Here is a 57,671-nt window from a genome sequence, read left to right on the forward strand (position 1 = left end):
TGCTCGATTGAGGGAACTAGCTTACAAATCTCTTCGGCCATCTCAATCTCAGCCTCGGTTGGGGTCCCAAAGCTAAAGCCGCGGGTGAGCGCGGTTTGGACGGCAGCCAGCACCTGTGCATCTAAATGGCCGAGAATCATGGGGCCCCATGAGCCGATGTAATCAATATAACGCTTACCATCGGCATCCCAAAAGTGAGGTCCTAAGGCGCGTTCGATAAAACAAGGCGTCCCCCCCACCGAGCAAAATGCCCGGACGGGAGAGTTAACGCCGCCGGGGATGGTTTTTTGAGCTCGTGCGAATAGGTCATGATTACGGGACATGGGTAATTTCTCGGAAAAAAGAGCGCCTAGGAGACAATCAAGGTTAAAAATGGGCGAGATACAATCACTTAAGACTGCCCGCAAGGAATTGCTCTAACCGTTCGCTTTTTGGGTGCAAAAATAGTTCATCAGGATGTCCTTCTTCCTCAATCAGTCCTCGATGCAAGAAAATCACATGGTTTGATAACTGGCGCGCGAACCCCATTTCATGGGTCACAACGATCATTGTACGGCCTTCGTTAGCCAAAGTTTGCATGACTTTGAGCACGTCACCTACAAGTTCTGGATCAAGGGCGGAAGTGGGTTCGTCAAATAACAGAACATCGGGGTGCATGGCGAGGGCGCGGGCAATCGCGACCCGTTGTTGCTGCCCGCCTGATAAATGTGATGGATATTTCTTTTCAATGTCGCGTCCGAGCCCGACTTTGTCTAAATAGCGACGGGCGCGTTCTTGCGCTTGCGCGCGCGATAGACCGAGTACATGCACCGGTGCTTCGGTGACATTTTCTAGCACAGTTAAATGCGCCCATAAATTGAAATGTTGAAAGACCATTGCCAGCCGCGTGCGCAGGCGTTGCAATAAGGTGTGGTCGGCGACGCGCAACTGGCCTTGCTTATTGGCAATCGTGTGCACTTCCTCGCCATCAATAATGATGCGTCCAGCGTTGGGTTGCTCAAGAAAATTGATGCAACGCAAGAGCGTGCTTTTGCCGGAGCCGGATGAGCCGATGATGCTGATGACATCGCCCGCCTTGGCCCGCAGCGATACACCTTTAAGGACTTCCTGCTCGCCGTATTTTTTATGCAAATCGGTAACGACTAATTTATAGTGAGATGAATCCATGAAAGAGTGTCTAGATAGATTTGTGTGGTGTTTATAAGTAAGCAAGCCAGCGCCGCTCTGCACGCCTGAAGAGCCAAACTAGCGCAAACGAAATACATAGATAAAGCAATGCTGCAAAACTAAACGCCTGAAGAGTCAGATAGCTAGCAGAGTTTGCGTCACGCGCGATTTTTAAGATATCGGGTACAGTCGCGGTAAAAGCGATGGTTGTCGCATGCAGCATTAAAATCACTTCATTGCTATAAACAGGTAAAGCCCGCCTCAGTGCCGAGGGCAAAATAATGCGTCGATACAGCGTGAATTTCGTCATGCCATAGGCGCGAGCTGCCTCGATTTCATGAGGCGAGCTGGCTTTGATTGCACCGGCGAAAATCTCCGTTGTATAGGCGCACGTATTAAGGGCGAAGGTAAGTAAAGTGCAGTTCATGCCATCGCGGAAAAAATCGCTTAACAGAGGTGTCGTATGGACAACGTTAAGAGTGTAGACGCCAGTATAAAAAAACAACAACTGAATATACAGTGGGGTGCCGCAAAATAGATAGGTATAGAGCCGAACCGGCACTGAAATAAGGCGATGACTCGACACCCGCGCTACGGCCAACGGGATCGCTAGGCAAAAGCCGAAAGCGATCGACACCACTAATAGCCATAGCGTGATCACTAAACCTGTATATTGATAGCCATCCGTGAAAAGATAGGCTTGCCAGTAATCCTGCAAGAGTTCGATCATAGCGCTGCCTTACGAACCCCGATCAAATAACGGCGCTCTAAGCCGAGCAGGACGAGGCTGGAAAGTGCTGTGAGTGCAAGATAGATCAGGGCAGCGACGAGTACAAAGAAGAACACGTTATGCGTACCCTTACCCGCATCTTGTGCTGCCTTGACAAGGTCTGACAGGCCAATGATCGAGACCAGTGCGGTTGCTTTTAATAACACTTGCCAGTTGTTGCCAATACCGGGTAACGCAAAACGCATCATTTGCGCAAACAGAATGCGTCGAAATATCTGCCATCGGGTCATGCCATACGCCGCGCCTGCTTCAAGCTGGCCACGCGGGACAGCTTGAAAAGCCCCTCGAAAAGTCTCTGTGAAATAGGCGCCATAGATAAAGCCGAGGGTCAGCACGCCAGCCGTGAAAGGATCAATCTCCAGTGGGTTGAGGCCCATGAAGTCCGTTAAATTATTGAGCCAGATTTGCATGCTATAAAAAATCAGCAACATCAGCACCAAATCCGGTACGCTACGAATCAACGTAGTATAGGCGGTAGCGAGCATCGTGGCCGCTCGATTTTTCGAGAGCTTGGCGCTGGCGCCGGCTAACCCAAGCATGAATGAGACAGCCAGCGACAGCAGCGCGAGCTGAATGGTTTGCCATGTACCCTGCACAATTAATGGGCCGTATCCCTGTAAAAACATGAGTATGGTCTAATCGTTATCGTTATCGTTATCGTTATTGCAGCTGAAATATTTTTCTATTAATGCTTGATATGTACCGCTTTGACGGAGCTCAGTCAGTGCTTGATTGAGTTGCTCCTGCAGATCAGTATCGCCTTTACGCAAGCCAATTGCAACGCCTTGTCCGATTATTTCGGGGTCTGTAATAGAAGAACCGGCAAAAGTAAAACCTCGGCCACTTTGGGTTTTTAGAAAGCCAGCATTGGCTTGTATTTCATCTTGTAGTGAGGCATCAAGTCGCCCGGACCGAAGATCGGCATAAACTAGGTCTTGGTTTGCATAGGCGATGACTTTGACCCCTCTGGGCGCCCAGTGTCGCTTTGCATAAATTTCCGCCGTGGTGCCTTGTTGCACGCCAATACGTTTGCCTTGTAGCGCATTGGCATCTGGCGTTAGTTTTGCATCGGCCAAGGCCACCATGCGCGCGGGGGCATTGAATAATTTATTGGAAAAATCGATTTGCTTTTTACGTGGTGCAGTAACCGTCATAGAGGACAAAATGGCATCGAATTTGCGCGCCTTTAGCGCCGGAATGATGCTGTCGAAATCCTGCTCGACCCAGATGCACTTTGCTTGTAGCTTAGCGCAGAGCGCTTCGCCAATATCTATATCGAGGCCCTGTATTTGGCCATTGGGAGCTTTGTAGGCGAGAGGCGGATAGCTTGGGTCAACACCGAAACGAATGACTTTCCAGTCCTTCGCACCTACACTAGCAGCGGCAAGCGCGAATGCTAGACAAATGGCAAGCCTTTTCATAATCGGTATCTCTGGTTAAAAGCCAGCATTTTACCGTAGCATGAACACTTGCGATGACATGCGCGTCGCATAATGTAAACGAAACCGGTGAATCCCGCTATTACGGCAGTTTGACCGGGCCGTTTCGCCTGTTTTTAAAGCGTTTTGCTCACTCAACAAAGAGCGTGTTTAACGCTGAAGCAGCTGCGCTGTCGACGGTATTGTAGGTGACCGCGGTCGTTTCGAAAATATAATGCGTCGTATATTTGCCTAAGCGCGCGAAGATTTCCTCCTGAATCAGTTCAGGGGCAACTTCTAGCTTTAAATACCAAGTGGTTGATGAGAGCTGTGTCTGGAATGCCCCATATTCCGTCATAATGGCGTCAAACTCAGGTGCGTCCTGATCGCGACAGACGATAACAAAGTTTCCTTTCATACATGCTCCTTGCTTTACGAGTAAAGCGACTGAGGTTAGATCATACCGCTGTTGTTGGATAACGAATTAGGGAAATAGGCCTAATATGCTATGTGATACAAAATTTATCGCAGATCTGCTGTGCAGTGCGGTTCTGCCATGGGCGCAGCGGTTTGCTTGTACGTTATGTTTAACCTATTTTAACCGGTGAGTGCATGAAATTGCCTGCTCTCAAGCTACCTATACCTGCTGCCTCAGCGTGGCGGCTGCTCCCAAATCGCTGGGATTTTGTTGTTTTTCCGTTAATCATTTGCGTGATTGCAATGGCGGCAATTGGTTTTCAGCAAACCATGGCGCCACTCACTACGTTAAAAACCCAAGCGATTTCGCTTGATCCGGCGAATTTGCCGGAATATGCGTTGCGCACAACTTTACGTATGTTAGCGGCGATGGTCGCGGCGCTGATCTTTACGCTGATCTATGGCACCCTCGCGGCCAAAAGCCGGCGGGCGCAAAAAATCCTGATACCAATACTCGATATTTTGCAGTCAGTACCAGTGTTGGGCTATATCTCATTTACGGTTGCTTTTTTCTTGGCTCTTTTTCCAGCCCGCGTGATAGGAGCTGAGTGTGCGGCTATTTTCGCCATATTTACGAGCCAGGCATGGAATATGACCTTTAGCTTTTATCAGTCACTGCGTACGGTACCGGATGATCTGGACGAAGTGTCGCGCAGTTTTCATTTGAGTGGTTGGCAACGTTTCTGGAAGCTCGAAGTTCCATTTTCAATGCCTGGCTTAGTATGGAACATGATGATGTCAATGTCAGGCGGCTGGTTTTTTGTGGTTGCGTCAGAAGCTATTACGGTGGGTAACCACACCATTACCCTACCTGGCATTGGGGCATATCTTGCGCAGGCGATTGCTCAGCGTGATTTAACGGCGGTAGGTTGGGTGATTTTAACGATGACGGCGGTGATTTTGGCATATGATCAACTCCTCTTCCGTCCATTGATTGCTTGGGCCGATAAATTCCGTCTTGAAACCACAAGCTCGGGGATGGCGCCTGAATCTTGGTTGCTTGATTTGGTCCGCCGAACACGATTGATTCGTTGTTTACTCGTACCCGTGGGTTGGATCTTAGCGGCGATAGCGCGTTTGCCGGTGCGTTTTGTATTTAGAAGGCCAGTGTTTTTGGCAGGGCCTAAATTTTCCGCTCAATTGCCCCGAATCAATTTGACCGCAAAGGCCGCGGACATGATCTGGAGCGGCACGGTACTGCTGATTACGGGCTATCTTGTTTGGCGGGTGTCAAACTATGTCTCTACGGGGGTGGGCTGGGGCGATCTAGGGCTTGCCTTAAGCCTCGGTTTTGCCACCTTCTTGCGGGTCGTGCTTTTAATTGCGCTGGCCTCTATTATTTGGGTGCCTATCGGTGTGTTAATTGGGCTGCGACCTGCGCTAGCCGAAAAAATTCAGTCGCTGGCGCAATTTTTGGCCGCGTTTCCAGCTAATCTTTTGTTTCCGGTGTTTGTGGTCACGATTGCGCGTTTTCAGCTCAACCCGGATATTTGGCTCTCTCCGCTGATCATACTGGGTACCCAATGGTATATCCTCTTTAACGTGATTGCTGGCGCGAGTGCTTTTCCAAATGATTTCAAGGAAGCGGCGACTAATTTTCGAATTCGTGGCTGGCAATGGTGGCGGCAAGTGATGCTGCCGGGTATCTTCCCTTATTACGTTACAGGGGCGATTGCAGCTGTAGGTGGCGCATGGAATGCGAGTATTGTGTCTGAGGTGGTCTCATGGGGTGACACAAAGTTCGTCGCCCACGGCTTAGGTGCGTACATTGCAGAAGCGACCACGGCGGGTCATTATCCTCGTATCATTTTGGGCATTACCGTCATGGTGTTATTTGTGACTTTATTTAACCGGCTGTTATGGCGTCCAATGTATGCTTATGCTGAAAATAAGCTTCGTCTTGGCTAACTGGCAGCAAAAAAATCTGGCCATTCCGCCGCTGATTTGACATACTACTCAACGTGCGCCGGTGTTAGCCGGTAGCTTTGTTTCGCTTTATTTTAGTACGATTTATAGAGATCCATGCACAATTCAGCCCTCAGTCACCCCGATGAAATTTTACGCGTCACCAACGTGCGGCGCGGTTTCAAAAAAACGCAGGGAGAGCTGCTGGTGCTTGATGGCGCAAGCCTCACATTAAAAGCCGGTGAAATCGTTGGCTTGCTGGGCCGTTCGGGCTCTGGCAAATCAACCTTGTTGCGCATCATCGCTGGCTTGATCGAGCCCAGCGGTGGGGACATTGAATACCTCGGCAAACCTTTAACCGGCCCGGCCGAGGGGGTTGCTATGGTGTTTCAGACATTTGCATTATTTCCTTGGCTCACGGTGCTGCAAAATGTCGAAGCTGGGCTTGAAGCACTCGGCGTTGGTGCGCGTGAACGGCGCCAACGTGCGCTGGCGGCGATTGATCTGATTGGCCTAGATGGCTTTGAGAGCGCTTATCCGCGTGAGTTGTCAGGTGGCATGAGGCAACGCGTTGGCTTTGCACGGGCGCTGGTGGTTGACCCAACTTTACTGTTAATGGATGAACCGTTTTCAGCGCTTGATGTATTGACTGCCGAGACGTTGCGCACAGATTTGTTGGATCTATGGAGTGAGAAACATTTACCCATTAAATCAATATTGATTGTCACGCATAATGTGGAAGAAGCGGTCTTTATGTGTGACCGCATTTTGGTGCTGTCATCCAATCCCGGCCGAGTCATTGCTGAAATTCCTGTACCTTTTAAGCATCCACGCAACCGGCTTGACCCAGCCTTTAGACGCTTGGTTGATGATATTTATGCGCAAATGACGACGCGCTCGAATGCTGATGGAGTGCGTAAGGGCCTAACGTTGGGTAGCTGGTTGCCAGAGGTATCGACTAACTTAATGGCGGGTTTAATCGAAACGGTTGCCGCCCCTCCCTACGGGGGTAAAGCTGATTTGCCGGAGATCGCGCGCACTCTTCATCTTGAAGTGGATGATCTATTTCCTGTCACTGAGATGATGCAACACCTTGGTTTTGCAGATGTACGCGAGGGCGATATTTTCCTCACGCCGCCGGGCAAAAAATTTGCTGAATATGGCACTCAGGAACGCAAGCAAATATTTGCCGAGCACTTGCTGCGGAATGTGCCGCTGGCGGCTTGGATCAAGCGAGTATTAAACGAGAGACCTGGCCGCCGCGCGCCGCGCGTGCGGTTTGAGCAAGAATTAGAAGATTTTTTATCGGACAGCGCTGCTGAACAAACGCTTGACGCGGTGATTAACTGGGGCCGGTATGCAGAAATTTTCTCTTATAACGATCAATCAGAGGCCTTTAGTTTAGAGGACGATTGACTAGCGCCTATCAACTCTACTCATAGAGTAACTGATCGGTGGGCGGCAAAGTGGCTTGGCGGCTGACTCAATGTCAGCACCAAGCGCCATAGGAATCTCCTGCATTTAGTTAGGTCGGCGAGGATGTCAAATATAGTCGGCAACGGGCACGCTATCTCGTATAATCGATAGCTTGCTAAAACTCATTACGCTTGATCGCGTATTTGCCCTTGCTGCCATGAAAGCTGCCGAAATCCGCGAGAAATTTTTACGCTTCTTTGAAGCGAAAAATCATACGATTGTTCGCTCATCGAGCCTGATCCCTGCCAACGATCCAACATTATTGTTTACCAATTCTGGTATGGTGCAGTTCAAGGATGTCTTTCTGGGGACTGATGCGCGTCCCTATGTACGCGCAACCAGTGCCCAGCGCAGCGTACGCGCCGGCGGTAAACATAATGATCTAGAGAACGTTGGCTATACCGCTCGCCATCACACTTTCTTTGAAATGCTTGGCAATTTCTCATTTGGCGATTATTTCAAGCGCGATGCGATTCATTATGCCTGGCAACTGTTAACTCAAGTTTATCAATTACCGTCAGAAAAACTTTGGGTCACGGTGTATCAAGAGGACGATGAAGCTTACGAGATTTGGGCGCAAGACATTGGTGTGCCCGCCGCGCGGATTGTGCGCATTGGCGACAACAAAGGCGCGCGCTATGCCTCTGACAATTTTTGGCAGATGGCTGATACGGGGCCGTGTGGTCCTTGCTCTGAGATTTTTTATGATCACGGTCCGGAGATTTTCGGCGGGCCACCAGGTTCACCGGATGAAGATGGCGATCGTTATATTGAAATCTGGAATTTGGTGTTTATGCAATTCAATCGGGATGCGCACGGTGTGCTGACGCCACTGCCTAAACCGTGCGTCGATACAGGCATGGGGCTTGAGCGAATCGCCGCAGTTTTGCAGAATGTGCATAGCAATTATGAAATCGATCTTTTTCAGGTATTGATTCATGCTGCCGCACGTGAAACCGGTGTGGCCGATACCAGCCATCATTCGCTTAAGGTGATTGCTGACCATATTCGTGCCTGCGCATTTTTAATTACCGATGGCGTGATTGCCGGTAACGAAGGCCGCGGTTATGTATTACGCCGGATTATTCGACGTGCGATCCGGCATGGTTATAAGCTGGGTTGCGTACAGCCCTTCTTTCATAAACTGGTGAAAGATCTGGTCGCTGAAATGGGGGCGGCGTATCCAGAGCTCGCTGCTACCCAAGACCGGGTGACCGACCTGTTGCGCCAAGAAGAAGAGCGTTTCTTTGAGACCATTGCGAATGGCATGAGTATGCTCGAAATGGCTCTAAACGAGCTCGAAGCCACCGTTAGCACTAAAGCCCAGGCAGGTTCAATTGTGCTATCGGGTGAAATTGCTTTTAAGCTCCATGACACCTATGGTTTTCCACTCGATTTGACCGCCGATGTGTGTCGCGAGCGCGATATACGCGTTGATGAAGCTGCTTTTGATGCGGCCATGAAGCGCCAGCGCGAACAAGCCCGGGCGGCAGGTAAATTCAATCTGTCAAATGCGCTTGAGTATCGCGGCGCTAAAACGCTTTTCAGGGGCTATCAAGAACTCAGTGTGATGGGGGCGAAGATTACCGCACTCTATGTCGATGGTGTTTTAAGTCAACGTTTGCAGGCGGGGCAACGAGGTATTGTGGTGCTTGACGCCACGCCATTTTATGCAGAGTCAGGCGGGCAAGCTGGCGACCAAGGCGAATTAACCCAAATCACTGAAATTCAGCCTGAGGGCGCGCATTTTGTAGTGACGGATACAGCAAAAATTCAGGCAGAGGTCACCGGTCACCATGGGCTACTTGAGCGGGGCGAATTAAAATTGGGTGACGCTGTACAGGCCGTCGTTGATAGTCAACGCCGCCAGCACACCATCCGTAATCATTCGGCCACCCATTTGCTGCATAAGGCGTTGCGCGACGTACTTGGTAGCCACGTGCAGCAAAAGGGGTCGCTGGTTGATGCGGAGAAGACGCGCTTTGACTTTTCTCATCATGCACCGCTGAGCCATGCTGAAATTCAACGTATTGAAATGATCGTCAATGCCGAAATTTTGCGTAATGTTTCGACACAGGCGCAGTCAATGTCCTATGACGACGCACTGAAAAGTGGTGCAATGGCGTTATTTGGCGAAAAATATAGCGAGCAGGTGCGGGTACTCGATATCGGCTTTTCACGCGAATTATGTGGTGGTACGCACGTTGCTCGCACCGGCGATATTGGCCTCTTTAAGATTGTTTTTGAAGGGGGGGTTGCCGCCGGTATCAGACGCATTGAGGCAATTACTGGGGAGCGGACGCTGCGCTTTGTACAAGAATTGGATGAACGCATTTCTAATGCGGCTCACTTATTAAAATCTCAGCCCGCGGAGCTTAATCAGCGCATTGGACAACTGCAAGATCATTCTAAAGCCCTTGAAAAAGAGTTGACCCAATTAAAATCAAAATTGGCGGGTTATCAGCTTGACGCACTGGCCGCGCTTGCGGTCAAAGTAGGTGAAATACATGTGCTGTCAGCACAGCTTGAGGGTGCTGATGCGCAGATCTTACGCGAAGCGGTTGACACACTAAAAGACAGATTAAAAAATGCGGCGATTGTATTAGCGAGTGTTAACAGTGGCAAAATCAGCTTAATTGCGGGTGTCACAGCACCGCTTAATGGCAAAGTTAAAGCGGGCGAGTTGGTTAATTTTGTCGCGCAGCAGGTTGGCGGAAAGGGGGGCGGACGTGCGGATATGGCGCAAGCCGGCGGCACTCATCCAGCGGCTTTGCCCGTAGCGTTGGCTACAGTAAAAGAGTGGATCGAACGTCAATTATGACTATGTTCGCTTTATATTCAACTCTATTACGACTGTTCTCAGATCTTCGAGATAAAAGTTAAACGGACCGACGCCATGAAGAATTCGATGCATTTTGATAAAGAAGTTGACGCCTGTGGGTTGAACTGTCCACTGCCGATTCTGCGTGCAAAAAAAGCGCTAGCCGATATGCAAAGCGGACAGATTTTAAAAGTGCTCGCGACTGATCCGGGCGCACAGCGCGATTTTGCTGCGTTTGCGAAGCAGACTGGCAATCAAATCATTGAAGTATCAACGCAGGATGACGTTTTTACCTTATTGATGCGTCGACGTTAGGTCAAATTCCGTTGGTTAGCAGCCTTACTGAGGGCCCGCAGGTTTTCGCCTGTTTCTCAAAGTCGGACATCCAGCCTTGATCCTTGCTATGATCTCCTGGTGTGAGGCCGGGAAAACTATTCGTTTATCCGGATCCGCTGTACAGTCTCTCGCCGGGGATTGTATCTGATTGGGCAAGCGACGACCGCGCGCGGGAGATGGTGCGAATGGTCGTCGAACGCGCGAAAATGCAGGGCAGAATATCAGGAGGATAAGCCTCTTAAGCTCATGCCGCGGAGTCTATTTCCGCCAACATTGGCATACGAGCCTGTAAATAGGCTTTAAATTCATCTTTCACTTCTGGGTGGCGTAAAGCGAATTCGACGGTTGCTTTTAGATAGCCCAATTTGCTGCCGCAATCGAAGCGTGTGCCGTTATAACGATAGGCGAGAACTTGTTCATCTTGCATCAGGGATTGAATCGCATCGGTGAGTTGCAACTCGCCGCCCGCACCTGGGCGCAGTGCGCGTAGATGTTCGAAAATACGTGGTTTTAAAATATAGCGGCCAACTACGCCAAGGTTAGAGGGAGCGTCTTCCGGCGAAGGTTTTTCGATGATGCCGGATAAATTAATGATACTGTCTTCCCATTCTCTACCTTCTATTACGCCGTACGAGCGTGACTGCTCACGCGGGATTTCTTCAACCCCAATCAATGAACTGTGATAGTGATTAAATTTTTCAACCATCTGCTTTAAGATTGGCTGTGCGCCATCTAACAAATCATCTGCAAGCAAAATAGCAAATGGGTTGTCGCCGACTAATTTTTCCGCGCATAGAATGGCATGGCCGAGGCCAAGTGCTTCTGGTTGGCGCACATAGAAACAATTAATATGAGCCGGTTTGATGCCACGCACGAGCTCAAGCAATTTTTCTTTGCCGTGTGCTTCGAGTGCCGCTTCAATCTCGTAGGATTTGTCAAAATGATCTTCAATCGCACGCTTACCACGTCCGGTAACGAAGATCATTTCAGTAATGCCAGCGGCGATGGCTTCTTCGACGGCATATTGAATTAAAGGCTTATCGACAATCGGCAGCATCTCTTTAGGGCTGGCCTTAGTAGCAGGCAAAAAGCGTGTGCCAAGACCGGCGACTGGAAATACTGCTTTAGTGACTTTTAACATTATGCTGAGGTCCTTTCAGGCGATTGCGAAATAAATGTCAGCCGGCTAGCCGGGCGAGCTGAGTATTGAGCTTAGTGAGCATTAACTCGTATTCTGATAGCCTTTTTCGTTCGAGTTCAACCACATTCTCTGGTGCTTTTGCAACAAAGTGATTATTTTGTAGCTTAGCGTTACATTTTGCGATTTCTATCTCAATCCGCTGTATTTCCTTGGTCAGCCGTTCACGCTCAGTGGCAATATCAATCTCAACTTTTAATGCCAGTTTCAGCGTACCAACGAGGGCCACAGGGGCATCCGCTGCCATGGCGTCGAGGTTTGCCTCATCGGCGCTTAGAGTGACTTCGGATAAGCGGGCGAGGGCACGTACATACGGCGCGAATGCTGTCAGTAGGTGAGTATCGCCGCTGGCAAAAAGCGGTACCCGCTGGGCCGGCCCGAGGTTCATTTCACTGCGCAGATTGCGGCATGCATCGATGACGGCTTTGAGTTGTGCCGCCCATTGTTCGGCGGCTAGATCGACTTTTTCTTTTTGTGCGCGAGGATAAGGCTGCACCATGATAGAAGTCTGATTTGGCGCATTGTCGGATGGATAACGGCCAGTCAGTGGCGCGACTTTTTGCCACAGCGCTTCAGTGATGAAAGGAATAATCGGATGGGCAAGCCTTAAGATCGCCTCTAGTACGTATAACAACGTATGTCGCGTGCTTTGCTGCTGGGCCGGGGTGCCTGTTTGCAATTGCACTTTAGCAAATTCAAGGTACCAATCGCAGTATTCGTCCCAGACAAACTTGTATAAAGTGCTCGCGATCAGATCGAAACGTAATTCAATAAAGCCCTTTTCGATTTCGCCGGTGACCTGTTGCAGTAAAGAAATGATCCAGCGATCTGCGGGCGATAGCTCGCTAGCAGAGTGGTGGCCTGCGCCATCTGCTAAATCAATGCCGCAGTCTTGACCTTCACAATTCATCAACACAAAGCGCGTTGCATTCCACAGCTTGTTACAAAAATTACGATACCCTTCGCAACGTGCTAGCGCGAAATTAATGTTGCGTCCTGGCGTCGCCAGTGAGGCAAAAGTAAAGCGTAAAGCATCGGTGCCAAATGACGGAATGCCATGAGGAAATTCGGCGCGGGTTTTTTGTTCAAGATCAGCGGCTTGTTGCGGATCCTGCAAAGTGGCTAAGCGCTTGGCGATAAGCGCATCCAGTGTGATGCCATCGATTAAATCGATGGGGTCGAGTATATTGCCTTTTGACTTTGACATCTTCTGGCCGTTTGCATCACGCACGAGACCATGTATATACACCGTATGAAATGGCACCTGGCCGGTAAAATGCTGAGTCAACATCACCATCCGCGCGACCCAGAAGAAAATAATATCAAAGCCCGTGACCAGCACGGAGGATGGCAGAAAATGGGCTAACTCTTTGGTTTGCTTAGGCCAGCCGTGTGCTGAGAAGGGCACTAGCGCTGACGAGAACCAGGTATCGAGCACATCCGCATCTCGCTTGAGCGTGCCTGTATAGCCGCGCGCACGGGCCTTTTCGTGCGCTTCGTCTGCGTTGCGCGCGACATAAATTTGACCCTGCTCGTCGTACCACGCAGGAATTTGATGGCCCCACCAAAGTTGCCGAGAAATACACCAATCCTGAATATTTTCCAGCCACTGATAATAGGTATTGGCCCAATTTTCCGGGGTAAACTTAATTTCCCCTTTACGCACGGTGTCAAGTGCAATCGCCGCCATCGATTGGCCGGGATGCAGACTGTCCGCTGGGGCTGGCTTATTGACGGCCACAAACCATTGATCGGTGAGCATGGGTTCAATCACCGTCTGGGTCCGGTCGCCGCGTGGCACCATTAATTTGTGGGGTTTGACGGCAGCGAGTAAACCTTGGGTTTCAAGCTCGGCAACAATCAATTGACGCGCCTCGTAGCGATCAAGGCCACGCCAGCGGAGCGGAGCGTTCTCATTGATTTTAGCGTCGAGCGTTAGAATATTAATTAATGGCAGTTGGTGCCGTTGACCTACCTGGTAATCATTGAAATCGTGCGCCGGCGTTACTTTGACTACGCCAGTCCCAAAAGTAGGGTCTACATACTCATCCGCAATCACAGGAATTTCGCGCTCGCACAGCGGCAGTCGCACCATTTTTCCAATGAAAGCTTGATAGCGCTCGTCTTGTGGGTGAACCATCAGGGCTGCATCCCCCAGCATGGTTTCTGGGCGGGTGGTGGCGACCGTCAAATCAGCAGAGCCATCAGCAAGAGGGTAACGGATATGCCAAAGCGAGCCATCCTCTTCCACACTGACCACTTCTAGATCAGAGACGGCAGTCCCTAATTTAGGGTCCCAATTGACTAGCTTTTTGCCGCGATAGATAAGTCCCTGTTCGTATAAGCGAACGAATACTTCGATGACGGCCTGCGACATATGCGGGCTCATCGTGAAATACTCACGACTCCAATCAATCGATGCGCCTAGACGTTTGATTTGCTCTGTAATGATTGAGCCAGAGGTTTCCTTCCAAGCCCAAACATGCTCGATAAATGTTTCGCGGCCAAGCTCATGGCGTGACAGATTTTGTTTATCTAGTTGGCGTTCCACCACCAGTTGAGTTGCAATACCGGCATGATCGGTGCCAGGGACCCAGAGCGTGTTTGCACCCTGCATCCGATGATAACGGGCCAGGCTATCCATGATTGTCTGGTTAAACGCATGGCCCATATGCAATGTGCCGGTGACGTTGGGCGGCGGGAGCAGAATTGAAAAATCTTCCTGCTCAGGCAAGAATGTTGGTTGGGCGTAGCCTCTTTGTTCCCAAAGTGGCCTCCAATACGTTTCGATTGCGTGGGGTTCAAAACTTTTGGTGAGAGTGGTGTCGCTGTTGTTCATTACAATTTTCTCAGGCATTTTCAGGCGGTACATAGCCAGATGCGGTATCGGCCCCTTCGCCAAAAAAGAATTTTTCGGTTTGTTTGATTAAATACTGTCGCGCACGCGCGTCGGCCATATTTAGACGATTTTCGTTAATCAGCATGGTTTGCTGCTTGAGCCAACTCTGCCAAGCTTCTTTCGATATATTCTGATAAATGCGTTGGCCTAATGCGCCCGGCAGAGGCGGGAAATCAAGGCCTTCAGCCTCTTTGTCAAGTTTGACACAGTGAACGATACGAGTCATGGATTTAGTCCTATTGAATAGTGATGCTCAATGAGAGGGAGTGGCGACACAATCCTCTCACAATTTATGAGATGCGCATGCTTTATCAAGGAATTGCCTGTTTTTTAAAGCTGTTTAATGAGCACCAATGATTTACGTTGCCAGTTATAGAGGCGGCGGCGATCTTCAGGCAAATCACCAATGCTGGCTTTTCTGAAGCCACGTTTTAAAAACCAGTGTTCCGTGCGCGTGGTCAACACAAATATACGCGTGAGCCCGCGCGCGCGCGCGCGTTGCTCAATATGTTTTAACAAACGCTCGCCATCGCCTGTCCCTTGCGCATCTGGGGCAACGCTTAGACAGGCCATTTCACCCAATTTTTCTTGCGGATATGGATACAGTGCAGCGCAGCCAAAAAGCACGCCATCATGCTCTATGACAGAAAAATAATTAATGTCGCGCTCAATTTGAGTGCGCTCGCGGCGCACCAGAGTGCCATCAAATTCAAGCGGCTCAATTAACTGTAAAATACCGCCAACATCATCGGCCATTGCTTCGCGCAGACTTTCGAGATTTCTGTCAGAGATCATCGAGCCGACGCCATCGTGAGAGAAAAGCTCAAGCAAAATGCTGCCATCAAGCGTAAACGGAATTAAATGCACACGTGTTACACCCGCTCGGCAAGCGCGGATGGCATGAGTTAGATAATTTGCCGCCTCTGCATCAAGGGTGTCTGAGGTTTGCAATTGCTGGGCTTCATCAAGCGATAATTCATGTTGCAATTCGCCATGCTCGACGATGCCTGGCATGGGTGTCAGATAAATCAATTTATCCGCATGCAGTGCAATCGCGGCGGCCGAAGCCACATCTTCCATGGACAGATTAAAAGCTTGACCCGTTGGCGAAAACCCCAGTGGCGACAGTAGCACAAATTTGCGATTGGAGAGTGAATGGTGAATCGAATCAGCATCGATCTTACGCACAATCCCGGTATGCTGAAAATCCACGCCATCTAAAATGCCGACTGGCCGGGCTGTGACGAAATTACCCGAAACCACGCTAATGCGTGCATGGGCCATGGGCGTATTGGGCAGCCCTTGGCTGATGGCGGCTTCGATATCTAGGCGTACCTCACCGGCGGCTTCCTTAGCAGACTCAAGCGCATCTGCATCAGTAATGCGCATGCCGTTCGAGAATGATGATTCAACCTGGTGTAAGCGTAATTGCTCTTCAACCTGTGGGCGCGAGCCGTGCACGAGCACAATTTGCATACCCATTGCATGGAGGAACGCGACATCCTGAATTAAGGCGTTAAGCGCGCCTTGTTGCACGAGCTCGCCGCCAAATGCAACCACAAAGGTTTTATTGCGAAAAGCATGGATATAAGGTGCGACAGAACGTAACCAATCAACAAAGCGAGCTTGTTGATCAGCAATTTCGAGCGCTTTTTCATGTATTTCATGACAGACTTTCTGAGGAGCCATTTTGTCGCTAGTGGGGATGCTAAAAGAATTCATTCGCAGATTATAATGCCTCATTCATCTATTCAATTGTGGCTTGGGACTTATGTCTCGGGCAAGCTACGCAGGTTTTGGCAAATTGTCGACAGTCACCCCCCCTTTGTTACCTAAAAAACAGGCGCTAGCTCAGGCGAGCCGCTTGCCGCCGATAGAGTTTCCCGCTGAATTACCAGTGTCAGGCAAACGTGTGGCAATTGCCGCCGCGATTGCCGCGCATCAGGTCGTGATTGTATGCGGCGAGACAGGTTCTGGTAAAACCACGCAGTTGCCCAAAATCTGCCTGACGCTCGGGCGTGGCCTGGGCGCAGGCGGAGATGGGCTGATTGGCCATACTCAGCCACGGCGTTTGGCGGCCACCGCCACCGCGCGACGGATCGCGCAAGAGCTGCATACGCCAGTGGGGGAGGTCGTCGGCTATAAAGTACGGTTTACTGACAAACTGAGCCGTGGCGCATCCATCAAACTGATGACCGACGGTATTTTGTTAGCAGAAACCCAATCTGACCCGCTGCTGCGCGCCTATGATACGTTAATTATTGATGAGGCTCATGAGCGCAGCCTGAATATTGATTTTTTATTGGGTTACCTAAAAGAAATTCTGCCGCGCCGGCCCGATTTAAAAGTAATCATTACCTCCGCCACGTTAGATGCTGAGCGGCTTGCTAAGCATTTTAGTCACGCCGGGGGCAATGCGCCCGTGATTGAAGTGAGTGGCCGACTATACCCGGTTGAGATGCGCTATCGCCCAGTATTAAATGATGACCCGCGGGTGGCGGGTTTGTCAGCGACGACGTCATCTGCGGCGGTGTCTGGCAAGCCTGAAAGTGCGCGGGAAGCCGGGCGCGATTTGATGGAGGCGATTGTCGACGCAGTGGATGAGCTGGCGCGTGAGGGCGCGGGCGATGTGCTGGTATTCTTGCCCGGCGAGCGCGAAATTCGTGAGGCGGCGCAAGCACTACGTCAACGCCATCCCCTGCACACTGAAATTTTGCCTTTATTTGCGCGCTTATCAATGGCTGAGCAAGAGCGTGTGTTTAAAACCGGCAATGCACGCCGGATCGTGCTGGCCACTAATGTGGCTGAAACTTCGCTGACGGTGCCCGGTATCCGTTATGTAGTAGATACCGGCCTCGCGCGTGTTAAGCGTTATTCTTATCGTAATAAAGTTGAACAATTACGTATTGAACCGATTTCACAGGCGGCGGCACAGCAACGTGCAGGCCGTTGTGGGCGGGTTGCAAATGGCATCTGTATTCGTTTGTACGATGAGGCTGATTGGCAAACGCGTCCCCGTTTTACCGACCCGGAAATTCTGCGCTCTTCATTGGCTGCCGTCATTCTAAGAATGAAATCGCTACAGCTGGCTGAGATCGAAAGCTTTCCATTTCTTGAACCGCCACCGGCGCGGGCGATTGCGGATGGCTATCAGTTATTAACTGAGTTAGGGGCCGTTGATAGTGCCCACCACTTAACGCCGGTTGGTCAGACCCTAGCGAGACTGCCGCTTGATCCGCGAGTCGGCCGGATGATCTTGGCTGCGTGTGAGCAACAAGCATTGCACGAGGTACTCATTATCGCCAGCGCACTATCGGTGCAAGATCCGCGTGATCGCCCGCTTGAACAACAGGGCGCTGCTGATACGGCGCATCGTAAATTTGCCGATCAAAAATCGGAGTTCTTATCTTTGCTTAAAATCTGGCAGTGGTTCGATGAAGCGCTGGCGCATAAAAAATCAAACCGGCAATTGCTGGATTTATGCCGCGCCAATTTCCTGTCACATTTACGTTTACGTGAATGGCGCGATGTCCATAGCCAGTTATTGACCGTGGTTGGTGAGCAGGGGTGGCGGATTAACCAGACAGCTGCGACATTCGAGCAAATCCACGTGTCACTGTTGAGCGGGTTGTTGGGAAATCTTGGGCTGAAAGCGGATAACGAACCTTATTATCTGGGCGCTCGCGGGATCAAATTTTATTTATGGCCTGGTTCGAGCTTAGCCAAAAAAGCTGGACGTTGGATTATTGCAGCTGAGTTGGTCGAGACCAGCCGCTTATTTGCGCGCACCACCGCGGCCATTGAGCCAACTTGGATTGAGCGCGCTGGCGCGCATTTACTACGGCAATCCATCAGTGAGCCGCACTGGGAAAAGAAAGCGGCTCAGGTGGTCGCCTTTGAGCGCGCAACACTATATGGTTTAACGGTTTATCATCGCCGTCGCGTGAGTTTTGGTAAACAGACGGCGCAAGCTGCGCTACAGGCGCGGGAAATTTTTATTCGCTCCGCTTTGGTTGAGGGCGAGTTTGACACTAAGCTGCCATTTTTCAAACACAATCGGCAATTGATCGCTGAGATTGAGCAACTTGAACATCGCTCTCGGCGCCAAGATATTCTGATTGATGATGAGTTGATTTATGCTTTTTACGATCAAGCCATTCCGCCTGATATTTATACCGGCGCTGATCTTGAGCGTTGGTATCGCCAGGCCATGCGGAGTCAACATAGCAAAAATGAAAAGCTCCTTTTCTTAGCCCGCGATGATCTAATGCGGCATGAAGCCGCTGGCGTGACGACCGAGCTCTTTCCGAAAAAACTGGTACTGGCTGGGATTGAAATGGCCATCTCCTATCACTTCGAGCCAGGCTCACCCCGTGATGGGGTGACCTTGGCAGTGCCAATTTTTGCATTAAACCAAATCGATGCGCATCGTTGTGAATGGCTGGTGGCGGGAATGCTTAAAGAAAAAGTCCATTTATTGCTCAAATCATTGCCGCAAAAATTGCGCCGCCATTGTGTTCCCTTACCTGCTTATGCGGCGGGTTTTGTCGAGCGCGCAAGGTTCGGCGTGGGTAGTCTGATGGAAGCGCTGAGTGCGGATATCCGCGAGCAAGAACAACTCAATGTGCATATGACTGATTTTAAGCTCGAAACCTTGCCGTCGCACCTGTTCATGAGTTTCAAAGTGATCGATGAATATGGTCGGCAGCTTGCCTCGGGTCGTAATCTTGCGCAATTGCGGGCAGAATTAGGTACCCAAGCGCAGCAAAATTTCCAGAAAATTGCGCTTAAAGCAGTGACTGGCGTAACCGAAGAAAACGCAACAGCACAAAATAATGAAAAAGCACACAACCCTAAGGCCGCTGCGGCACTCTACGAAAATTTGACCAGCTGGAGTTTTGGCTGCTTGCCAGAACTCATGGAGATTGAACGCAAGGGCGAAACTCTGATTGGCTATCCAGCACTGGTTGATCGCGGTGCAGCTTGCGATCTAGAGCTTTTTGATCTACCGCAAGAGGCGGCGCGTGCTCATCGAGTTGGCTTACGGCGGCTTTTTGCGTTGCAACTGCGTGAAGCAATTCGTTTTATCGAAAAAAATCTGCCGGGTTTTCAGCAGATGGCAATGCAATACATGCCGCTTGGCGCCGCAGATGAGCTTCGTGCGCAAATTATCACCTGTGCGCTTGAGCTTGCTTGTTTACGCGAGCCATTGCCTACGGATGCAGCGACTTTTGCTAGCCGCTGTGATGAAGGGCGCAGTCGCTTTACATTACTCGCCCAAGAAGTTGCTCGCTTGGCAGCACATATTTTGACGGCATACGCCACGGTATCGAAAAAACTCGCTGCAGTAAAAAGTTTTGCGCCGGCTCATGCCGATATGACGCAACAATTGCAGGCTTTGATTGAGAAGCATTTTCTGATCGATACGCCTTATGAACAGCTGGCCCATTTTCCGCGTTATTTACAAGCGATGACACTACGCATCGATAAATTAAAAAATGATACGGCTCGTGATGCACGGCTTTTTGCTGAGTTTTCGCCGTTGAGTGTGCGTTATTTACGCACCCAAGGGCAGCGGCGTCAGACGGCTCATATCATCGATCCGCAACTGCAGGCATTTCGCTGGCTGCTCGAAGAATTGCGCGTATCACTTTTTGCGCAGGAGTTGCGTACCCCGATGCCAATCTCAGTTAAACGGCTACATAAAATTTGGGAGTCGCTTGAGCGATGAGTAGCGTTTTGCTTTTCCCTTTGCCTTTTATGCAAGCATGCTATTTTAGAGAGAAAATTAAGGGTGATGAGCGGCCAATTTATTGATCGTGATCTACTGATTTTTGCCGATAGCCGAGTATGCGTGAAATACGTAATGCTGTCTCACTAAGTTGGGCGAGCCAAACATTTTGCATCCGATCAGCAGGGGCGGAAAGGGATAGTCCAGCAACCAGTTTGTTCGTGTCATCATGAATGCCGGCCGCAATGCAACGCACGCCTAGCTCGAGTTCTTCATTATCGCGCGCATAACCATGTTGGCGTACATGGTCTAACTCACGGGTCAACTTAGCGGCATGAGTAATGCTATTTTGCGTGTGGCCGGCTAACCCAGTACGGGCTATATACGCTTGTACGCTTTCGCTTTCATCCACGGCGAGAAAAAGTTTACCAACCGAGGTCAGATGGAGCGGCGCGCGTGCGCCAATCGCCCGCACCACTTGCATCCCCGAGCGTTCGCTATAGGCTCGTTCGATATAAACAATTTCATCTCCTTGCCGGACTGATAGATTAATTGTCTGCCCAGTCAGTTGACGCAGCTCGTGCATCGGCCCTAATGCAGTATCGCGCACCGAAAGCCGTGCTTTAACCACATTGCCTAGCTCCAGCAGCCGCATGCCAAGCCGGTACGCGCCGGGTTCAGCGCGATCCACAAAACGGCAAGTCACCAGATCATTGAGAATTCTATGCGCGGTAGATGGATGTAATTGAGTTTGCTGCGCAAGCTCTTTTAGGCTAATCGCTTTAGTCTGCGTGGCAAGTGCGTCTAACAGCCACGTCATGCGCTCAATCACCTGAATCGAAGTTTTAGTTGGCGAACTACTATCGCTCATCGCATTGAATAAAAAGAAGGGAAAGTCTTTTTATACCATAAGTGACTTGCTCGCTTATCGAACATGCGCATTCGGTACAACAAAACCTTAAAGCTTGAATCATGTGATGGGTGCGCAAGCGGTCGGTATCTCTGCAAGTGCCTGTGCGCATTCGCGTACAAGGGCAGGACCGCGGTAAATGAGCCCGGTATATAATTGTACAAGTGATGCGCCTGCAGCTAGCTTTGCACGTGCATCGTCGGCTGAAAAAATTCCGCCAACGCCAATGATAGGAATGGCATCGCCTAAGGCAGCATAAAGTTGGCGAATCACGGCATTTGAAGCATCGAATAACGGCTTGCCTGATAAGCCGCCTGCTTCATCCGCAGATGGGAGCCCAGTAACCGATGTACGTGATAGCGTTGTATTGGTTGCAATGACTCCCTCAATACGGTGGCGTAGCAAAGTATCGGCGATTAATTTAATCTGTTCATCATCAAGATCGGGCGCAATTTTTAACACCAAGGGTACGTATTTTTTGTATTGATCGGCCAGGCGCTGCTGTTTATCTTTTAATGTAGCAAGTAAGGCATCAAGGGCCGCTTGATCTTGTAACTGACGCAGATTTTGTGTGTTTGGTGATGAAATATTAATCGTCACATAGCCGGCAAATGGGTAGACTCGTTCCAGGCAATATAAATAATCATCGGCCGCTTGCGCGAGCGGCGTGTCGGCATTCTTGCCAATATTAAGGCCAAGGACACCTTTAAAATGTGCGGCTTGTACATTTTCTACAAATTGCTCAACGCCACCATTATTAAACCCCATCCGGTTAATCAAGGCGCCAGCCTCGGGCAGACGAAACAGGCGTGGACGTGGATTGCCAGGTTGCGCGCGTGGCGTCACCGTGCCTACCTCGATAAAGCCAAAGCCAAGCGCTGCGAGGCCATCAATGCAGCCACCTTCCTTGTCTAACCCTGCGGCCAGGCCAACTGGGTTATCAAAATGTAGCCCCATGACTGTGCGTGGTGCGCGGACTGTGCATAAACCTGGAAGTTTAGTCGCGCCAATGCGACTCGCTGTGCGCAGTAGCGAAAGAGTCAAATGATGTGCTGCTTCTGCGTCCAGACGGAACAGACATGAGCGTGCAAGCGGATAAAGGGAATTCAACACGATTGAGCATTAATAATGAAAGTTCGCTATTATGAACGAATTAACAAATAACCAACGCTATTATGAAATTCTGCCCTACTTGTGGTGACACGGTGAATTCAGTTATCCCACCTGGTGATAACCGGGAGCGTTTTGTGTGTATGCATTGCGGTGAAATTCATTACCAAAATCCTCGCAATATAGTTGGCACGGTGCCGGTCTGGGACGGTAAAGTTTTACTCTGTCGTCGTGCAATCAATCCGCGTTATGGCTTTTGGACCTTACCCGCGGGCTTTATGGAACTGGACGAAACCACGACTCAAGCAGCTGCTCGGGAAACCCTCGAAGAAGCTGGGGCACGGGTTGAAATACAGGAGCTTTACTCGTTATTAAATGTACCTCGCGCGCGTCAGGTCCATATTTTTTATCGCGCCCGTTTGCTAGATCTTGACTTTGCTGCAGGTGAAGAAAGTTTAGAGGTGCAACTTTTTGACGAAGCAAGCATTCCTTGGCCTGAAATCGCTTTTGCAAGCGTTGAACAAACCTTGCATTTTTTCTTTGCTGATAGCGCTAGCGGAAATTTTAAGCTGCATACGGGTGATATTCTCCACACTTTACACTCAGGCTGAAATTGCACCATTGCCATTCATGATAGAAGACTTTGTGCACTATAATGAACCGGCAATCTCGGCTTATCCGGTGATCATGGCTTGCCTATCTTTATACTATGTTGCTTTGGCTGCACAATAATGATCCCTTCCCAAGCGTTGAATCCGCGCTTGACTCAGGCAGTGGCGCGTCTGGCTTGCTTGCGGCAAGCGCAACATTAGATGTGCAACGCCTGCTCGCGGCTTATCGCCAGGGCATTTTTCCTTGGTATTCAGACGGCCAACCGGTCTTGTGGTGGAGCCCAGATCCACGTATGGTTCTTGTCCCTGCAGAATTTAAGATATCGACCTCATTTAAAAAAACGCTAAAACGCGTACTACGCGAGCCTGCTTGGGAAATCCGTGTGGATACCTGTTTTATCGATATCATCACGGCGTGCGCCCACGTCACGCGGCAGGCCCAAAACGGAACTTGGATTACGGCGGATGTGCTGGCGGCCTACAGTGCGCTGCACCAGCAGGGATTTGCGCATAGCGTTGAGACTTGGTATGAAAATAAGTGCGTTGGTGGTTTATATGGCATGAGCGTTGGCATGATGTTTTTTGGTGAATCGATGTTTGCGCTACGCCCCGATGCATCCAAAATTGCACTGGCTGCATTAGTTAGCCATTTAAAACGGCATAATGTAAACATGCTCGACTGCCAACAAAATACACCACACCTGGCCTCACTCGGCGGGCGTGAAATTCCGCGCCATCTATTTATGGCTCATCTGAGTCAGGCTGTGGTTGCGCCGCCCATTCCATGGCAGTTTGATAAAACAGCATTGCTCGATGTCATCACTTAGCCAAGCGCTATGTTAGAGTATTGGGCGACAAGGGCTCAAGATTTGTATACCCTTATTTCCTTAAGCACTCTCTATGCAAAACCTATGCAAGGTCAAGATTGAAGGCTTCAAATCAATCGCCAAGACAGAGTTGTCATTAAATAATCTTAATATCGTCATCGGTGCGAATGGTTCTGGCAAATCAAATTTGATTGGAGTATTCCGTTTACTAGAACGGGTGTTCTCTCATAACTTGCAACTATTCGTGGCGAGTCAGCCGGACCGATTACTCCATCATGGGCGAAAAGTCACGCCTGCGTTAATAATTGACTTTGTTTTTGAGCAAAATGAATCATATGGTTTCACATTAAAGGCAGAACAAGACAGACTGTTTTTTGAGGAAGAACGGGTCAAATACAATAATAATTTATGGGGTCGGGGTTATGAAGGGGTAATTGCGGTTGGACATAAAGAAAGTCACTTTAGAGAATTCGTTTTTAAATCTGTCAACAACCCACTTGCTATTCATATATTTCCGAAACTCGAAAATAGTAAACTTTATCATTTTCACGACACGTCGGATTCGTCGCCAGCAAAACGAACAGCCCATCTTTCGGACAATCGTTTTTTTCGTTCTGATGCGGGTAATCTGCCAGCTTATTTGTACTGGCTGAAACAGAAGCATCCAATCAATTATCGACACATCGTTGAGCATGTACGCTTGGTTGCGCCTTTTTTCGATGATTTTATTCTAGAACCTTTGCGATTGGATGAGGAAAAAATCAAACTTGAATGGCAGCAAAAAGGCTCCGATGCTTATTTTGATGCTTATTCGTTATCTGATGGCACGTTACGCTTTATCTGTTTGGCTACACTATTACTGCAACCTACTCCGCCCTTTTTAATTCTTTTAGATGAGCCAGAGCTTGGTTTACATCCTTTTGCAATCCGTATTTTGGCTGAAATGTTAGAGGTAGCATCCAAGGATGTTCAGGTATTATTGGCGACACAGTCTGTGACTTTACTCAACCATTTTTCACCCAAAGACGTAATTATTGCTGAAAATGATGGTTTAAAAACTCAATTTCGCCGTTTACCGGAAAACGAACTTAGCCATTGGCTGGGAGAATTCAGTTTGGGCGAGTTATGGGAGAAAAATGTGCTCGGAGGCCGACCATGACCAGGGTGCTTATGCTCGTTGAAGGTCAATCTGAAGAAATTTTTGTGAAGACGACCCTCGGCCCCTATTTAGAAGAAAAGTATTGCGTATACATATCTCCTATCGTGCTTTGGACAAAGCGTTTAGCAGCAGGTGGCGGCTTTCGGGGTGGTGTATCGGGTTGGGAGCAGATTCGCAAGAACCTGTTACCACTGACTTTTGATACGCACGCGTGGATTACTACATTGCTTGATTTTTATGGATTACCGGATGATTTTCCTGGTATCGATCATGCCCGCGGGCCAGGCTGCGCGCGTGAACGGGTTAACGCTTTGCAACAGAGGTTTGCGCAAGAGATTAACCATCCTCGCTTTATTCCATTTTTGCCTTGCATGAATTTGAGGCATGGCTGTTCTGTGCTCCTCACAAGATAGCAGAGCATTTTGGTGATACAAGGGTAGGGGTGCTTGAAGAGCTAACAACGGCAGTTGAATATGCCGGGGAGCCTGAACTCACCAATCACGGTGAGCACACTCATCCTAAAGCACGGTTGAACAAACTTGGTATAGGCTATAAAGAAACTTCTGATGGGCCGACCTTGTTAGCAAAAATTGGTATCCCATCGATCAAGCAAGCGTGCCCGCATTTCTCTGCTTGGCTAGAAAAACTAAAATATCTAGCGCAAGCAGCATAAAATTAGAAAGTACCAAGTACTCCCGCTATAGCAAACCAAACAACGGTGTTTAAAACGGAATATCGTCGTCCATTTCATCAAATCCACTGCTTGCTGGCGCATGGGCGGGCGCACTGCTAGGGCGGTTTGCCGCTGCGTTTGCAGGAGTGAAATTGCTTGTGCGCGCAGGGGGTTGAGCGGACCCTTGCCCGTAGCCTTCTTGATCCATTGAAACTGTGCCAGTGCTACGCCCGCCGAGCATTTGCATTTGGTCACCCATGATTTCAGTTGAATAGCGATCCTGCCCGCTTTGGTCTTGCCATTTGCGAGTGCGAATCCGTCCTTCAATATAGACGGATGACCCCTTCTTAAGGTAGTCCCGTATTACCTCTGCTAGCCGGTTAAAGAAAACGACGCGATGCCATTCAGTCAGTTCTCTCATTTCGCCACTTGCTTTGTCTTTGTAACGTTCCGTAGTAGCCAGACGAATATTGGCTACCGGATCGCCATTAGGTAAAGCGCGGATTTCAGGATCGGCGCCAAGATTGCCAACCAGTATAACTTTATTCACGGATGCCATTAATTTCCCCTGTCAATTCGATGCATAGATTCAGAAAAGCGTGCCGCGCGTGGGCATTGCATATTGGCGGCGATTATAAGCCATGCAACCACGAGTACCGCGCAGCTTATAAATACTGTGTGATAATCTGCATTTTTCAGCAACCAGCCGCCGAACACACCGCCCATAAAATAACCGAGCGCCTGCACAGTGTTGTAAATACCCATTGCGGCACCTTTGCGTGCGCCGGGTGCTAGGGTTGAGATAAGCGAGGGTTGCACCGCCTCAAGCACATTAAAACCCGTAAAATACACCGTCAGTATGCCCGCCAACCACCATAGAGTAGGTGGAAATTCAGCGAATAACAACTGGCTGAACAGGATACATAAAATAGCGATGAGTAGCACGGTTTTCATGCGACCATATTTCCCCGCAGCAATAATCGCCGGGATCATCAGTACAAAAGACAATCCCATCACAGGCAAATAAATCTTCCAGTGCGCAGTAATAGGTAGCCCAGCCGTTACCAGTAAGTGCGGGACTACAATAAAAAGGGCAATCTGGGTGAAGTGCAAGACGAACACACCAAAATTGAGCCGTAGCAATTCCGCATGGCGTAGCACTTGTGTAAACGGGGCTTTGCTATGCGCGGTTGGGGCGGCAGGGGTAGGGACGACCCATAACACCACACCGATTGATGCGACTGCGAGTAGGCCAATGATGCTGAACAATCCGCTCATGCCGAGCCAGCCAAATAAAGTCGGCGCCGCCACCAACGCCACCGCAAATGATAAACCGATGCTCGCACCTACCATCGCCATTGCTTTAGTGCGATTTTCTGTCGTAGTGAGGTCAGCTAACAAAGCGGTGAGCACTGACGAGATGGCGCCGGCGCCCTGCAGAGCGCGACCAATGATGATCCAGGTCAGATCGGAGGTCAGTGCTGCGACTAGACTACCCAGTGCAAAAACCAGCAGCCCCGCAATAATCACGGGTTTACGCCCAAGCCAATCGGATAGCCACCCATAAGGAATGTAAAAAAGCGATTGCGCCAGTCCATAAATCCCAAGCGCCAGCCCGACGAGTAAGGCATTGTCGCCGCCTGGCACGGTCTTCGCGTACACTGAGAAGACCGGCAGAATCAAAAAGAGACCTAACATGCGCAACGCGAAAATCGCCGCAAGCGAAACGGTTGCGCGAATTTCTTGTGAGTTCATAGATAAGGAGGCAATCAAAGAAAAGCAAACAAACGCAGTAGATAAAATTTGGAATTGAGCATGCTGCTCAGTAAGCGATTATAGTAACAGGTTTGAGCTCCTTTTTTGCTACAGGTTATGGAAGAAATCCGCATTCGTGGGGCCCGCACTCACAATTTAAAGAATATCAATCTTGATTTACCCCGCCACCGTTTAATTGTGATTACGGGACTTTCTGGCTCAGGTAAATCGTCGTTGGCGTTTGACACGCTCTATGCTGAAGGCCAGCGGCGCTATGTTGAAAGTTTGTCCGCCTATGCGCGGCAATTTTTGCAGCTGATGGAAAAACCGGATGTTGATTTGATTGAAGGGTTGTCGCCGGCCATTTCAATTGAACAAAAAGCCACGTCACATAATCCACGCTCAACGGTGGGGACGGTGACTGAGATTCACGATTATTTGCGCTTACTTTATGCGCGTGTAGGCACACCTTATTGCCCAGACCATGCGCTGGCTCTTGCGGCGCAAAGTGTATCGCAAATGGTTGATGCGGTGCTGGCGTTGCCGCTTGGAACCAAATTGATGATCATGGCGCCAGTGGTTGTCAACCGTAAGGGCGAGCATATTGATCTATTTGCGCAAATGCAAGCACAGGGTTTTGTCCGTTTTCGTGTGCGCTCGGGTGGCGGGACCGCAAATGAAGGCAAAGCCCATATTTATGAAGTTGATGAACTGCCAAAGCTGAAAAAGAACGATAAGCACACAATCGATGTCGTGGTAGACCGGATCAAAACTCATGCCGATATGAAGCAGCGCTTAGCTGAATCATTTGAAACCGCGTTACGGCTTTCTGCTGGCCGGGTGCTTGCAGTTGAGATGGAGAGTGAGCATGAACACCTGTTTAGCTCGAAATTTTCCTGCCCGATTTGTTCTTATTCGTTGCAAGAGCTTGAACCACGCCTTTTCTCATTTAATAACCCAATGGGCGCTTGTACTGAGTGCGACGGTCTGGGTCAAATCACGTTTTTCGATCCTAAACGAGTGGTGGCCTTTCCTTCACTGTCGCTAGCCTCGGGTGCAATTAAGGGCTGGGATCGGCGTAACCCATTTTATTTTCAGATGCTACAAAGCCTGGCCGCGCATTTTAAATTTGAGCTTGATACGCCTTTTGAGACGTTGCCAGAGAAAACCCAAAAAATTATCTTGTTTGGTTCGCAACGAGAGGTTATCCCTTTTTCTTATCTCAATGAACGTGGGCGCACGTCGATTCGCGAGCATGTGTTTGAAGGCATCATTCCTAACCTTGAGCGCCGTTACCGTGAAACTGAGTCGGCGACGGTGCGTGAAGAATTGGCGAAATACCAAAATAATCAGCAATGTCCCGCTTGCGCTGGCGCGCGTTTACGCCGTGAGGCATGCCATGTAAAGCTTGGTGATGGCCCGAACGCGCGCGCGATCTATGAAATCAGCGCTTGGCCGCTACGCGATACGTTAAGTTACTTCCAGACTTTACATCTGACCGGAACTAAACAAGGAATCGCGGACCGGGTGATTAAAGAAATCACGGCGCGCCTGTCGTTTCTGAATGACGTCGGGTTAAATTACCTTTCGCTCGAACGCAGCGCAGATACTTTATCAGGCGGCGAAGCGCAGCGCATTAGACTTGCTTCGCAGATTGGCTCTGGCCTAACCGGGGTGATGTATGTGCTTGATGAGCCTTCAATTGGCCTGCATCAGCGCGACAATGACCGCTTAATTAAAACGCTCAAGCATCTGCGCGATTTGGGCAATTCGGTGATTGTGGTTGAGCATGACGAAGACATGATTCGCGCCTCTGATCATGTGGTTGATATGGGCCTAGGCGCAGGCGCGCATGGTGGCTGCGTGATTTCGCAGGGTACGCCCGCGCAAATTGAGGCGGATCCTAATTCATTAACGGGTGCGTATCTCGCGGGTCGCCGCCAGATTGCTTTGCCGGCTGAGCGCAAACCAGTAGGGGTAAATTCTTTAAAGATTATTGGCGCGCATGGCAATAATCTAAAACATGTTACGTTTGAGTTGCCGATTGGTCTATTGAGTTGCATTACGGGGGTTTCGGGCTCGGGTAAATCAACTTTAATTAATGATACGTTATATCGCGCGGCTGCCCGCCATTTATATGGCTCAACTGCCGAAGCTGCGCCCTATGAAGAAATTGAAGGGCTTGAACATTTTGACAAAGTCATTAATGTTGACCAGTCTCCGATAGGTCGCACGCCCCGTTCAAATCCGGCAACCTATACGGGCCTTTTCACGCCAATCCGTGAGCTTTTTGCAGGCGTGCCGGCAGCTAAGGAGCGAGGCTATGGCCCGGGTCGATTTTCCTTTAATGTAAAAGGCGGCCGTTGTGAAACGTGTCAAGGCGATGGGGTGCTAAAAGTTGAAATGCACTTTTTGCCAGATGTTTATGTCCCCTGCGATGTGTGTCATAGCAAACGCTACAACCGCGAAACGCTCGAGATTCAATACAAAGGCAAAAATGTCAGCGAAATATTAGCGATGACCGTTGAAGTTGCCTATGAATTTTTTAGGCCGGTGCCAATTGTTGCGCGTAAACTGAAGACTTTGCTTGATGTTGGGCTTGGCTATATCCGTCTTGGCCAAGCGGCCACCACTCTGTCAGGAGGTGAGGCGCAACGGGTGAAGCTTTCGCTAGAGCTCTCTAAGCGCGATACTGGCCGCACGCTTTATATTCTTGATGAGCCGACCACGGGTTTGCATTTTCATGATATTTCATTGCTGCTTGAGGTGATTCACCGGCTGAGCGACCAAGGTAATACGGTGGTGATTATTGAACATAACCTTGATGTCATTAAAACCGCGGACTGGGTGATTGATCTGGGTCCAGAAGGTGGGGCCGGTGGCGGTCAAATCATTGCATGCGGCACACCAGAGCAAATCGCCAAGTCAAAGGCAAGCTTTACCGGAAAGTATTTAGCACCACTCTTAAAAAGAAATAAGCGCAAAAAACCGCGGGGTAGTGAGATAGAAACGGCATCTAACGCGTAGCGCACGGACTTTAAGGGGAAAGGAAATCAAGATGGAAGAAAACAGAGCACATCAGTCTAAACGGCATGTTCATGCGCCCTATGTTTTAGGTGCGCCAGGGCGCAAATCAACCAGTGTGCCAGCTAAATGGGTGGTCGTTGAAATCGCCAGCTACATCTTGGCAGGTATTGCGCTGTGGTTAGTGTTAGCGCTCCAGCTGCTAAGTGGTTTACTGGCCGGTTTATTTACCTTTCAGCTGATTCGTGCTCTGACCCCTTTACTGGAAAAGCGCTTGTCGAGCCAACGTGCGCGCTGGTTGTCTGTCATGCTGCTGTCTATTATCGTGACGGGCGTTTTAAGTGCCGCGACGGTGGCCGCCATTTCGTATTTTCAACATAGTGCGCCTAACGAACAAAAACTGCTTGAACGGACTTTGCAAATTATTGATGGCGCGCGCGGACAATTGCCACTTTGGTTGCAAAATTACCTACCGGACGATATAGAAGATATTCGCACAGGTGCGCTTGATTGGTTGAGGGCGCATATTGGCGAATTACGACAAGGCGGCAAAAATGTTGTGCTGGGTTTCGTGCGGATTACGCTAGGCATGATTCTCGGCGCGATTGTTGCGGTTAGTGTCACCCGCCGCGTATATCGCTTGCCATTTGCCGCCGCCTTGGCAACGCGCATTAGCCATTTTAGTGATGCGGTTAAGCGTATTGTTTTCGCGCAGGTAAAAATTTCTTTGATCAACGCGACTTTAACCGGCATTTATCTGCTGCTTGCGCTGCCACTGTTCCATATTAACCTGCCGCTTGCGAAAACGCTTGTTCTGCTTACTTTTGTGATCGGGCTGCTCCCGGTCGTGGGTAACCTGATTTCAAATACTGTCATTATTGTGGTTTCATTATCAGCCGCGGGCGCACCGGTGGCGGTTGCTTCGTTGATTTTTCTAGTTGTCATTCATAAACTTGAATATTTTCTGAATGCACGTATTATTGGAATTGAGATTGAAGCTCGTACCTGGGAGCTATTATTGGCGATGATTATCATGGAGGCAGGTTTTGGCTTGCCCGGTGTCGTTGCCGCGCCGATTTATTATGCTTATTTGAAACATGAACTTTCTACCGCGAAGTTAATTTAGTTTAAGAACTTGTGATACGCATATATCTATTTTTTAAATCAGGTCTATACTGTATTGACAAATGTGTTTATTGTATTTGATTAAATTAATTTAACGAGAGGATTTCGGATGAATCGCGAACCCAACCAGACCGAAGTGTTGCTGCGTCAAATGTCAGATATGGATAAGCTCGCAGAACGTGTCAGTGAATTATGTGCACAAGTTGCTGAATTGACTGAAAATGCAGCGCGCGACCCTGAAGCGCAGGCGCGTTTAGCTAAGTTGCAGCAAACGTGGGACAGCAGCAACAGCGATGTACCCGAGCAGATTGAGCAAATCCAAGCCCATATGCAACGTGCAGTTACATATAGTGAAGAATATACGAAGGCGATGCGCGCTGAGTCGGACTCATCTGAAACCGCCAATCAGCGCCAACGCTCGGATAAAGTCGCTTATAAGAAGACGCGGCAATTGGCTTAATGATAATTTGTTGCAATCGCTGGCGTTGAATAGGCTAAAATAGTTTGAATAATTACTCAACTCTGGCAACAATCAAGTGTGTCAGAGGGGGCGAAGAGCGGTGTTTTGTACGATTTTATCAAGAAAAGGCGGGTTAAATGACCAGTAGCGATGCACTTTTACGTTCTAACGCGTGGAATGCCGTAAGCGAGTCTAGGATGCTGCGGCTAACGACTCAGGGTATTTATTCAGATGAATACAAAAATCCATTTGAGTTGGTGCGGGTCGCATTAAATACGCTATGCGATGGTCAACGCGCGGTAGTGCAGAGGCTGAAAGCCACAGCCGAGGCCGAGATGATTTCGCAGCAGATAAACGCGCCGCTTTCGCAAGCAGAAAAGGCGCTCGCAAATTACGAGGGCGAGCTAAATAAAGTGATGCAACTTAGCCACCAGCTCATTACTAGGATACTGGATGCAATCCGATAAATTGGGCTTAACGCGTCAGTCAATACATTAAGCTTAACGCAGCGAGTGTGGGTTCTGGGCGTGAGCCTAAAACTACTTTTGTGGTAACGGCTCTGATCGAGAGTAAAATTCTAAAAAAGTAGTAAAATGTAAGGCGGCCTCTTGATTAGACGGCTGCTAATTAGAGCGTGTACTGGCGGAGCATGTGAAATGCTATGGCATGGTAATTTCAAAAAAATAATGGAAGGGCAAGGATTATTAATATGACAGCCCGTTTTTTATGGAAATTGGTTTTCCAATCGGGGGCTTTAGCTGGGCAGGTGCTACATCTGCCTGCTGGTGAATTGACCGTTGGTGACCAGCCTGGATGCGATGTACATTTCCCTCTGCCTGGCGCGCACGGGGACCATTGTGTGTTACGCGTTGATGAGCATGGCGTGACTCTTCGGCCTCTGCGAGTGCGTTGTAAAGTGAACGGCCGCGGCTTAAAAACGGATGAAATTAAGCTGGATGTGGGGCAAATCGTGGATTTGGCTGGCTGCAAGTTTAGCATTGCGCGTGTGGCCGAAGATACGGCAAGTTCAGTCGAAAAGCTGCCCGTTACTGCACCTGCCGGGCGTGCCGCTGTGCGTGCGCGCGATTTGCGCTTATGGGGCATTGGATTGCCATGCTTAATAGCCGCCGGCTTAGTGGTTGCAATGCTACAAGCAGGGCAAGAATTGCGTGCCTCAGTATCGCGCTATGTGCCATTTAATCTAGAAAGTTATCAAGAGGCGTTGCGGCTAGATACTGGGCTCGCACAGGTAGAAGTCGTCCGTGCTGAAAGCGGTGCGTTGACGCTCTCTGGCTTATGTCGTCATACAGCTGAATTGGCTCCATTTTTAGCCCGGCTTACAGATGCGGGTATTGCATACTGTAATCAAGTTGTCTGTGAAGATGAACTGCGTCAGGGCATTGCTTACACACTGCGAGCAAATGGCTATCGGGATGCGCGGGTAAGCGCCGGTTCGTCGATAGGTTCGGTGGTGATTGCCGGTAATATCTATGCAGGCAAACGTTGGGAAGCAGTGAGTCAGCAATTAAATCGGATGCCGGGCTTGAAGTCGTGGACGGTGAGTAACGATACCGACTCCACTATCACCGGCTTGGTGGATACTTTGCGCGAGCATAAGCTGCTTGCAAAGCTAAGCGTGGCGCGCCAAGGCGGCGATATTTTGACCGTAACGGGCCAATTGCCGGCGGCGCGTCAACAGCAACTTAGGCAAGTATTGGACATCTGGCAAAAACGGCATGAAGACCGAATTCGAGTAGTGTATCAGGACATCCCAACCTCAAAGCTCCAGCTTGGCATATTCCCTGCCACGGTGACAGGCTTTAGTGGCAACCATAAAACTGCTTTTTTACAGCTGGCCAATGGCATGAAAGTGCAAATCGGCAGTACCTTGCCGAGTGGCTATGTGGTGACAAAGTTGGATGAGAGTGGGGTGGAGTTGCGCAAAGAGGGGCAACTGGTTCATCTGCCACTTGATCTGTGAGTCGCTCACAATGAATAATAGTCCAGTGACGCAGCTTGAAGAGCGCTTATTGATAGATCAAGACGGCACACACCGGACGCAACTGGTGGCCCAGCTTGAAAGCGAAAAAGATCGAGTGCAACGCTGTTTGCGCCAGCCTTGCACTCCGCTTCAATACCGTATCTACAAACAGCAGTATGTCGCAGTTGAACATGCGCAAACGGTGATTGATACAGTTTGGTGCGCTTATCATAGGCCGCTTGCGCAAAAAGTTGCTCAGGTCGCTTCTTTATCAGTCATAAAAAAATAGGAATAGCGTGAAACAATGGGTGTTGTTGCTAGCAATGCTGCTAGCTTTCGGACTGGCGCAAGCGCGTATTCCATGGAAGGGTGCGCCTTATTTCATTACAACGCGTGGCGCAAAAGTGGCCGATGTTTTAAAAGACATTGGTGTAAATTATGGGGTTCCCGTGATTGTAAGCTCCAAAGTGGACGACCATTTTGTAGGCACGATCCGCAACGAAATGCCGGATGCGATTCTCGAGCGTTTCATTCAGCTATTTAACCTCGCAACCTATTACGATGGTCAGGCGCTCTATGTGTATAAAGGGCATGAAATCAAAAGCCAGATCATCACGCCGCGCTATTTGTCTACCAATAAGCTGGTTAAGTATCTTAACCAAGGTGGCGCGACAGAGCAAAAATATTGCTCTTTGCGCACCGTCAGCAATTTCAATGCGCTCGAAGTATTTGGCGTGCCGATGTGCATTGAGCGCGTAACCGAGCTTGCAAAAAATCTAGATGAGAAGGTCTTGGACCAGGCGCAAAATCAAGAAACCGTTCAGCTTTTTCCGCTGCGCTTTGCTTCTGCCGATGACAACCTGTATAGCTATCGAACGCAAGAAGTACGCGTGCCGGGCGTGGTGAGCGTCTTGCGGGAAATGATCCAAGGTCGTTCCCCAATTGGGGAAGGCGTTCCGATTAACAGCGCTAATGGTGGTTTGCTAACGAATACATTACCCGCGTTTTCCGCCGATTCGCGGCTCAATGCGGTGATAGTAAGGGATCGGCAGGTTAATATGCCGATCTACGCGAAATTAATCAAGCAACTGGATCTGCAACCCGTACAGATCGAAATATCGGTCGCCATTATTGATGTCAATGCAGCGAATCTGAGTGCGCTTGGCGTTAACTGGTCGGGTACCGCTAACGTGGGCAGATTTGGCGTTGGGTTTAATGCTAATCAGCCGCAAGGCGCAAGTGGCGTCAGTGGCACGATTAGTAGCGTGTTGAATGATACCACCGGTTTCATGGTGCGGCTCAATGCGCTTGAGCAACATTCACAAGCAAAAATCCTCTCGCGGCCATCTATTGTCACTTTGAACAACGTGCAAGCTGTACTGGATCGTAGCATCACTTTCTATACTAAATTGCAAGGCGAGCACGTGGCTAAGCTTGAGTCGGTTTCGGCGGGCTCGCTTTTGCGCGTGACTCCGCGCCTCATCAAAAACGACGGCTATGATCAAATCATGCTCACGCTTAATATTCAAGATGGCCAGCAGTCTGATCCGATTCCCGGCAATCATGAGCAATTGCCGCAGATTACCAACGCTGAAATTTCAACTCAAGCGACCTTATTGCCAGGCCAAAGTTTGTTGCTGGGGGGCTTCGTGCAAGACCAACAGATGCAAGGCGAAACTAGAATACCGTTGTTGGGTGATCTGCCGCTGTTGGGTCATTTGTTCCGCAATAAAAATGACACCGCGCACAGTGTCGTGCGGCTCTTTTTAATCAAAGCGGATCCTCAGCCAACTGGGCCGCAACGAGTGCTGGCTAAATTGTCGAAAAAGGCTGCAAATCAAAACCAGTCGATAGACGAGCGAGGCATGTTAGAAAGCACCATTCGTACCGAAATTGCGCAATAATGGCGCTGTTGTTTTGATCATAAAAAATAAATGCAGCAGATGTTTGATACTACTGTGTTAATGCAAGAATTTGACTTTATAAGGTAGATATATATGAGCATGTCAATTGACCAAATCACTGACGTTATGAGCAACAAAGCGATGGATTTGTCGCGTAGCTTGCAAAATGTAATCTCTCGCTCTGATATTTCCGACCCAAACGTAATGAGTCAGGTGCAGCATTTTACGAACCAGCTATATAGTACGATTGGTTTGCAAAGTGCGATTTTGGATGTCTATAAAAAAATCAATCAAGTGATCATTCAGCGTATCTAATGACTGAACTTGCGCGAGACATCAAGCAACTTTTGGTTGAAGCGGCAATTGCAGCGCCTAATCATGGGCTGCTTGCCCAAGCCCAGGGGTTACTTGAGGCGCTACCCGCACTTGGGTTGGAGGATGAAACCCAGGCGCTGGCAGCGGCCATGGTGCATTTTGGTCTGCGCCAACCGCGGGCAGCCTTAAATGCAATAGAAGGGGTTGAAGATACGTGTGCGCAAGATTTGCGCCAGATGGTTGCAGATTACACGGATGACCTAGTGCGTAAAAAGCACTCGCTAGGTTAACCCACGCTATTTATTTGCTTTTGGTGAGCTTCTTTTTCTCTCGGAGAACTATTTTTTATGTCCATCGATATCCAATCGATTCCGCCTTCAATGCTAGCGCCTGCAGCGCATGGACTCAATCCCATCGTGCCGCAGCCCTCTGTTGAGCAGGCGGAAGGTTTCGCCAAATTATTGCAATCTAATGCGATACCCAAACATGAAGAATCGCTGCTTAAAGCGATGCAGACTCAAAGCGAACAAACTGCGCAACGGTTAGCGCCAGCGTTGGATAAAGCGGCTGATGAACCCGGGGCGATGCTAAAAGTGCAACACGGTTTAGTCAAAACGGTGCTAGAACTCGATCTGGCGGCAAGAATTGCAAAAGCCGGCGCCGATGGAATCAACAAGCTTACGTCAATGTCATGAGCAAGAATTTTGTTGCGGGTTGCCTATTGGCGCTTAGTCTATTGTTGTCAGGCTGCAAAGTGCCGTTGTACTCGGAGTTGTCCGAATATGAAGCCAATCAAATGCTCGCGCTGTTAATGGCGAATCAGATTGATGCCGCGAAGCAAACGGATAAAGTGGGTGGTTTAACGTTGCGGATCAAAAAATCGCAATTTATTCATGCTGTCGAAATCTTGCGGCAAAACGGCTATCCACGGCCTAAATACGCGTCGGTGATGGATGTTTTTCCATCCAATCAGCTGATTTCATCGCCTGAACAAGAGCGGGCGAAGATGAGTTATCTGAAAGAGCAGCAAATCGAAGGCATGTTGATGAGTATCGATGGCGTGATTGTGGCGCGCGTATCCATCGGTAGTGTGCCGCCTGACAATTTAGGTATCGATACGGTCAGACCAACGATTTCGGTGTTTGTAAAATATTCTCCCGCCACTAATTTATCGACTTGGCAAGGACAAATTCGCGATCTCGTGCGGCAGGGAGTGCCCGGCATTCAAGATGACAGCATTAGTGTCGTCATGGTGCCTGCGACTTATCGTTATGTGTCATCGCAGCCGCAAGCCATGCCATCGTGGTGGGCGCGCTTATTGCAAAATCCGATCTTGTTTGGCGGTATGGTGTTGCTGTTTGTAGCGATGCTGGGTTCCGCCGTTGGTTTCTCAATATGGCAAACGCGCCGGCCATCGTGACGGATCCGCTTGAGGCGCGCTTATATGCGCTGCTTTGGCGTCCGGGAGCAAGCATGCATAGCCGATGGTGGCAGGCGCTGGAGCTCGACGCCTGGCAGTCGGTTTATCAAACCTGCGCGCGTAGTCAGCGTTGGATTGAGCAAGCGATTGCAGCGCGTCGGGGCGTGCCAGCCATTGGCGCACCCCTTACGTTAACGTTGCTTGAGCGTCGCCTGCTTGGGGTGTCAGAAAAATTACCTGTGCTGTTATTGGCGCTTGGCTTATTGCGTCTTGGGCAGCCGGAATATTGGATGCTCAAGCCTTATCTCGAAACGCTTAAGCCCCATCTAGATGCAGTTGCGTGTTCCCAATTAGCGGTGTTTTCAGCGGCGGTGGCGCCGCCTAGATTCAGAGTGCAAAGACCGTTAGTTGAGCCTGAACAACTCATTGAGCACGCGTGTGCATATGGGGCAGCAGTGCTAACTGGGGCTTTTGCCGGTAGCGCCGTATTGCAAGCGCTCGAGATTTTGCTAGCGCCTGGTAACTTCGATGGCGAGCCGCTGACTGAGTCAGCGGCATTGTTTGGGTTGGATACGTTATTCCGTTTGGCCCGTTTTCTATAAATAATTTGGATCTAGCTGTTGCCGTGAATATCGAAGCCAATCCTTTCAACCTTGAAATTAATCTGATTGATGGACCCGAGCCGTCAGAATCTGTGCTGCAGGCCAGCACACTTGGTCTATTAGAGCAAGCGCAAGCGGTGCTTGAGCATGCGCAAACACAAGCTTCTCTGTTGCAGCATGAAGTTGAGCTAGAGGCTGTGCAAATTCGTGCAACGGCGAGTGAACTCGGTGAAGAAGATAAAGCTGCGCTGATTCGCCAAGCGCAGGACGAAGCGCGTGATGAAACAGTAACCCAAGGATTGAGCTGGCTATTGGATGAGGCGCAGTTAGAGGCAAGTATTATCGACCGTCTAGAAGCACGTGTACGCAGCACCATGGCAAGCGTATTGCAAGAGTGGTTAGATGGACAAGACCGGGTCGCACAACTGGCGCGCCAACTGGCAACCCAAGTCCGTGAGCGGGCGCGGCAACGTCCCTATAAAATCCGCCTGCATCCGGCTGAATGCGAGGCCGTTGCTGCACAGTTAGCGCACAGCCCAGAGTTAGCGGAGATTCACTGCGTCGCAGATGCTGCGCTGACTGCTGGCCAGGCCATTATTGACACTGAATTTCTGCGCATCGAATTTGATTTAAGCCGGCATTGGGCGCAAGTTCTAGCAGCCCTGCGGGGCGAGACTTCAAGTGCCTCTCTGGCCTCACCCGCAACGGTTACAAATACCGATACCGATGAGCATTCTTCTGACGCATTAGCACCGCAAATTGAGCCAGTGTGGTGAGAGCGCTCTTACTTATAACAAGTTTTAAAGACCATTCATGAACAGGCTGACTCCCGCCATCAACCGGCTCAATTCCATTTTAATTGCTGCGTCACAACGGCAAGATATCATCCTGGTCGCCATTGTAGTAACGGCAGTCTTTATGATGATCTTGCCTTTGCCTACGGTATTGGTCGATATATTAATCGCCATTAATATCATGCTGTCGGTGACGGCACTGACGATTGCAATTTACATTCGTAATCCGCTCGAATTCTCGGCCTTTCCGGCGCTTCTGCTGATTACCACCTTATACCGGTTGGCACTGACGATCACGACCAGCCGTTTGATTTTGCTCCAGCATGATGCAGGCGAAATTGTCTATGCCTTTGGTAATTTTGTCGTAGCCGGTAATGTTGCCGTCGGGATTATTATTTTTACGATCATCACCGTGGTGCAATTTATTGTCATCACCAAGGGCGCGGAACGAGTTGCCGAGGTCAGCGCCCGTTTCTCGCTAGACGGCATGCCCGGGCGGCAAATGAGCATTGACGGCGATATGCGGGCCGGTGTGCTAAGCGCGGAAGAGGCGAAAATTGAACGCGACTTACTGCAAAAAGAAAGCCGTCTATTTGGTGCCATGGATGGTGCGATGAAGTTTGTTAAGGGTGATGCCATCGCCAGCATCATCGTGGTCTTAGTTAATATTATTGGTGGCATTGCGATTGGCGTGATGCAGCACAATATGAGCGCGAGCCAAGCAGTCGGCACCTACGCAATCTTATCGGTAGGAGATGGCTTAATCGCACAGATTCCGGCGCTTTTGATTTCGATTACCGCAGGTCTGATTGTGACTCGCATCCCAAACGCGGAGCAGCAAAATCTTGCCACGCAGATGATGGACCAACTGGTTGGGCAGCCATGGGCGCTCTTAATGGCCGGCGGGGTGATGCTTATTTTCGCGTTGATTCCTGGTTTTCCAACGTTTATCTTTGGCGGGCTAGCAGCCCTTGTCTTAGGTTTTGGGTTTCATATCTGGCGCACCCAAGCGCGTGTAGCACACGGACAGCAGGGAACCGCCGCCAAGGAAGAGGTGCAAGCAGCGCCTGCACCTGCGCTATTGGTACGGATTGGACCAAAGGCTGCTCGCCGCGATCGATTAGCGAGTGCGCTTGAGCGGTTTTGCCGTGAAAGATTTGACGAGCTTGGTCTGCCAATACCGCTGCCGGTGATTGTAGAAGCCCCGGAGTTACCGCCTTATAGGGTGGAAATCCAGTTATATCTGGTGCCTGTTGTTTCGCTGACTTTGCCGGAAAACGCTGATCTAGTCTGGGCCAAAGCACAAGCATTGCAGCTTGAGGCACAGGAATATTCTCTGCCATGGGGCGTAATGCTGTCGTGGTTGCCGCCAGAGCATAGAGAGGTAGCGACGAGCCTCGGCTTAGCTGTACATAGCAACGAGGATCGGATTAGTGCGTTGTTGGGTGCTGTGGTGGCGCGCTACGCGGAAGATTTTGTTGGTTTGCAAGAAACTCGCACGCTCCTAAACAGCGTAGAAAAAAACTATCCAGAGCTGCAGCGTGAACTACTGCGCGCGATGTCTTTGCACAAAATTTCTGAGATTATTCGGCGTCTTGTCTCAGAGGGCGTGCCCATTCGAGATCTACGCTCAGTCTGCGAGGCATTGGCTGATTGGGCAAATAAAGAAAAAGACATTGTATTGCTAACAGAATATGTGCGCATCACTTTGCGGCGGCAGATCTGCCATGTTTTTGGCGGTCCTCAACGCCGTATTTCAGTACTCCTAATTGGCGAGCGCATCGAAAATATGATTCGCGATTCAATCCGCGAGACATCCGCTGGCACCTATTCAGCATTGGATGTAGATAAAACCACCGCGATTCTCGAGCTCTTGCGCCGTCATATCAACAGCTATCAAGCACGGGGAGAATACCCGGTACTCTTGACGGCGATGGATGTGCGTCGTTATTTGCGCAAGATGATCGAACGTGAATTCTTTGCCACACCAGTATTATCCACGCAAGAATTAATGGAAGACCTTGAGGTGAACGTGCTTGGCAACCTTGAGTTATTTGATGAGGACCGTCGCCATGCCTTGGCCTGATGCTGAAGCGCTCGCGCAGCGCTTGGACGAGCGGCTGCAAGCCAGGATCACGGTGCCCGCCGCTCGCGAGATCGGCTCTGTGCGCCGGGTTGGCCCAACCGTTCTACACGCCTCGTTGCCAGGTGCGCAATTGGGCGAACTATGCCGCATTGGCACGCCGGGATTGATCGCGGAAGTGGTTGGCTTGAATGAAGAAACGGCGACCCTGTCACCGTTTGATGAACCCTTAGGGGTGGCGTGCGGGGCCGACGTCGAGCGCCTTGGCCGGCAGCTTGAAATTGAAGTAGGCGATCATTTAATTGGTGCTGTATTAGATGGCTTTGGCCGGCCGCTAAGAATGCAAAGAACGCGTGCGCCGGGTACGCTTAGCCAGTCACGGCCAATTTGCACTGACCCGCCAAGCGCGCTCTCGCGCCCCTTGGTGCAGGAACCGTTGTCGCTGGGTATTCGCGCGATTGATGGGTTGCTGACCTGTGGCAAAGGACAACGCGTGGGGATTTTTGCGGCCGCCGGAGTTGGTAAGAGCGCTTTACTTGGCATGATGATGCATGGGAATTTGGCCGATATTGTTGTGCTTGCGTTAGTGGGTGAGCGTGGCCGGGAAGTGCGCGAGTTTATCGATCGTGTATTTGATGATGAAATGCGTCGGCGCGCGGTGATTGTGATCGCAACTTCTGACCGGCCTGCGCTTGAACGCTATAAGGCCGCCTATACCGCAACCACCATTGCGGAATATTTTCGTGATCAAGGCAAAAATGTATTGTTGCTAGTTGACTCCGTGACGCGTTATGCGCGCGCGGCGCGTCAGCTTGGGGTGGCGGCTGGCGAACCCATGGCGGCTAATGGCTATCCACCCAGTGTTTTTGCTGCATTGCCACGTCTATTGGAGCGGGCAGGGCCTGCTGCGCAAGGGGTCATCACAGGGATCTACACGGTGCTAGTAGAAGGGGACAATATGAATGAGCCGGTGGCTGATGAAACCCGCTCGATTCTAGATGGCCATATTGTCTTATCTCGTGCCTTGGCTGAGCGCAATCACTATCCAGCGATTGACGTGCTGCGTAGTGTCAGCCGCGTGATGACCCATGTTGCGCCGACTGGGCTCAAAAAGCATGCCGCCAAATTGCGGCGGTTACTTGCTCGTTACGATGATATTGATCTGCTGGTGCGGGTTGGCGAATATCAGCGTGGTCAAGATGCGGAAGCCGATGAAGCGCTTGATCGGCGTTCTGCAATTGAGAGCTTTTTGCGTCAAAGCACGGCGCAATCAGGTGGACTTGCTGAAACCGAAATGGCGCTGAGGCAAGCGCTGACTGATAGCCAAGTTGCGTCGACCCGGTCACGCCATGATGAGCTGATGCATTAATTAAGAGGCCATCCACGATGTGGACAAACCTAATCGCGATTAAGCGTCACCGAGAGGAACGTTTGCGTGCCGAGATGCAGCGGGTTAAAACTCAAATTGACGAGTTAAACGCAGCCCGTGCAAAGCTTGATGAACAAAGAATGCAGGTTATTGAACAATGGCAGGAACTGAGCGTGCAAACATCGGTTCGGCGCGCGGATGAAGTAGAAGAGTTACTGCAAGAATTGAGCCATTACAATCTTACTGCTTCGAATTTTGAGCAAGAAAGTAAACAGTTAGAGGATCAAATCGAAGACTTGCGGCAACAACTTGAAGAACGTAATACATTGCTTCGGCAGTGTGTTGCAAAGCAGGAAAAATTGAAGCTCATCGAAAAAAAGTAACGATCATGCAAATTTTAACCACGCCTACTGGCAGCAATGCAGACAATACACAGTCTCAGGCAGAGCGGCCGCAAGAAATACCGCCCGCAGAGCAGGTGCAGAGGTTTGCAGATTTGCTTAAAAAAAAGCGGATGCCAGAAGCAATGGGGGTGCCAGTGCTACCGTCATTGTTGTTAGGGGAGGCTGGCCATGCATCAACAACGTCTGGTTGCTTAAGTTCAGCCCAGGTGGCATTACGTACATTGGCCGAAAGTCTCTTGATGCCGGCTTCATTAAAGGTGCAAAACACAGCCAACGAATTGCGCATTACCGTGTTATCAGGGGTGCTCGCCGGTGCTGAAATGCTGGTTGCCCAGGTGCAAGGCCGGCTCAAGATGACACTGCGTGCAGCCAACGAAAAGCAGCGTAAAGCGCTCGAATCAATTCAGCACAAACTCCAAACCCAAATCTCTTCAATGTATCCAATGGAGAAAATTTTAATTGAACAGCAGCATGACTGAGCAAGCTTTTTTCGAGGCGCCTATGTGGTCTGCCGAATATGCGCATTTGCATCAAGCGATTGGCGGCGGGCGGCAAAGCGAAGCCGAAGGGCTTTCGCTGCAACTGACCAAACGCGCGCAAAACTTTAACCATGAGCGACGGACGATGCTACCGCTTGAGCTTTCGCTCGACGGCCAAGCAGTTCGGCTTTGGTTTGATGAAGCGGCCTTGCTTGAATGGTTAGAGCCGATTCTGCCTGCACCGGATTTGTCATCACTTAATGATGGTCTGCGCGAAGCGGCGCTCGCCTGGACGTTAGCACCGTGGTTGGATTGGTGCGTCCAGCATCGGCTAACGCCCCCCTCGATCAAAGCATTGGGCGCATTAGCATCGCCGCCAGAGAGACTGGATCAACCGGACATTATTTTAACTTTTATTGCACAAGACGATCATCGCTGGCTTGATTTACACCTTGATGGATTCCCATTGACTTGGCTGAGCGCATTGGCAAAATGCATGGCAGCCAGCCCGGATCAGCATGCGGAACAACACACAGTGATCTCGGCTTGTGCGGGTTTTGCGCATTTATCTGTCACCCAACTTGCCGCATTGCAAGTGGGCGATGTTGTTATGGCTGCCTGGCAAGCCCCGCTTAAAAACGGTAGCCTGCTATTGGTATTGGACCGGCTGTTGGTGCAAATAGGCCGGCTGGATGAAAATCACTTTGAAATTGAGCGCGTCATGGAGCCATTAGGCGAAGAAAACCATTTTATTGCTGACACGACTGAACCCATCGCTGATGAAGCTGGCTTCACTCAAGAGACGCAGCCGGCTGATGAAGCTGCGTTCACTCCAGAAGCTCAGCCTGCTGCTGAACTTGATCTCACAGCTGGAAACATCGCTGCAAGTTTGCCGATGACCTTGGTGTTTGAAATTGGACAAATGACTGTGCCACTCTCAGCCCTCTCTCAATTAAAAGAAGGCGATGTGTTGGCAGCAGATTTCAAGACCGCGCCGGAAATCGGCATTCGTACACAAGGCCGTTTAATTGCAACGGCGAGCCTGGTACGCATTGGCGAGCGCCTGGGCGCTAAAATTACCCGCCTAATTGCGCCGGATGAAACAAGATGAGCTTGCTCGATCATCCGGTTCAGCTGATCGTTTTTCTTTTTCTGCTGTCAATTTTGCCTTTACTGGTGGTGCTAGGTACGTCGTTTCTAAAAATCTCGGTTGTGCTTGCGCTATTGCGTAATGCGCTTGGCATTCAGCATGTGCCGCCGAATATCGCACTCTATGCGATTTCGCTGGTACTGACTGCCTATGTGATGGCGCCAGTGGGCTTCCAGGTGAGCGATGCGCTCAAAGCTCATCCGGTAGAATTCAGCTCGCCCGAATCAGTGAGCCAAGTAGATGACAGTGTACTTGCTCCATACAGGGCATTCTTAAAGCGGCATACGCCGCCGCGGCAAATTCATTTCTTTGTCGATATTGGACAGCGCACTTGGCCAGAGCAATATAAGGATCGGCTGGATGTCAATTCTTTACTGGTCCTCATGCCGGCCTTCGCCATTGGTCAATTGATTGAAGCGTTTAAAATGGGCCTGCTGATTTTTTTACCCTTTATCGCAATTGATTTGATTGTTTCGATCATCTTACTTTCGCTGGGCATGATGATGGTATCGCCACTCACCATTGCCTTGCCTTTCAAACTCCTTTTATTTGTGCTAATGGGTGGTTGGGAGAAACTATTGTCGCAATTAATGCTCTCTTACTCATGAGTGACGCCATCCTGATCCATATGACGACGCAGCTACTGTGGGTGGTACTGTTGCTTGCCTTGCCTATCGTGGTAGCCGTAGCGGTCGTCAGTCTAGCCGTCAGCTTAATGCAGACGCTCACCCAGTTGCAGGATCAAACGCTACAATTTATTTTCAAGCTGCTGACAGCCTCGTTGACTTTGCTTGTGACCTATCGTTGGATTGGCATGACTTTGCTAAATTACAGCGATATGGTATTTCAACAACTGTCTGATATGAGGCGTTGAAATGGCGGCCTGGTTGGCCTGGGCGCCGCTACTGAAAATGCTGGCGCTGTGCATGATGCGCCCGCTAGGGGTCATGGTGCTGCTCTCTGTCACCAGCACCCGCATGTTGGGCGGCGCGCTAATTAGAAACACGCTCGCCTTAATGATTGCCTTGCCGGCGTTGCCCTTGGCTTTTGCCTGGACAAAACATACTGCGCCGCCAGAAGGGTTTGCCTTGGCCGGCATGGTTTTGAGCGAGCTCTCAGTGGGCCTTTATATTGGCCTTTTAGCCTCCATCCCATTTTGGGCGGTGGCGGTGGCCGGCGAATTCATTGACACAGCACGCGGCGCTGGTCTGGCTGAAATTCTAAACCCAGCAATGGGCGAAGAAGTTTCACTATTCTCGATTCTATTTATACAATTGCTGGCCGCGCTTTTCTTCGTAGGTGGCGGTTTTAATTTACTGCTGGCCGCGATTTACCAATCGTACACGATGTTGCCGCTTGGGCAAGCGCTCTTAATCAATCAAGAGACCGCTTTGTTCATGATCAACCAATGGCGCATGGTGCTTGAGTTGGGCATTGGCTTTGCCCTACCGGCGGTGGCACTGATGTTGATGGTTGATTTTTCCTTTGGCCTGATTAACCGTACTGCTGGCCAACTGGATGTATTCTTTATTGCCATGCCGATCAAATCAGTCTTCGCCTGCCTCGCGTTGATTTTTGGCATGCGTTTGGGGCTTGATCATTACCTCGACCGATTTGATGAAATCTGGCTCATCGTGCGCCGATTACTAGAAATCGGCACAACCGCAGAGATCGGATAAGATGGCTGAAAAAACCGAACAGCCCACCCCCAAAAAGATCAAGGACGCGCGTAAAGAAGGGCAAGTTGCTAAGAGCGTTGAAATTATCCAAGGCATGCAGTTGCTGATAGCCGCGCTCTGGCTTTGGCTAGAGGGGCCGAAGTTGCTGGTTGCGTTACAAGATACCTTTGGGCAGGCGATCCAATACATAGCGTTGCCATTTGAACAAGCGCTGATGAGAACTTTTCTGGCGTGTGCGCAGGTATTTATGCGTTTTGTTGGTTCATTGATGGCGGTATTGTTTTTAGTAACTGTCATAACAGGTCTTACTCAAACGGGGTTTCTCTTCGCCCCAAAGAGGCTCAAGCCAAAACTCAGCGCGATTAGTATTATTAAAAATGCTAAGAATCTTTTCTCGCTGAAAAAACTTTACACTTTATTGCGCACTATATTTAAGATCGTGTTGCTGGGTTTTGTGTTTGCCTATATTTTGGCGCGCTACGGTAAGTCTTTAGTTTATCTGCCAGAATGCGGGGTGCACTGTGCCATCCCCATTGTGGCTAAATTATGTGGCTGGCTGATTGGCTGCGTCCTCGCTTTTTATATTATATTTGCGATCACGGACTATCTATTTGAGCGTTATCAGTTGATGAAGCAATTACGGATGTCAAAAGACGACCTTAAACGGGAGTTTAAAGATACTGAAGGTAACCCACACGTTAAAGGGCGGATTCGTCAGCTACACGAAGAAATGCAAGAAAGCGATATGGCTGGCCGCGTTGAGCGCGCCAGTGCTGTCATTAGAAATCCGACTCATCTTGCGGTGTGTATATACTATAAGCAGGGTGAGACGCCACTGCCTATTGTTACAGAGAAAGGTGAGGGGCTTAAAGCATTGAAAGTGATAGAGTTGGCGCGGATTTATAAGGTGCCGGTGGTGGCGAATGTGGCGCTTGCGCGACAACTGATGGGGGATACTAAAATTGGGGATTATATTCCTGAGACGTTGTTTGAACCGGTGGCGGAAGTGTTGAGGATTGCGATGTTGGAATTGGATGAAGAGGGTGGAGGGTAGGATCAATCTATGCGTTGATTTTATGTGACTGGCTATAATTAAAATAGATATCATTAGTTAAACTTTGAAGCATAATGTGGGTGAAGCTAAGGCTAACGGGGAAATAAATGAAGCTGCGCATTTTTGTCATGATAATTGCTGTAAGTATTGCTGCGTGTGGGGGTGGCGGGTCTGATGGTGGCACGTTTTCGGATTCCACTAATTACTTTCCAAGTGAAACTGAAAATGAATTGTCATTCAAGATAAATGATAGAGAGAGCGGTGGTCCTGAAGGTAGCACGTTGCCGGATTTTGCTAAGCTCTCAAGTGAAGCTGAAAACAAATTGCTACCAAATAAAAATGGTAAGAGGAGCGGCAAGAATCCGGCTCATAGAAAGTTTATAGTCAAACAGGATGTCGCAGAACTGGTCGTTCGAAAAACCCTTGATGCTTATTATTTTGTTGATGTAGGTAAGCCATCACAAGTAAGGATGGAGATGCACCATCCGGACGCCCCCCATCTACAGTTGAGGAAAGGGATGGAGTATCTCAAAGACCACGCGCGAGAAGAAGATGACCAGCTTTGGTCAAAAAAATATGCTGTCGCTACATATATTTACGTATTGAATAGCTTGCCACGCTATAATTTTAACCTTCCCTTTGAAAGGGAACGGGCTTTTCTTCCTTTTAAGAAGATTAAAAAAGAGGAAATTGAACGTGCTAAACGGGTAATAGTTTTCTTTCGACAAAAAGCCGATGGGAAATGTCCCGAGCCTATAGGGTTGCGTTATTTTGAAGAGAATGATCCGGAATTCAATAAAAATGATCCGGAATCCAATAAAAATAATTCGTCAGCCAGTGGAAGTAACGGGAATCAAAGGGGGTGGTATATAACCAAGAGTAAAGCGTGGAAAGCTTTAGATTCTAAGAATTTAGACACACAGGAACATATCAGTTGGCTACGACATAACACGGAAACCATTGACTCCCTTATTTACTTTAAAGAGGATGAACTTAACGAGTTGGAGAAATCCGTAAGAAATTTAGCCAACGAAGTTTTACCTAAGAAGTTGGATGATAGTATTATGTTTCATGAGAAATTCTTCTTTATGGATTAAATATTATAGTGAGTGTTGTCCATATTCAGAAGGATATTGTTTTTGTAGAAGACTATTACGAGCTTCGATTGGATAATAAAAATTGTTGTATTAGCAAGTAACTGGATCGACTAATGCTGATAGTCGATCCAGATTAAATTGTGATGTAAGAGCGGGTGTATATATCGGGTCAATGTTTTCCAGCTGGTGTAGAGTGTTCAGGTGACCCGCTCCGCGATCCACTACTCTGCGATCCTGCCCATGATGATCCAGTTCTCGAGCCGAGTGGTGATAGAGCCAGATCGAGTGGCAGGTTAGATCTTTCTAAAAGTCTATACATTTCGCTGACAGTGCTATTTAGTTCAATGATTTGACTTTGTAAATCATCGGCGCCTTTAATCCTAGTTCTTTCGGCTTCGATAGCTTGAGATTGTATCAATTTAATTGATTGGGAAGATGTAGATAGTTCGTTTGCTATTTTTTCAAGCTCAGCTTGGGAAGCTTTTAGATTAGCGGTTAATTTTATAAGGTTTTCCTCAAGAGTGGCAGCCTTGCCTCCTGTTCCTTGAATTTTCGAGTCTAGTTGATCAAGTCGCCTGCCTTGTGAGGAAACCATATTCTTACTATCTTCGATTTCTTTGGTTAGATCATCTCTCAATGTGGAGCGCTTCACCTTTTGATCTTCGATTTCTTTGGTTAAATTTTCTATTAATTTGGAGCACTCGCCCTTCATATCTTCAAATTTTTTGTCTAGATCACCGTTAAATTTCTTTTGCATAGTTATATTTGTATGGCGAGCATACGCAATAAAAAGTAGAAAAAGAATAAATGTGGAAATAGCCAGGTACTGAACTTCTGGCTCCAACCGATCAAGCCGCCTAGAAACTCCATTCATATTCGTTGTCATCAAATCTATATGATTAAAAATACCGCTTGTTAGTTGCTTCTGCTGCCAAGAAGTCTGCTCTAACTCTCTGATGAATTGAGGAGAAGAATCGTGGCCCTCCGCTCCGGCGGGGCAAATATCTCGTTGTTTATAAATCTGCAATACTTGATCTAGGGAAAGGTTGCACAGGTCTGGTGTTTTTCCATTTTGAGCTTTTTTTTCTGTATCTCCCAAATTAGGGAACCAGTAAGAGACTATGGATGCTAAGGATGATGGAATTTGCATTATTTGCTCCGACAAGAAAACGAGAAAATTTTGTTAGTATGAAGCGTTGTCATGGAATGGTTATACTTCGTGACGGGCTATATAAATTATGACTTAATAGACCAAGGCTGGTTTTAATCTGCTCAAGTGACAACAGAAAAAATACAATCATCTGTATTTCCTGGGAAGGATAGTGACCAAACTCTCAAGCCCGATAAGGGCAAATGGATGATGATAAAGGCTTAGTTGAGATATTGGACAACCTAAACTTTGCCTATCACAGATTTTAGCAGATTATCAATCTTCTTCATCATACAATCACTTATTTCTTTGCTCAGTGCTGAGTTCTCGTTTTTCTAAATTGATTTGAAAACTAGGCTTTGGTCTGATGGATCATGTAATAGATCTCTATAAAATGAAACTATAGAGGAATAGATTTGATTATTCTCTCTGAATTTTTCGATGGTGCGTTTTGCACATGGAACTCCTTTGGCGATTGTTTTTTTTCGATTGAGTTGATTCAAGGACAAAGACGTTCTAGTTTGAACCTTACTTTTTTTGCCATGTCTAAAAGGTAAGGGTGCATATTATTGAAAATAATAATTTCAATAATAATTGAGTGAACATTAAAAAGAAAATAGTGGTAATGCGTTAATTTATAAAATAATATAGTTAGTTAGATTAAGGGAATAAACTAGAGAGTCAAGTTGGGTCAGTAAAGGCCGGCTTCAGAGTTGGTAAACGAGGAAGAGTAAAGTATGCCAGGATCACAGAATGCTAAGGATGTGAATACTTTTCAGATTGCGTCAGTGGGCACTTTGGCTGATCGCGTGACGGAGGTGCTCGCGTACAAGATAAAAAACCAAGAATTACCTCCTGATTTTCGACTGACGGAACATATTATGGCTAAACGCTTTGGCGTAAGCCGCACAGTGATCCGAGAGGCAATCTCGCGCTTGAAATCGGATGGTTTAGTTGAATCGCGTCAGGGTTTAGGTACGGTGGTTTTACGGCCAGGTGCCGCCACTGCATTTAGGATTGATGTCGGCACTACGGATTCTTTGCCGGCCGCATTGCAGGTGATGGAGTTGCGGCGCGGCATCGAGGGGGAGGCGGCGGCGCTAGCGGCGCAACGGCGTACGCCTGAGCAATTGGTTAGCATTAAACAGGCTCTAGTGGAAATTGATGAGGCAGTGGAGAAGGACGATGATGGCGCCGATGAAGAGTTTGGGCTGCATAAAATAATTGCTCTAACGACGGGTAATCCGCTTTATGTATCACTATTAGATTTTCTGGGCCATTTTATGCACACCTCGATTAAAGTGATTCGCGCAAATAAGGCCCGGCACATGGATCTTTCGATACAAGCCGAACATCAAGCGATTATTGAAGCGATTGCGCAGGCTGACCCAGATGCTGCGCGGCGGGCGGCTGTGGCGCATATTGATAATGCTGCCGCGAGGCTTCGTCTGGCAAATCCAGATAAGCGCGATAGTCAGTAATGTGCATTAGCCAGCGGGTGATGAAACCAGGCTCGCTAGAATTTTAGTTTTTATGTCGCATGTCGATGATTGCCAGCTAACAGTTCTATGGCGAGCTTGATAAATGCCCGTGTCTTCGCAGGTAAATGGCGCTGGCTTGAATAGACCAGCGAAATTTGCTCGTTTGCTTCCGGCACGCTGTATTCGGGCAGAATTCTTTTCAGCTTACCTTGTGTTAAATCCTCATCCACCATGGTCTTCGGTAGGACTGCAATGCCAATACCTGCGAGCGCAGCTTCACGCAATTTCGCTAAGTCATTGACTGAGTAAGCCGGTTCAATCGTTAGCTGACGACTGCTTTGCGCGTTGACAAAGGTCCACGTGGGGCTGGAGGTGCTGCGGTGTGTCGGCCCGACAAAGATGTGCTTAGTGAGTGCGTTTAAAGAGTCGGGCGCGCCACCTTGTTGAGCGAGGTAGCTCGGTGCCGCCACAATTGCTGATTCAATCGTCAACAATGGGTGTTGAGTCATGCTGGTACTGGTGATGGAGCCGGTGGCAACGAGACTGGCGTCAAAGCCATTTTCAATCAGGTCAACCGGCCGATGCCCTAGCGTGAGTTGTAATTTCACCTCTGGATAGTGGGTGCGATACGTGCTGAGTAGCGGCGTTAGATTGTCCAGCGAGAGGGAGGCTGAGGCGAAAAGCTTTAAGGTCCCGCATGGCACGCTTGACATTTGCGTTGCATTGGCTTCAATGGCTTCAATTTGCTTGAGGATATGACGGCATCCATCTGCATAAGCGCGTCCAGCTTCCGTTAAGCACAGGCAGCGAGTTGTGCGTTGCAGCAGTTGAGTATTCAAATGCGCTTCAAGCAACGCGACATAACGCGTGATGACTGCATTAGACAATTTAAGGTTGGTCGCAGCGCCCCCGAAGCTGCCGCTTTCGGCAACTTGCAGGAAGACACGCATGGCTTGCAGTTGGTTCATACTTAAAGGTAGGTGAGTCGTGTTGTACAAACAGAAGTTTAATGCAAGATTGTTTTGTAGTGTACATAATGCAGCGTTTCATCCTTTACTCATATAAGAATGATCTTAAAAAGACTAAAATGATGAGAAAGAATAAGTTATTCATCTTTCTTATAGGAGCATTAGTTTTTTATATTTGTTCGCGAAAATTTTTGGCTTGATGCTCGATCATTTGCGCCACGGCAGTTTGCAGTGGTGAAGGGGCAATTTTTTGGCGTAAGGCTTGTAGGCAGGTAAAGCCAGCCCTTGATAGATGGGTTTTTTTAGCGACAGATGTGGGTTTTGCATGCTGGAGTTGCACCCGAATTTTAATCGCATGCACAAGCCAGCCGCGTTGTTGCAGCGCTTGCAGCAAACCCGGTTCTAGATGACGTAGGCGTGCCGCGAGCGCGTTATGCGCGGTAAGCAGGGTGAGCAAGCCATTTTTGATCGGACCGGGGGATACATTCGGCGCTAGATAATCTGGTAATGCAGCCGCCAAATCACGCTCCAGGGCGGCAATTTGTTCGACGCCGGTACGTAGCTGGGCGAACGCTTCATTGCGCTCAAGCAATGAAACGAGAGACGGCGTGCTGCGCGTGGGGAGCGATTTTGTTAAGTATGCGGGGTTCATATGCTGCCCTGATCTTACCTTGGATTTATTTGTACAGGCTGCTTAACTCTAAATTGTAGGTTGCCGCTATGTTTTGCCTATATTGCAGCACAGAGTAGCATGATAAACTCTATTTTTTTTAAACTCTTAAATTTCATAGTGTTTAAACCCTTAACTTTCATAGCGTTAGCAGTTATAACCTTATAAGCGATGATTGCCGGACTTCTCAAAAAGATTTTTGGCAGCCGTAATCAACGGTTGCTTAAGCAGTACCAGAAAACTGTCGTTGCGATCAATGCGCTTGAGGCGCAGTTCGAAAAACTGACTGACGAAAAATTGCAAGCATGCACAGCACTATTTAGGCAGCGAGTCACTGCTGGCGAGTCGCTTGATCAACTCTTGCCCGAAGCGTTTGCGGTGTGCCGCGAAGCAAGCCGGCGAGTGCTAAAAATGCGCCACTTCGATATGCAGCTTATTGGGGGTATGGCATTGCATCATGGCAAAATCGCCGAGATGCGCACAGGCGAAGGTAAAACGCTGGTGGCGACGCTTGCGGCCTATCTCAATGCCTTATCTGGTCGTGGCGTTCATGTGGTGACGGTCAATGACTATCTGGCGCAGCGTGATGCTGAGTGGATGGGCCGCCTGTACCGTTTTCTGGGCTTGTCCGTTGGCATCAATCTATCGCAGATGGAGCCTGAGGCCAAGCGGCAAGCGTATGCCGCCGATATTACTTATGGCACGAATAACGAATTCGGTTTCGATTATTTGCGCGATAACATGGTGTATGAAGTGGATGCGCGTGTGCAACGCGAGCTTAACTTCGCGATTGTCGATGAAGTCGATTCAATTCTGATTGATGAAGCGCGTACGCCACTGATTATCTCCGGCCAAGCAGAAGATCATACGGAGTTGTACGTACGGATGAATGCGCTGCCGCCGCTGCTTGAGCTCCAACTTGGTGAAGAAAAGGCGGACGGGACAGGGGTTGACGTGCCGGGTGATTACACCCTGGATGAAAAAGCGCGCCAAGTCTTTTTGACGGAGCGCGGCCATGAAAAAGCGGAAGCCTTATTAGCGCAATGGGGTTTGATCGGCGCGGGCGAAAGCTTATACGCACCACAAAACATTACATTGATGCACCATGTGTATGCAGCGTTACGCGCGCATACGCTGTTTTATCGCGATCAGCATTACGTCGTGCAAAATGGTGAAGTCATCATTGTTGATGAATTTACTGGCCGTTTAATGGCCGGACGTCGTTGGTCGGACGGCTTGCATCAAGCGGTTGAGGCAAAAGAAGGTGCGCACATTCAGCACGAAAATCAAACGCTTGCATCGATCACCTTTCAGAATTATTTTCGGATGTATCTCACGCTGGCTGGCATGACCGGAACGGCAGATACTGAGGCACACGAGTTTCAGCAAATCTATGGGCTGGAAACCGTAGTGATTCCGACTAACCGGCTGAGTCAGCGGATTGACCATCAGGATCAAATTTATAAGAGTGCGCGTGAACGCTATGATGCGGTGATTACCGATATCCGCGCATGCTATGAACGGGGGCAACCGGTGTTGGTGGGCACCACATCAATTGAGAATTCAGAGTTGCTATCGTCGTTGTTAACGGATGTGCAGTTGCCACACCAGGTCCTCAATGCTAAGCAGCATGAGCGCGAGGCGGAAATTATCGCGCAAGCAGGTCGTCCCAAAATGGTGACGATTGCAACCAATATGGCGGGCCGGGGTACAGATATTGTATTAGGCGGCAATGTTGAGAGGCAGGCAAGCTTCATTGAAGCCAATGAAACCTTGACTGCCGATGAAAAAGCGCGCCGGGTTCATCACCTGCATGATGAATGGCAGGCTCTGCATGATGCCGTCAAAGCGGCGGGCGGTCTGCATATTATTGGCACTGAGCGGCATGAGTCGCGCCGGATCGATAATCAATTACGCGGTCGGGCAGGAAGGCAGGGCGACCCTGGCTCTTCGCGCTTTTATCTTTCACTGGAAGACCCGTTGTTGCGGATCTTCGCCGGTGACCGTGTCCGCGCGATTATGGAACGTCTCAAAATGCCTGATGGCGAGGCTATTGAAGCGGGCATTGTCACGCGCTCAATCGAGTCGGCGCAGCGCCGGGTCGAAGCGCGTAACTTTGATGTTCGCAAGCAATTACTGGAATACGATGACGTTTCCAATGACCAGCGTCGTGTGATTTACCAGCAGCGCAATGAATTGCTCGAAGCGGCGGATATTTCAGAGACGATCGTGGCCATGAGCGAGAGTGTGTTTGCCGAGCTGGCTCATACTTTCGTGCCACCAGGCAGTATCGAAGAGCAGTGGGATTTGGCGGGCTTGGCTCAGGTCTTGCGCGATGATTGGCAACTTGAGCTTAACCTTGAGCAGGCCGAGATAGATGTAGCTGATGATGCAGACATTGTGCACTATGTGTTGACAGCTGTGACCCAATTCTATCAAAACAAGGTCGAGCAGATTGGGCGTGAAGCGTTTAGCGGATTTGAGCGTTCAATTATGCTGCAAACACTTGATGCGCGCTGGCGCGAGCATTTGGCGGCGCTAGACCATTTGCGGCAAGGTATTCATCTGCGCGGTTATGCGCAGAAAAACCCCAAACAAGAATATAAGCGTGAAGCTTTTGACCTTTTCGCGCAACTACTTGATTCAATCAAACTCGAGGTGATACGCATTGTCATGAATGTGCGTATTCAGTCGATCGAGCAAATTGAACAGGCAGCCGAGCAGCTTGAGGAAAAAGCGGCTCATCACGAAGATATGCACTTTCAGCATGCTGAATTTACTGGGGCCGCCATCAATCAGTCGATCTCTGAGCTGGATCAGAATGGGCGGGGTAAGTCCGGTTTTCATGACCCAAATGCATTACGTGAAATAGCATCTAAAGTCGGCCGTAATAGTCCGTGCCCTTGTGGTAGCGGTAAAAAGTATAAGCAATGTCACGGTAAATTGGCGTGACGCGTGCTTTGTAAAAATGAATGGTCGCGGGCGACATCCTGATAAATTGGGGTTCGCCAATGTTTTCTAACCCATGAACTTTGATTTCTGAATGGCTGTCAATTTTCCTCTGATTGATCCTGAGCAGCTCTATCCTGTCGCAGGGGTTACGCTTGGCTGGGCTAAAGCGAATATTCGCAAACCGAATCGTAAAGATTTACTGGTGCTGGCGCTAGATGAAGGCACTACGGTATCGGCTGTGTTTACGACGAATCGTTTCTGCGCTGCCCCAGTCATTGTAAGCCGTGAGCATTTGGCTTCTGCGCGCAGTGGTGGGGCCGGTATTCGTGCACTCGTTGTGAATACGGGCAACGCTAATGCCGGCACTGGCGAGTTGGGGCTTGCCCATGCTCATAAGACGTGTGCTGTGCTGGCGCAACTTGCCGGGATGACTGCGCAGCAAGTGTTGCCATTCTCAACCGGCGTGATTCTTGAGTCGCTGCCGATCGACCGCCTGTGTGCTGCGCTACCCGCAGCATGGGCGGCGCGCGCACCCGCGCAGTGGAGTGACGCTGCCGAAGCGATTATGACGACCGATACCCGCGCAAAAGCTGCCTCGCGGCGTATCACCATCGGTACACAACAAATCACACTCACTGGCATCAGCAAAGGGGCTGGCATGATTCGGCCCAATATGGCGACCATGCTCAGTTTTATTGCAACCGATGCCGGCCTCAGTCAGCCAGTGCTTGATGCACTTACCAAGTACGCTGCGGATCGCTCATTTAATTGCATTACGGTCGATGGTGACACGTCGACCAATGATTCATTTGTCATCATCGCCACCGGCCAAGCCGATCTGCCGCTGATGACTGCGACTGACGATCCGGCCTATATCGTGTTACGCGATGCGATTACCGAATTAGCTCAGACGCTAGCCCAATTGATCGTGCGTGACGCCGAAGGCGCTACAAAATTCATCACCATTCAGGTTGAAGGGGGTGCAATTGCTGCTGAATGCCGCCAGGTTGCCTATGCGATTGGTCATTCGCCACTGGTTAAAACGGCTTTTTTTGCCTCTGATCCAAACCTTGGCCGCATCTTATGCGCGATTGGCTACGCTGGTATTGAGAACCTTGAGGTCGACAAAATTGATTTGTATCTCGATGATGTATGGGTTGTAAAAGGAGGTGGGCGTCATCCCGATTATCTTGAGGAAGAGGGGCAGCGTGTGATGCAGCAGCCGGAAATTACGGTGCGCGTTGGGTTAGCGCGTGGTGATGCAAAGGCCGCGATTTGGACGAGCGATTTGTCGCATGAATATGTGAGCATTAATGCCGATTACCGCTCTTAGGGAATAGTTATTTTTTTATGGATAAGTTTGAGCAATTCCTAACTCGTGCGGAAGGGCTGCTTGGTCGGCTGGAGGCACTGCTGCCACCGCCGATTGGCGTGATTGATTGGCCGGCCGCTATAGCGTTTCGCTGGCGTACGCGCCAAGGCCGAGGTTTTTTGCAGCCGGTGGCGCAGGTATCATCGATCACACTGGAAGATTTACAAAACGTTGACCGGCAAAAGCAGTTAATTGAAGCCAATACGCGCCAGTTTGTAAAAAAATTGCCCGCCAATAATGTATTGCTGACGGGGGCGCGGGGTACCGGTAAATCCTCCTTAATCAAAGCATGTTTAAATCATTTTGCAGCAGATGGTTTACGGCTGATTGAAGTCGACAAAGATGATTTGCATGAACTGGGCGATATTATTGAGCTGATTGCGCAACGTCCTGAACGCTTTATTGTGTTTTGCGATGATTTATCTTTTGAAGAGGGCGAGCCAGGCTATAAAGCCCTGAAAGTAGCACTTGATGGCTCGATTGCTGCGCAATCAGACAATGTATTAATCTATGCCACGTCAAACCGCCGCCATCTTTTGCCGGAATATATGAGTGACAATGAAAGCTACCGCCATACCAGCGAGGGAGAAATTCATCCAGGCGAGGCGGTGGAAGAAAAGATTTCGCTTTCTGAGCGTTTTGGCTTATGGATTAGCTTTTATCCATTCAAGCAAGATGACTATCTTGGCATTATCCACCACTGGCTTAAACATTTTGGGTGTAGCGATACGGATTGCGAGCGAGCACGTGGCGAAGCTCTTGCCTGGGCGCTTGAGCGTGGCTCGCGCTCTGGGCGCGTAGCATGGCAGTTTGCACGTGATTGGTCAGGCCGACAACAACAAATGAACGCCTCAGCGAGCAGCATTTTATGATGC

At 49.4% G+C, this 57,671-nt stretch carries 53 protein-coding genes and 1 pseudogene (2 of these 54 running past the window's edge); 37 read left to right on the plus strand and 17 right to left on the minus strand.

Features of this window, described 5'->3' with window-relative positions; all coding sequences use genetic code 11:
* The 6 genes from hemL to NQD60_RS00720 all read right to left on the minus strand — a co-directional run.
* On the minus strand, positions 1-323 hold the 5' end (the start) of the coding sequence (gene hemL / locus NQD60_RS00695; RefSeq protein ID WP_257100668.1) for a glutamate-1-semialdehyde 2,1-aminomutase. The gene continues 961 nt to the left of window position 1, outside the view; the window shows 323 of its 1,284 coding nt (coding positions 1-323); its start codon is at positions 321-323; its stop codon lies beyond the left edge, outside the window.
* Between the two features lie 64 nt (positions 324-387).
* Complete coding sequence (locus tag NQD60_RS00700; RefSeq protein WP_257100669.1) at positions 388-1,167, minus strand: ABC transporter ATP-binding protein; 780 nt, start codon at positions 1,165-1,167, stop codon at positions 388-390.
* A gap of 31 nt (positions 1,168-1,198) precedes the next feature.
* On the minus strand, positions 1,199-1,897 hold the full coding sequence (locus NQD60_RS00705) for an ABC transporter permease (RefSeq protein ID WP_257100670.1): 699 nt from the start codon (positions 1,895-1,897) through the stop codon (positions 1,199-1,201).
* Positions 1,894-2,583, minus strand: coding sequence for an ABC transporter permease (locus NQD60_RS00710; protein ID WP_257100671.1), 690 nt, complete (start codon positions 2,581-2,583; stop codon positions 1,894-1,896). The genes NQD60_RS00705 and NQD60_RS00710 overlap by 4 nt, the downstream gene beginning before the upstream one ends.
* A 9-nt stretch (positions 2,584-2,592) precedes the next feature.
* Positions 2,593-3,378 (minus strand): ABC transporter substrate-binding protein, encoded by a 786-nt coding sequence (locus NQD60_RS00715; RefSeq protein ID WP_257100672.1) that lies wholly within the window; start codon positions 3,376-3,378, stop codon positions 2,593-2,595.
* A 148-nt stretch (positions 3,379-3,526) separates the two neighbouring features.
* The gene (locus NQD60_RS00720) at positions 3,527-3,793 is read right to left on the minus strand and encodes a hypothetical protein (RefSeq protein WP_257100673.1); all 267 of its coding nucleotides are present in this window, start codon (positions 3,791-3,793) and stop codon (positions 3,527-3,529) included.
* Positions 3,794-3,987: 194 nt separating this feature from the next.
* Between NQD60_RS00720 and NQD60_RS00725 the strand changes: the two genes are divergently transcribed.
* The 4 genes from NQD60_RS00725 to NQD60_RS00740 all read left to right on the plus strand — a co-directional run bounded on the left by NQD60_RS00725 (position 3,988) and on the right by NQD60_RS00740 (position 10,369).
* Positions 3,988-5,760, plus strand: coding sequence for an ABC transporter permease subunit (locus NQD60_RS00725; RefSeq protein WP_257100674.1), 1,773 nt, complete (start codon positions 3,988-3,990; stop codon positions 5,758-5,760).
* Positions 5,761-5,874: 114 nt separating this feature from the next.
* Entirely contained in the window at positions 5,875-7,173 is a 1,299-nt protein-coding gene (locus NQD60_RS00730; RefSeq protein WP_257100675.1) for an AAA-associated domain-containing protein, read from the plus strand.
* Between the two features lie 217 nt (positions 7,174-7,390).
* Entirely contained in the window at positions 7,391-10,054 is a 2,664-nt protein-coding gene (alaS, locus tag NQD60_RS00735; RefSeq protein ID WP_257101218.1) for an alanine--tRNA ligase, read from the plus strand.
* Positions 10,055-10,141: 87 nt separating this feature from the next.
* Positions 10,142-10,369, plus strand: a complete 228-nt coding sequence (locus NQD60_RS00740; protein WP_223694614.1) for a sulfurtransferase TusA family protein — start codon at positions 10,142-10,144, stop codon at positions 10,367-10,369.
* Positions 10,370-10,634: 265 nt separating this feature from the next.
* Here the strand turns inward: NQD60_RS00740 and galU are convergent, their stop codons facing one another.
* The 4 genes from galU to argA all read right to left on the minus strand — a co-directional run bounded on the left by galU (position 10,635) and on the right by argA (position 16,176).
* Positions 10,635-11,531, minus strand: a complete 897-nt coding sequence (gene galU, locus NQD60_RS00745) for a UTP--glucose-1-phosphate uridylyltransferase GalU (protein WP_257100676.1) — start codon at positions 11,529-11,531, stop codon at positions 10,635-10,637.
* A 37-nt stretch (positions 11,532-11,568) separates the two neighbouring features.
* The gene (locus tag NQD60_RS00750; RefSeq protein ID WP_257100677.1) at positions 11,569-14,427 is read right to left on the minus strand and encodes a valine--tRNA ligase; all 2,859 of its coding nucleotides are present in this window, start codon (positions 14,425-14,427) and stop codon (positions 11,569-11,571) included.
* A 10-nt stretch (positions 14,428-14,437) separates the two neighbouring features.
* The gene (locus tag NQD60_RS00755; protein WP_223693151.1) at positions 14,438-14,713 is read right to left on the minus strand and encodes an oxidative damage protection protein; all 276 of its coding nucleotides are present in this window, start codon (positions 14,711-14,713) and stop codon (positions 14,438-14,440) included.
* Positions 14,714-14,817: 104 nt separating this feature from the next.
* A complete protein-coding gene (gene argA, locus NQD60_RS00760) occupies positions 14,818-16,176 on the minus strand; it encodes an amino-acid N-acetyltransferase (protein WP_257100678.1) in 1,359 nt (452 codons plus the stop codon).
* 82 nt (positions 16,177-16,258) lie between these two features.
* Between argA and hrpA the strand changes: the two genes are divergently transcribed.
* Positions 16,259-20,218: an ATP-dependent RNA helicase HrpA gene (hrpA, locus tag NQD60_RS00765; protein ID WP_257100679.1), complete on the plus strand. Its 3,960-nt coding sequence runs from the start codon at positions 16,259-16,261 to the stop codon at positions 20,216-20,218.
* A 79-nt stretch (positions 20,219-20,297) separates the two neighbouring features.
* Here the strand turns inward: hrpA and NQD60_RS00770 are convergent, their stop codons facing one another.
* Together NQD60_RS00770 and NQD60_RS00775 are read right to left on the minus strand one after the other, a co-directional pair.
* A complete protein-coding gene (locus tag NQD60_RS00770) occupies positions 20,298-21,089 on the minus strand; it encodes an IclR family transcriptional regulator (RefSeq protein ID WP_257100680.1) in 792 nt (263 codons plus the stop codon).
* A gap of 99 nt (positions 21,090-21,188) precedes the next feature.
* On the minus strand, positions 21,189-22,241 hold the full coding sequence (locus tag NQD60_RS00775) for a quinone-dependent dihydroorotate dehydrogenase (RefSeq protein WP_257100681.1): 1,053 nt from the start codon (positions 22,239-22,241) through the stop codon (positions 21,189-21,191).
* Positions 22,242-22,303: 62 nt separating this feature from the next.
* Here NQD60_RS00775 and NQD60_RS00780 point away from each other — a divergent pair, with 62 nt between their 5' ends.
* The 4 genes and pseudogenes from NQD60_RS00780 to NQD60_RS00795 all read left to right on the plus strand — a co-directional run bounded on the left by NQD60_RS00780 (position 22,304) and on the right by NQD60_RS00795 (position 25,508).
* Complete coding sequence (locus NQD60_RS00780) at positions 22,304-22,849, plus strand: NUDIX hydrolase (RefSeq protein ID WP_257100682.1); 546 nt, start codon at positions 22,304-22,306, stop codon at positions 22,847-22,849.
* A 98-nt stretch (positions 22,850-22,947) separates the two neighbouring features.
* Positions 22,948-23,676 carry a leucyl/phenylalanyl-tRNA--protein transferase gene (gene aat / locus NQD60_RS00785; RefSeq protein WP_257100683.1) on the plus strand — a complete coding sequence of 243 codons (729 nt, stop codon included), beginning with the start codon at positions 22,948-22,950 and terminating at the stop codon, positions 23,674-23,676.
* A 73-nt stretch (positions 23,677-23,749) separates the two neighbouring features.
* Positions 23,750-24,835, plus strand: coding sequence for an AAA family ATPase (locus tag NQD60_RS00790; RefSeq protein WP_257100684.1), 1,086 nt, complete (start codon positions 23,750-23,752; stop codon positions 24,833-24,835).
* Between the two features lie 11 nt (positions 24,836-24,846).
* A pseudogene (locus NQD60_RS00795) lies at positions 24,847-25,508 on the plus strand (DUF4276 family protein).
* A 49-nt stretch (positions 25,509-25,557) separates the two neighbouring features.
* Here NQD60_RS00795 and NQD60_RS00800 read toward each other — a convergent pair.
* Positions 25,558-26,067 (minus strand): single-stranded DNA-binding protein, encoded by a 510-nt coding sequence (locus tag NQD60_RS00800; protein ID WP_223693161.1) that lies wholly within the window; start codon positions 26,065-26,067, stop codon positions 25,558-25,560.
* Positions 26,067-27,263: an MFS transporter gene (locus NQD60_RS00805; RefSeq protein WP_257100685.1), complete on the minus strand. Its 1,197-nt coding sequence runs from the start codon at positions 27,261-27,263 to the stop codon at positions 26,067-26,069. The genes NQD60_RS00800 and NQD60_RS00805 overlap by 1 nt, the downstream gene beginning before the upstream one ends.
* Positions 27,264-27,380: 117 nt before the next feature.
* Between NQD60_RS00805 and uvrA the strand changes: the two genes are divergently transcribed.
* The 23 genes from uvrA to NQD60_RS00920 all read left to right on the plus strand — a co-directional run bounded on the left by uvrA (position 27,381) and on the right by NQD60_RS00920 (position 48,203).
* Positions 27,381-30,290, plus strand: coding sequence for an excinuclease ABC subunit UvrA (gene uvrA, locus NQD60_RS00810; protein WP_257100686.1), 2,910 nt, complete (start codon positions 27,381-27,383; stop codon positions 30,288-30,290).
* 31 nt (positions 30,291-30,321) lie between these two features.
* The gene (locus NQD60_RS00815) at positions 30,322-31,413 is read left to right on the plus strand and encodes an AI-2E family transporter (protein ID WP_257100687.1); all 1,092 of its coding nucleotides are present in this window, start codon (positions 30,322-30,324) and stop codon (positions 31,411-31,413) included.
* A gap of 108 nt (positions 31,414-31,521) precedes the next feature.
* Complete coding sequence (locus NQD60_RS00820; RefSeq protein WP_257100688.1) at positions 31,522-31,872, plus strand: hypothetical protein; 351 nt, start codon at positions 31,522-31,524, stop codon at positions 31,870-31,872.
* 137 nt (positions 31,873-32,009) lie between these two features.
* Positions 32,010-32,339, plus strand: coding sequence for a hypothetical protein (locus NQD60_RS00825; protein ID WP_257100689.1), 330 nt, complete (start codon positions 32,010-32,012; stop codon positions 32,337-32,339).
* Between the two features lie 242 nt (positions 32,340-32,581).
* Positions 32,582-33,853: a type III secretion system inner membrane ring subunit SctD gene (gene sctD / locus NQD60_RS00830; protein WP_257100690.1), complete on the plus strand. Its 1,272-nt coding sequence runs from the start codon at positions 32,582-32,584 to the stop codon at positions 33,851-33,853.
* 10 nt (positions 33,854-33,863) lie between these two features.
* The gene (locus NQD60_RS00835) at positions 33,864-34,142 is read left to right on the plus strand and encodes an EscE/YscE/SsaE family type III secretion system needle protein co-chaperone (RefSeq protein WP_257100691.1); all 279 of its coding nucleotides are present in this window, start codon (positions 33,864-33,866) and stop codon (positions 34,140-34,142) included.
* 7 nt (positions 34,143-34,149) lie between these two features.
* On the plus strand, positions 34,150-35,757 hold the full coding sequence (locus NQD60_RS00840; protein ID WP_257100692.1) for an EscC/YscC/HrcC family type III secretion system outer membrane ring protein: 1,608 nt from the start codon (positions 34,150-34,152) through the stop codon (positions 35,755-35,757).
* A gap of 93 nt (positions 35,758-35,850) precedes the next feature.
* Entirely contained in the window at positions 35,851-36,072 is a 222-nt protein-coding gene (locus NQD60_RS00845; RefSeq protein WP_257100693.1) for an EscF/YscF/HrpA family type III secretion system needle major subunit, read from the plus strand.
* On the plus strand, positions 36,072-36,362 hold the full coding sequence (locus NQD60_RS00850; RefSeq protein ID WP_223693183.1) for an EscG/YscG/SsaH family type III secretion system needle protein co-chaperone: 291 nt from the start codon (positions 36,072-36,074) through the stop codon (positions 36,360-36,362). The genes NQD60_RS00845 and NQD60_RS00850 overlap by 1 nt, the downstream gene beginning before the upstream one ends.
* 57 nt (positions 36,363-36,419) lie before the next feature.
* The gene (gene sctI, locus NQD60_RS00855) at positions 36,420-36,767 is read left to right on the plus strand and encodes a type III secretion system inner rod subunit SctI (RefSeq protein ID WP_223693185.1); all 348 of its coding nucleotides are present in this window, start codon (positions 36,420-36,422) and stop codon (positions 36,765-36,767) included.
* Positions 36,764-37,492, plus strand: coding sequence for a type III secretion system inner membrane ring lipoprotein SctJ (sctJ, locus tag NQD60_RS00860; protein ID WP_257100694.1), 729 nt, complete (start codon positions 36,764-36,766; stop codon positions 37,490-37,492). Before sctI ends, sctJ begins: the two co-directional genes overlap by 4 nt.
* Positions 37,468-38,094, plus strand: a complete 627-nt coding sequence (locus NQD60_RS00865) for a type III secretion system domain-containing protein (protein ID WP_257100695.1) — start codon at positions 37,468-37,470, stop codon at positions 38,092-38,094. The genes sctJ and NQD60_RS00865 overlap by 25 nt, the downstream gene beginning before the upstream one ends.
* Before the next feature lie 5 nt (positions 38,095-38,099).
* The gene (locus NQD60_RS00870) at positions 38,100-38,870 is read left to right on the plus strand and encodes a FliH/SctL family protein (RefSeq protein WP_257100696.1); all 771 of its coding nucleotides are present in this window, start codon (positions 38,100-38,102) and stop codon (positions 38,868-38,870) included.
* 37 nt (positions 38,871-38,907) lie between these two features.
* Positions 38,908-40,974: a type III secretion system export apparatus subunit SctV gene (gene sctV / locus NQD60_RS00875; protein WP_257100697.1), complete on the plus strand. Its 2,067-nt coding sequence runs from the start codon at positions 38,908-38,910 to the stop codon at positions 40,972-40,974.
* Positions 40,961-42,340: a FliI/YscN family ATPase gene (locus NQD60_RS00880; protein WP_257100698.1), complete on the plus strand. Its 1,380-nt coding sequence runs from the start codon at positions 40,961-40,963 to the stop codon at positions 42,338-42,340. The genes sctV and NQD60_RS00880 overlap by 14 nt, the downstream gene beginning before the upstream one ends.
* A 17-nt stretch (positions 42,341-42,357) precedes the next feature.
* Positions 42,358-42,723 (plus strand): hypothetical protein, encoded by a 366-nt coding sequence (locus NQD60_RS00885; RefSeq protein WP_257100699.1) that lies wholly within the window; start codon positions 42,358-42,360, stop codon positions 42,721-42,723.
* Between the two features lie 5 nt (positions 42,724-42,728).
* Positions 42,729-43,223 carry a hypothetical protein gene (locus NQD60_RS00890; RefSeq protein WP_257100700.1) on the plus strand — a complete coding sequence of 165 codons (495 nt, stop codon included), beginning with the start codon at positions 42,729-42,731 and terminating at the stop codon, positions 43,221-43,223.
* The gene (locus NQD60_RS00895) at positions 43,204-44,334 is read left to right on the plus strand and encodes a FliM/FliN family flagellar motor switch protein (RefSeq protein ID WP_257100701.1); all 1,131 of its coding nucleotides are present in this window, start codon (positions 43,204-43,206) and stop codon (positions 44,332-44,334) included. The genes NQD60_RS00890 and NQD60_RS00895 overlap by 20 nt, the downstream gene beginning before the upstream one ends.
* Complete coding sequence (gene sctR, locus NQD60_RS00900; RefSeq protein ID WP_257100702.1) at positions 44,331-44,981, plus strand: type III secretion system export apparatus subunit SctR; 651 nt, start codon at positions 44,331-44,333, stop codon at positions 44,979-44,981. The genes NQD60_RS00895 and sctR overlap by 4 nt, the downstream gene beginning before the upstream one ends.
* The gene (gene sctS / locus NQD60_RS00905) at positions 44,978-45,247 is read left to right on the plus strand and encodes a type III secretion system export apparatus subunit SctS (RefSeq protein WP_223693208.1); all 270 of its coding nucleotides are present in this window, start codon (positions 44,978-44,980) and stop codon (positions 45,245-45,247) included. The genes sctR and sctS overlap by 4 nt, the downstream gene beginning before the upstream one ends.
* Before the next feature lies 1 nt (position 45,248).
* Positions 45,249-46,052 (plus strand): type III secretion system export apparatus subunit SctT, encoded by an 804-nt coding sequence (gene sctT, locus NQD60_RS00910; protein ID WP_257100703.1) that lies wholly within the window; start codon positions 45,249-45,251, stop codon positions 46,050-46,052.
* A 1-nt stretch (position 46,053) separates the two neighbouring features.
* The gene (locus NQD60_RS00915; RefSeq protein ID WP_257100704.1) at positions 46,054-47,106 is read left to right on the plus strand and encodes an EscU/YscU/HrcU family type III secretion system export apparatus switch protein; all 1,053 of its coding nucleotides are present in this window, start codon (positions 46,054-46,056) and stop codon (positions 47,104-47,106) included.
* A gap of 107 nt (positions 47,107-47,213) precedes the next feature.
* Positions 47,214-48,203 carry a hypothetical protein gene (locus NQD60_RS00920; RefSeq protein WP_257100705.1) on the plus strand — a complete coding sequence of 330 codons (990 nt, stop codon included), beginning with the start codon at positions 47,214-47,216 and terminating at the stop codon, positions 48,201-48,203.
* Between the two features lie 169 nt (positions 48,204-48,372).
* On the opposite strand, the gene NQD60_RS00925 is transcribed toward NQD60_RS00920, so the two are convergent.
* Positions 48,373-49,353, minus strand: a complete 981-nt coding sequence (locus tag NQD60_RS00925; protein WP_257100706.1) for a hypothetical protein — start codon at positions 49,351-49,353, stop codon at positions 48,373-48,375.
* Positions 49,354-50,090: 737 nt separating this feature from the next.
* On the opposite strand from NQD60_RS00925, the gene NQD60_RS00930 reads away from it, so the two are divergent.
* Positions 50,091-50,834, plus strand: a complete 744-nt coding sequence (locus tag NQD60_RS00930) for a FadR/GntR family transcriptional regulator (RefSeq protein ID WP_257100707.1) — start codon at positions 50,091-50,093, stop codon at positions 50,832-50,834.
* A 50-nt stretch (positions 50,835-50,884) separates the two neighbouring features.
* On the opposite strand, the gene NQD60_RS00935 is transcribed toward NQD60_RS00930, so the two are convergent.
* A complete protein-coding gene (locus NQD60_RS00935) occupies positions 50,885-51,802 on the minus strand; it encodes a LysR family transcriptional regulator (protein WP_257100708.1) in 918 nt (305 codons plus the stop codon).
* Positions 51,803-51,971: 169 nt separating this feature from the next.
* Positions 51,972-52,454, minus strand: coding sequence for a DUF721 domain-containing protein (locus NQD60_RS00940; RefSeq protein ID WP_257100709.1), 483 nt, complete (start codon positions 52,452-52,454; stop codon positions 51,972-51,974).
* Between the two features lie 189 nt (positions 52,455-52,643).
* On the opposite strand from NQD60_RS00940, the gene secA reads away from it, so the two are divergent.
* The 4 genes from secA to NQD60_RS00960 form a co-directional block, all read left to right on the plus strand.
* Positions 52,644-55,424 carry a preprotein translocase subunit SecA gene (gene secA / locus NQD60_RS00945; RefSeq protein WP_257100710.1) on the plus strand — a complete coding sequence of 927 codons (2,781 nt, stop codon included), beginning with the start codon at positions 52,644-52,646 and terminating at the stop codon, positions 55,422-55,424.
* A 91-nt stretch (positions 55,425-55,515) separates the two neighbouring features.
* Positions 55,516-56,757 (plus strand): bifunctional glutamate N-acetyltransferase/amino-acid acetyltransferase ArgJ, encoded by a 1,242-nt coding sequence (argJ, locus tag NQD60_RS00950; RefSeq protein WP_257100711.1) that lies wholly within the window; start codon positions 55,516-55,518, stop codon positions 56,755-56,757.
* A gap of 17 nt (positions 56,758-56,774) precedes the next feature.
* A complete protein-coding gene (locus tag NQD60_RS00955; RefSeq protein ID WP_257100712.1) occupies positions 56,775-57,668 on the plus strand; it encodes an ATP-binding protein in 894 nt (297 codons plus the stop codon).
* Positions 57,668-57,671: the start of an NUDIX domain-containing protein gene (locus NQD60_RS00960; protein ID WP_257101219.1), read on the plus strand. It continues 434 nt past the right edge of the window; 4 of the gene's 438 nt are visible here — the first part of the coding sequence; its start codon is at positions 57,668-57,670; the stop codon falls past the right edge of the window. Before NQD60_RS00955 ends, NQD60_RS00960 begins: the two co-directional genes overlap by 1 nt.

Source organism: Mycoavidus sp. SF9855 (genome assembly GCF_024582735.1).
Classification (GTDB): domain Bacteria; phylum Pseudomonadota; class Gammaproteobacteria; order Burkholderiales; family Burkholderiaceae; genus Mycoavidus.

Bases quoted from the DNA above. Each gene is read 5' to 3' on its own strand.
- NQD60_RS00700 (WP_257100669.1), bottom strand. From the start codon at position 1,167: ATGGATTCATCTCACTATAAATTAGTCGTTACCGATTTGCATAAAAAA.
- NQD60_RS00705 (WP_257100670.1), bottom strand. From the start codon at position 1,897: ATGATCGAACTCTTGCAGGATTACTGGCAAGCCTATCTTTTCACGGAT.
- NQD60_RS00710 (WP_257100671.1), bottom strand. From the start codon at position 2,583: ATGTTTTTACAGGGATACGGCCCATTAATTGTGCAGGGTACATGGCAA.
- NQD60_RS00715 (WP_257100672.1), bottom strand. From the start codon at position 3,378: ATGAAAAGGCTTGCCATTTGTCTAGCATTCGCGCTTGCCGCTGCTAGT.
- NQD60_RS00720 (WP_257100673.1), bottom strand. From the start codon at position 3,793: ATGAAAGGAAACTTTGTTATCGTCTGTCGCGATCAGGACGCACCTGAG.
- NQD60_RS00725 (WP_257100674.1), top strand. From the start codon at position 3,988: ATGAAATTGCCTGCTCTCAAGCTACCTATACCTGCTGCCTCAGCGTGG.
- NQD60_RS00730 (WP_257100675.1), top strand. From the start codon at position 5,875: ATGCACAATTCAGCCCTCAGTCACCCCGATGAAATTTTACGCGTCACC.
- alaS (WP_257101218.1), top strand. From the start codon at position 7,391: ATGAAAGCTGCCGAAATCCGCGAGAAATTTTTACGCTTCTTTGAAGCG.
- NQD60_RS00740 (WP_223694614.1), top strand. From the start codon at position 10,142: ATGCATTTTGATAAAGAAGTTGACGCCTGTGGGTTGAACTGTCCACTG.
- galU (WP_257100676.1), bottom strand. From the start codon at position 11,531: ATGTTAAAAGTCACTAAAGCAGTATTTCCAGTCGCCGGTCTTGGCACA.
- NQD60_RS00750 (WP_257100677.1), bottom strand. From the start codon at position 14,427: ATGAACAACAGCGACACCACTCTCACCAAAAGTTTTGAACCCCACGCA.
- NQD60_RS00755 (WP_223693151.1), bottom strand. From the start codon at position 14,713: ATGACTCGTATCGTTCACTGTGTCAAACTTGACAAAGAGGCTGAAGGC.
- argA (WP_257100678.1), bottom strand. From the start codon at position 16,176: ATGGCTCCTCAGAAAGTCTGTCATGAAATACATGAAAAAGCGCTCGAA.
- hrpA (WP_257100679.1), top strand. From the start codon at position 16,259: ATGTCTCGGGCAAGCTACGCAGGTTTTGGCAAATTGTCGACAGTCACC.
- NQD60_RS00770 (WP_257100680.1), bottom strand. From the start codon at position 21,089: ATGAGCGATAGTAGTTCGCCAACTAAAACTTCGATTCAGGTGATTGAG.
- NQD60_RS00780 (WP_257100682.1), top strand. From the start codon at position 22,304: ATGAAATTCTGCCCTACTTGTGGTGACACGGTGAATTCAGTTATCCCA.
- aat (WP_257100683.1), top strand. From the start codon at position 22,948: ATGTTGCTTTGGCTGCACAATAATGATCCCTTCCCAAGCGTTGAATCC.
- NQD60_RS00790 (WP_257100684.1), top strand. From the start codon at position 23,750: ATGCAAAACCTATGCAAGGTCAAGATTGAAGGCTTCAAATCAATCGCC.
- NQD60_RS00800 (WP_223693161.1), bottom strand. From the start codon at position 26,067: ATGGCATCCGTGAATAAAGTTATACTGGTTGGCAATCTTGGCGCCGAT.
- NQD60_RS00805 (WP_257100685.1), bottom strand. From the start codon at position 27,263: ATGAACTCACAAGAAATTCGCGCAACCGTTTCGCTTGCGGCGATTTTC.
- uvrA (WP_257100686.1), top strand. From the start codon at position 27,381: ATGGAAGAAATCCGCATTCGTGGGGCCCGCACTCACAATTTAAAGAAT.
- NQD60_RS00815 (WP_257100687.1), top strand. From the start codon at position 30,322: ATGGAAGAAAACAGAGCACATCAGTCTAAACGGCATGTTCATGCGCCC.
- NQD60_RS00820 (WP_257100688.1), top strand. From the start codon at position 31,522: ATGAATCGCGAACCCAACCAGACCGAAGTGTTGCTGCGTCAAATGTCA.
- NQD60_RS00825 (WP_257100689.1), top strand. From the start codon at position 32,010: ATGACCAGTAGCGATGCACTTTTACGTTCTAACGCGTGGAATGCCGTA.
- sctD (WP_257100690.1), top strand. From the start codon at position 32,582: ATGACAGCCCGTTTTTTATGGAAATTGGTTTTCCAATCGGGGGCTTTA.
- NQD60_RS00835 (WP_257100691.1), top strand. From the start codon at position 33,864: ATGAATAATAGTCCAGTGACGCAGCTTGAAGAGCGCTTATTGATAGAT.
- NQD60_RS00845 (WP_257100693.1), top strand. From the start codon at position 35,851: ATGAGCATGTCAATTGACCAAATCACTGACGTTATGAGCAACAAAGCG.
- NQD60_RS00850 (WP_223693183.1), top strand. From the start codon at position 36,072: ATGACTGAACTTGCGCGAGACATCAAGCAACTTTTGGTTGAAGCGGCA.
- sctI (WP_223693185.1), top strand. From the start codon at position 36,420: ATGTCCATCGATATCCAATCGATTCCGCCTTCAATGCTAGCGCCTGCA.
- sctJ (WP_257100694.1), top strand. From the start codon at position 36,764: ATGAGCAAGAATTTTGTTGCGGGTTGCCTATTGGCGCTTAGTCTATTG.
- NQD60_RS00865 (WP_257100695.1), top strand. From the start codon at position 37,468: ATGGCAAACGCGCCGGCCATCGTGACGGATCCGCTTGAGGCGCGCTTA.
- sctV (WP_257100697.1), top strand. From the start codon at position 38,908: ATGAACAGGCTGACTCCCGCCATCAACCGGCTCAATTCCATTTTAATT.
- NQD60_RS00880 (WP_257100698.1), top strand. From the start codon at position 40,961: ATGCCTTGGCCTGATGCTGAAGCGCTCGCGCAGCGCTTGGACGAGCGG.
- NQD60_RS00885 (WP_257100699.1), top strand. From the start codon at position 42,358: ATGTGGACAAACCTAATCGCGATTAAGCGTCACCGAGAGGAACGTTTG.
- NQD60_RS00890 (WP_257100700.1), top strand. From the start codon at position 42,729: ATGCAAATTTTAACCACGCCTACTGGCAGCAATGCAGACAATACACAG.
- sctR (WP_257100702.1), top strand. From the start codon at position 44,331: ATGAGCTTGCTCGATCATCCGGTTCAGCTGATCGTTTTTCTTTTTCTG.
- sctS (WP_223693208.1), top strand. From the start codon at position 44,978: ATGAGTGACGCCATCCTGATCCATATGACGACGCAGCTACTGTGGGTG.
- sctT (WP_257100703.1), top strand. From the start codon at position 45,249: ATGGCGGCCTGGTTGGCCTGGGCGCCGCTACTGAAAATGCTGGCGCTG.
- NQD60_RS00915 (WP_257100704.1), top strand. From the start codon at position 46,054: ATGGCTGAAAAAACCGAACAGCCCACCCCCAAAAAGATCAAGGACGCG.
- NQD60_RS00920 (WP_257100705.1), top strand. From the start codon at position 47,214: ATGAAGCTGCGCATTTTTGTCATGATAATTGCTGTAAGTATTGCTGCG.
- NQD60_RS00925 (WP_257100706.1), bottom strand. From the start codon at position 49,353: ATGCAAATTCCATCATCCTTAGCATCCATAGTCTCTTACTGGTTCCCT.
- NQD60_RS00930 (WP_257100707.1), top strand. From the start codon at position 50,091: ATGCCAGGATCACAGAATGCTAAGGATGTGAATACTTTTCAGATTGCG.
- NQD60_RS00935 (WP_257100708.1), bottom strand. From the start codon at position 51,802: ATGAACCAACTGCAAGCCATGCGTGTCTTCCTGCAAGTTGCCGAAAGC.
- NQD60_RS00940 (WP_257100709.1), bottom strand. From the start codon at position 52,454: ATGAACCCCGCATACTTAACAAAATCGCTCCCCACGCGCAGCACGCCG.
- secA (WP_257100710.1), top strand. From the start codon at position 52,644: ATGATTGCCGGACTTCTCAAAAAGATTTTTGGCAGCCGTAATCAACGG.
- argJ (WP_257100711.1), top strand. From the start codon at position 55,516: ATGGCTGTCAATTTTCCTCTGATTGATCCTGAGCAGCTCTATCCTGTC.
- NQD60_RS00955 (WP_257100712.1), top strand. From the start codon at position 56,775: ATGGATAAGTTTGAGCAATTCCTAACTCGTGCGGAAGGGCTGCTTGGT.